Below are 56,327 nucleotides of genomic sequence, written 5' to 3' on the forward strand. Positions count from 1 at the left end.
GGAGAAAAAATATGTCTGAATACGGGACACTGGCTGATCGCGTTCATCGCAAATCGTTGCTTGACAGAGTCAAATCCGCAGAAGAATGTATCCCTTTCTTTAAAAGCGGCATGGACCTGGGCTGGTCGGGATTCACCCCCGCAGGTTATCCTAAAGCTGTGCCCATTGCCTTGGCTGACCACGTTGAAAAGAACAACCTGCAGGGACAATTGAAGTTCAACCTGTTCATCGGCGCTTCGGTCGGGGCGGAAACCGAAAACCGCTGGGCAGAACTCGATATGATCGACCGCCGCTGGCCCTATCAGACCGGTAAGAATATTGCCAAAGGGATCAATGAAGGCCGGATTCGCATGGGCGACAAACACCTGTCGATGTTTGCCCAGGACCTCGGGTACGGTTTTTATACCCCGAAAATCGATATCGCCCTGATTGAAGTCTCGGAAATTCTCGAAGACGGCTCCCTGGTCCCGACCGCATCATGCGGCGCTATCGGCGAAATCCTGATGATTGCCGACAAAATCATTGTCGAGGTCAACACCTCCATGCCTTCTTTCCGCGGCATGCACGACTGTCTGGCCCCGCAAGCGCCGCCGCACCGGGAACCGTTGCTGATCTGCAAAGCCGGCGACCGGATCGGCCGGGAGTCCTTCGCCTGCGACAGTGACAAAATTATCGCCGTGGTCGAATCCAAATTCAGCGACAAAGGCCGCGCCTTTACTGCCCCGGACGACGCCTCTGAAGCCATCGCCGCCCACATCCTCGACTTTTTCTCCGCCGAGGTCAAAGCGGGCCGGTTGCCGGAAAACCTGCTGCCGCTGCAGTCGGGTGTCGGCTCCATCGCCAACGCCGTGGTCGGTGGGCTGGCAAAAGGGCCGTTTAAAAATCTGACTGTCTACACGGAAGTCCTCCAAGACACCATGCTTGACCTGTTCGATTCCGGCAAACTCGACGCCGCATCGTCCTGCTCCCTCTCCCTGTCGGAAAAAGAAGGCTTTCCCCGCTTCATGAAAAACTGGGAAAAATATGCGGACAAGATCACCCTGCGACCGTTGTCGATTTCCAACGCGCCGGAACCGATCCGCCGCCTCGGAGTCATCGCCATGAATACCCCGATCGAATTCGATATCTATGCCCACGCCAACTCGACCCTGGTCGGAGGAACCCGGATGATCAACGGGATCGGCGGATCAGGTGACTTCCTGCGTAACGGCTACTTGAAAATCATGCACTCCCCTTCGGTTCGTCCCAGCAAAACCGATCCGTTGGGCATTACTTGCGTGGTCCCCAAAGCCCCGCATATCGATCATACCGAACACGATCTCGATATTCTGGTCACCGAGCAAGGGCTGGCCGACCTGCGTGGACTGGCTCCAAAAGAACGCGCCCAGAAAATCATCGACAAATGTGCTCACCCGGCATACAAGCCGATCTTGCAGGATTACCTCGACCTGGCAAGCCGGGAGTGCCTTAGCAAAGGAATCGGTCATGAGCCGCAACTGTTCGACCGTTGCTTCAAAATGCAGCAGAATCTGGCTGCCAACGGCACCATGAGAATCAAGAGCTGGGACATCAAAGTCGATCTTTGCGAAGACTGATCCCCACCTGACAACCGGCCTCTGCCCATATTTACGGAGCAGAGGCCGGTGCTTCATGACCTGTCGAACAAATAAGCTCCTATCTCTCGATAACATCACCTGACAACGGTCAACCCTCCCGGCAAACACCATCCCGACAAAAGTTCTTCGCAGCCCCGGTTCGCGATCGTACCCCGATGTTAAATGAACGTCATCCGCAGATTTCTTTATTTATATATATATTTTTTCACAACCCCTTCCTTGGCTGTTTTCCACCCACCGGAAAGAATGGACTCAACAGCATCTTTGCCAACAACGACAGCAACCCATTGAAAAATAAAACATACTCGTCACTTAAAAAATAAACAGCGTTTCTAAAAATTATTTTTTACTTCCAGAAAAGGCCTCTAAAGAGCTTACCAGAAATGATAATTTACCTCTTCAACCCCACATTTCCCCTTGACTTGTCAGATAGCAGCATTATATAAGAAACACTGTTCTCATTTTATTTTAGTCAGCCTAAAAAACAATCTTTTCCGGTCTCAGAAAAGATTGTTTTCATCTTTGAAATCGACAGCTTGACCGTTCAGGAGAATGAATAGCGCTGTTTTACAGCATATCCAAACAGGTGCCAAATCTGCACCGTGTCCTTATCATGGGAGGAGAGAGAATGTCGGAATACGGAACACTTGAGGACCGCGTACGTCGCAAGTCGCTGCTCAGTAAAGTCAGGTCGGCAGAAGACTGCATCCAATTCTTCAACCCTGGGCAGAACCTGCTCTGGTCTGGCTTCACCCCCGCCGGATACCCCAAAGCCGTGCCTATTGCCCTGGCCGACTATGTTGAGGCCAACAATCTGCAGGGGAAATGGAAGTTCAACCTGTTCATCGGCGCCTCGGTCGGTGCAGAGACCGAAGACCGCTGGGCGACCCTCGATATGATTGACCGCCGCTGGCCTTACCAGACCGGCAAAAATATCGCCAAGGGGATTAACGCGGGCCGCATTCGGATGGGCGACAAACACCTTGGCCACTTTGCCCAGGACGCCGGCTACGGCTTCTACACCGAGAACGGTCGCTATGACATTGGCATTGTCGAAGTTTCTGCCATCACCGAAGAGTGCGGACTGGCCTTGACCACCTCCTGCGGCATCGTTGCCGAAGCCCTGCACCTGTGCGACAAAATCATTATCGAAGTTAACACCGGACAGCCCTCCTTTGAAGGAATGCACGACATTCATATGCAGCAGAAGCCGCCGCATCGGGCTCCGTTCCTGATCACCCAGGCCAACAGCCGCATCGGTTCCCCGTATGTCCCCTGCGATCCGGAAAAAATCATTGCCGTGGTCGAGTCGAAAAACCGCGACAAAGGCCGCGCCTTTGCCGAGATGGACGACACCTCCGAAGCCATCGCCGGGCACATCATGGAATTTTTTGCCCATGAAGTGAAAAGAGGCCGGCTGCCCGAGCACCTGCTGCCGTTGCAGTCCGGCGTCGGTTCCATCGCCAACGCCGTCGTTGGTGGCCTGGCCAAGGGGCCATTCACCAACCTTTCGGTGTATACCGAAGTGCTGCAGGACACCATGCTCGACTTCTTTGACGGCGGCAACCTGAAATTCGCTTCCGCCTGCTCGCTCTCGTTGTCGGAAAACCCCGGCTTCCCGCGCTTCTTCGACAACTGGGAAAAATATTTCGACAAGATCACCTTGCGGCCGCTGTCGATCTCCAATGCGCCCGAGCCGATCCGCCGCCTTGGTGTCATCGCCATGAACACCCCGGTCGAGTTCGATATTTATGCCCACGCCAACTCCACCCTGGTCGGCGGCACGCGGATGATCAACGGGTTGGGCGGTTCCGGCGATTACCTGCGCAACGGCTACCTCAAGATCATGCACAGCCCATCAACCCGGCCGAGCAAAACCGACCCCCTGGGCATCACCTGCGTGGTTCCGAAAGCCCCGCACATCGATCACACCGAGCACGACCTCGACGTGCTGGTCACCGAGCAAGGCCTGGCCGATCTGCGCGGCGTCGCCCCGAAAGAGCGGGCCAAGCTGATCATCGAAAAATGCGCCCACCCGGAGTACAAACCGATCCTCAACGAATACCTGGAAATGGCCACCAAGGAGTGCCTGGCCAAAGGGATCGGTCATGAGCCGCAGCTGTTCGACCGCGCTTTCAAGATGCAACTCAACCTGGCACAGAACGGCACCATGCGGATCAAGGACTGGGACATCAAAGTCGATCTGTGTGACAAATAATTTTCTGCTGGTCAGCTGCAATAGAATCGCCCTGCCGAAATTCGGCAGGGCTTTTTTATTGGTCTCACTCGGAACAGCCTTCAGGCTGATATTTTTGGCTCACGGGCATAGCGTTAGGAAGGCTGCTCCCCCATCCTGCCCTTCCCCCGTCAAAAGGGGAAAGAACCAGATCTTAGGAATCAACAAGGCTAACGTCCATAGTTTTGAACCGGCCTGTTGAGGGAATTACGCAAGCTAAAATTTATAGTCTACAAAACAGCGGACATAGGTCACATCGTCGTCATTACCATCGTTGTCGTTGACGTCGGCAGGGACGCCCAGATCATAACTGGCGTACCCCGCCCACACCCGCAGACCCAGGCCTTTCAAGTATCCTGAGAAGGCATATCTTACATCCAGATCAACTTCATAAGAGTCATCCATATTCCGGGCACTATGACTCATCCCGGCGTCGCTCTGGCTGAAGGTGGTATACATCAGACTGGTCCGCAATCCTTTCACCCCCAAATCCGCAAAATCGTACCCAGCCTTAAAGGATAAGCTATCGAGCCCGGCAAATAACGAAGTGTTGATCAGCATATGATTGAACATGGCAGCGTTAGCCACTTGCCCCAGGGTGCCGGGGAAATCATTATCATCATCAACCGAGGTAAAAGCCGTTTCAAGCTGGATATTAAACACCTTGGTGGCCAATTTAACTCCGTAAAACCGGGTGTCGTCCTCGGATGATTTATCGAAACTGGCACCGCCGCCCTGCAGACTCAGCGTCAGGGGAAAGGCGGTCGGCAGTTTATAATCGCCCTGGGCGAAATACGTGTCATATCCGTCCATGGTTTTGGAAGGGATATCGCCGTTATTCCCTTTTTGCGATGTTGTCATGTACTGCCCCGTCAATTTCAAGCCTTTGACGCTTTTATTCTGGATATAGAGTGAATAGACCGGATCTTCATAGTGGACATCAGGGACGTTCCCCCAGGTGGTGTTCCAGTCTTTGATATAGATTGCACTGATCACAGTATCGGGGAACGCGTTGAGCGTCAGCACGGCCGCATCAAAAGAATCGTACATTGCCCAACCTTTATTGTTTTTGATCAAAGGCGTATTGATATACTGACGGCCAACCTTGATAAGAGACTTTTGATAATTGTATTGCAGGTAAAACTGACTCATCATGGATTCACTGAAGGCCAGGCGCGGTTCAGGGGTATCGCTGTCACTGGTCAAATCGTGACTGCGCTCAAAGGAGATCCCGGCCATGAATCCATAGAAATCGCCGGATACATAATTCAGATGAATAGCTGCCGCCTGGGATGTTTTGTCGTCAATGCCTTTTGCCGCATCAACACTGGTGTCCGAACCATCGACATACATGTATTTGATTTCGCCACCGACTTTCCCGCTCTTCAAGGCCTCCTGCAGCGTTATGGCACCCGCACTTCCGGCCAGGCACAAAAAAAACGCCAATAAACACATAACAATCCGTTTCATTGCAACTCCTTATTTCATTGATAAGTTAAATAAATAGTTTTCATCTGGGAAAGGACCGTTTCCTGATAAAAACTGGCACTGTTGCCCTCCGGGCTTTCCGGATGGCAACGAAATAGATTCTTCAGGCCGGCACTGTCGTGAGAGCGGAAGGCAGACACACCACAGCGATCATCCCGCCACAGCAGGAAGCAGATGACCCCATACCGGCGCAATAAATCCGGGGAATACGAAATACAATGCTATTGCACGCTCAGAGGATCCCTCATAAACCTGCGGCAAGCTTGTTCGCCTGCATGGCGTCGCTCTGCAACAGCCCGACAAATTGCTTGACCTCGGGTTTCTCTTCACAACCGGACAGAGTCCCGACAACGATCTCAATCGGCTGAAAGCCTTCGGTCAGCTCAACCAGCGAGCCAAACTTGTCCTGGTTGGCCAAAGCGAAAGTCATGTTGATAAAAGCGGCATCAACTTCACCGCTGATGGCATATCCACCGCTTCGCGGTACCGTACCGACCGCCATTGTTTTGTCGAGGAGGTGGCGGTAGTTGTCATGGTCGAGAATTTGATGGGCGGCACGGCCATAGATGGCTTTTTCATAGTCAGGAGCAACAATACGCTTGAACTCGGCGTTGTTCAGGTCATCGACTCGGCTTAGAGTCAGGCCTTTACGGGTGACCAGCGCCGGACGGCCCTGGCCGATAGAACGAAAAGAAACAATCGGCAGCCCATGGCTCGACAGGTAGGACTTTTCACCAATGACCAGGCAGATTCCTCCCCCCTGTTTGACTTGGGCGGTGACTTGCCCCATGTTTCCGTAAATACGTTCGACCTTGTCTCCGGTCTGCTTCTCATACAGATGCGCCCACTGCTCCACGACCTTTTTGTAGCCTGCTCCGGCCGCTGTCCGCAGCGTTTCAGCTTGAGCGGGGATGGCTAAAACAACCGCCAGAAAACAAATGATCAGATGCTTCATCTCGCTATTCCTTTCATTGTGAATAATTAAAATATCGGTACACATACCGATCCTGCGACGTCAGTAGTTTTGCTAAATAACTTATCGGCTCACAACCAATCCATGACGCGACAAGCCGCTAAGTGGCCAGCTTTTGAGCAGGCGGTTTTTGAACCAGCCTGTGAGAGCGGCAGATGTTCAAATACTCACTTCAAAAGATACCGCTATCGAGACCTTGATCTCCCGTGGCGGCTGATCAAACGGTGCGCTGAATCGCGCCGTTGCCAAGGCGTTTTGATCCAGCTCAGGGAACCCGCTCGACTTAATCACCCGCAATGAATTACTGCGAATTTCACCTGCGCTGGTCACGGTAAAGCCGATCACCGTGATCCCCTGCATCCCGGACAGTTTGGCCGTGGCAGGATAAACCAGATTGCGCTGCAACTGGCTGCGCAGACTTTGCAAATACCTCTGAAACTGCGCTTTCAGAGCGTCTTCCCGCTGCCGGCGCAAAGCCTCTTGAATCCGTTGCTCCAAACCTTGCTGCCCGGCGCTCACCGCGACAGGGACCGGTTGCGGAGCCGCCGGGGCGACGTGCTGCTGCGGCTCTGGCGGTTCCTCCTGACGAACAATGGTCTCCTTGGACGGCTGTGGCCGTTTCACCACTTTTGGCTTAGGCGGCGGTTGTTCCACCTGTGGTTCAGGTTTAGGCTTAGGTTTGAGTTTCGGTGGTTCTGGTTTGGGCAGATCTTCCGGAGGTGGCTCCGGCACCGTTTGGGGCGGAGGCGGAGGTGCCACCACTGGTTTCACTTGCTGCTGTTCCACCTGCCGGTGACTGAGCATCCCCTCCAGATTCATGACCAGCTGCCGCGATTGTACCGGTCGGGACAACGAAATGCCCTGCGCCAACGGGACAATCAGAGCCGCATGAATCGCCAGCGATACCAGAAGCCCCTGCCATAGTTTAAAACGCCGCTTCATGATTCTCCCCTACGAACGGCCCTCGGTCTGAATCGTGACTTTGGTAAAGTTGAACTGGGTCAACAGGTCCGCCACATCAACAAACAGCTGCAAGGGAATCTCCCGGTCGGCGCGGATCATGAACACGGCTTCCGGCTGCAACCGCTCCAGTTCAACAGCAAGTTCGGCCAGGGTGACCGGCTTGTTATCAAAGACAATCACGCCGCCAAGCCCCAGTTCGATACGATGGTCCTCCTGGTGTTCGCTCGCGCTCTGCGTTGCCTGCGGGAGGTTGACGGTCAACCTTCCGGACGCGATAAAGCTCGATGTGGTCAGCACAATGGTCAGCAGCACCAGCATGATGTCCACAAACGGGATGACGTTCATGGTTTCAAAGGGCTTTTCATCCATGGTTGATCTCCCATTTGAGCATCAGCACTTTGACCTTGCGTAGCAGGCTGTTATACAGCACCACCGCCACCAGGGCCACGACCAGGCCGACTGCCGTCGCCTTAAGCGCCAACGCTAGCCCGGTCATGATCCGGGTCGGATCCATGGAGGCATTCTGGCCGATCCGGTAAAAGGTCAGCATGATACTCAGAACTGTCCCCAGCAATCCCAGATAGGGCGCATTGCTGGCAATCGAAGCAACTACCGATAGTTTTCCAGTCAGTTCCAGCTCCAGGGCTTTCAAATCAGTGAACTCGGTCAGCTGAATGCGGCGGTAAAACATCCAGCGCTCTATGAAGACAGCGACGGCAAGCACGCTTAATATCCCCAGCAGACCGATGACGCCGTAATCAACCGCCCCCGTTAGCCATTCCATAACAGTTTTTTTCCTCCTCAATCAAAACGTGATCCCGACCTGGCCGAGAATCCGCGAGTTGGAATCATCATTCCCGGTATCCTGATCAGGCCCATAGGCCCAGACCGCCTGCAATGTCCCGATCAGATAACGCCCCTGGCTGTATTCGTAATTGACATAGTAAGCAACTCCCACATCACTCAACCGATAACTGTGTGGACTGTCGGTAAAATCGCCATCTTCCAGATAAGTACGCCCAAAATCGGTGAACAACCCAACGCTGTTGTTCACTTGCAACACGGGCGGCAACGCATATTTGACCTCGGCAACTGCCAGGTAACCGGTATCCCCCATCAGTCCCGTATAATAGCTGCGAACCCCTTCCGGGCCGGACAAAGTGAACTGTTCGCTGCCATCAAGGTTTTTATTGCCGAGGGCTTTTTGCCCCTGAAGTCTGGCGCTTAAAGTCAGCTTCTGGCTCAGTTGCAGCTGCTCCCGAAAGCCCAGGGTCAACTTGGCAAAACGTCCGGCGGTATCCGCTCCGGCTTTGTTAGCTGCTTCCTGGTCATCATCCGGAAAGCTCAAATCACCGTAGCTGAAGCCGCCTGTCAACGACGATACGGACCTGAGCCCGAACAGGGTTCCGTATTTCAACCTTGAGACGCCCAACGTCGCGACATAAGAATGTTTTTTACTGATAACCTCGCCAAGCATCTCATCCCGCAATCGCCGCGCTGCTATGTCAAAGGACAAAGTCAGGGTTTCGCTGCTGCTGCGCTGCCAGGGATAACTGAGTCCCACTCGAAAGGTATCGGCGGTCCCTTTGGCGTCAAGGTCCCGATAGAGACTGCCCAACTCATAGGTGGTCCGCCCAATCCCCAGATCCAGGCGCAGCCCCCTGTAGCCGAGAGGAAACAGATAATCCAATTGGCCGTTTTGCAAGCCGCTGGCCTTACTGGTGCGGCCGTTCAACGCCAGCTGATCGCCAATGCCCAATAATTCGTTAGCCTGCAGGCCGGCCGATAATCGCTCTTTCCCGGTGTAGCGTGAACCATAGTTGTCGGCCAGCAGATACCCTTCCACCCGCGAAGTCGGGTCCACAGCCACGGCAAAGTCAGTGGTTCCCGCTTGTTCGCCACGACTGATGGCAATCTTTGGCATCCCGACCCCCGGCAGATCACTGGTCAGCAGCATGGCCCGTTCCAGGTCGTCCCGTGCCACCGGTTCTCCTGCCGGCATCGCGTTGTCAAAAATCCCGGCAATGACCTGGTCCCGGCTCCGGGAATTGTTCTGCAACGTGATTTTGCCATACCGGCCGACCACCATCTGGATCAGCAACACACCTGCGCTGGCGTCCTGTTTGGGTACGTAGGCCCGCGCCACCAGGAAACCTTTATTGCGGTAATAGGCGGTGATCTTGCCGGCTGCGGCGTAGATCTCGGACAGGGTCAGTTCCCGGTCGCGATAGGGAGCAACCAATTCCCGGACCGCTGCAAGCTCAGTCTCTGCAACGCCTGCAAACCGGAAATCGCGGATAAAAATAGTTTCTCCGTCCGGCAGGGTAAAAGGTTCAACTTTCAATTCCGGTATTTCCGGCACCTCCTGCGGCTTTTCAACCGGTGATTGCTGTGGTGGTCTGGCCTCCTGTACGGCGCTACCAGCATCGTAACTGGGAGTTGCGGGTGCGGCTGCAACCGAACCGGGCAGCAATATGGCACAAAAAAACAACCAGGCGACCGCCCCGCAAGCGGTGCCCTTGAATGTAGGTCTATTCATGAGATGTCCGTTCTTTTGACTAATCTGTAAATTTCATTAAGAGAGACTCCAAGTTAGCGGTCCACAACACTTTTCAATTATTGAATTAATGGGGAGGCGGCAGCCGCCGCCTCCCTCCAGGTTTGTTACTAAGTTATCCGGTTCTGAAGAACCGGGTTTGGATTGTTTATTCTTCTTGCGGCGGCAGGGCATAGCAGTAGTTGGAAATAATTGCCCGACCACTAGAGGACTGGATAAAATCAATGAAATCACTTAGAGCAATATCATTCTCATCATCAAGGTCGCGATCAATTCTGACTCCGGCCTGTAGTAAGGAGATGGTCGGATGAGCTGAAGCATCAAAGGTATAATAAGAGTCATACTGATAGTCACCAGTATCTCTATAACTACCGCTACCGTTGCAAACCTGGGCATTGCCGACAATGCCGATATCGTAGACATTTGAAAGGTTTGTTACATTGGCGACAACTTCGTACATCTGGGTTTGGCGGGTAACCAGTGCAGGGTCGTCAGGGTCGACGGTGCTAGGTGGGGTACCATCCAGAATATTGGTATTCTCTAGGACATAAGCTGCAGCTTGGCCATAAGAACCGCCTGAAGTGCAAATATCGACTTTATTTCCATCGACGAAATATGTACTGGGGATCATTCCGCTACTTACATTGTAGGTATTGCGGTGTGACCACATGACCAAAGTTCCCTGAGCATAGTTAAAAGGGCTGTGGACTTCGGCGTAGTTATTATACAAGTTCAACGGGATTGCGGTATTAGCTGATAGAAACAAGTCGTAAGGAGTGTCCTGACCGCCATTCAGTGCATTGACAACGTTAGTATTGAGAACACTCATGGATGCATAGGTTACCGACCAGTCTTCAGTATCCGTTCCTGTTTCATTGGAAAAAGCTGCAATAAGAGCAGTCAGAGTATCGTTGAACCCAGCAGCTACTCCGATCTGTACTGCGGCCATGGTTGAACCAGCCGTTACCAGCAAGACAGTTAATGCGATCAGCAATGTTGAAAAACACTTTTTCATCTTGCCTCTCCTTTTCAAGTTAAAGTTGTCTTTTCATCTAGAAACGAGTTAAATTAATTTCCTTTTTACAAAAAAAGGGAACCTCCTTCCCGGGGTATCCGTTTTTGGCCGTTGGCAGCCCCCTCTATTACGGCCGTTCCCCGGTGCCGGGCCCTGGCACCGGGGAAAAAAAGCCATTTTATTTATCAGAGTTCGAAGGGCCTTTATCGTCCTCCAGGTTATAGCGCACACCGTCGATTTCAATGCTTCTGATGTGGCTAGAATAATTGGCAGAATCGACGTAAGCTATAGTTCCCTCAACCGCTGCCGCCGATGAAGCGACCGGCGAGCCGGAGGCGGTTTCTTGATTCCAATTATCAACTTTGTCCATCGTGTATGCGCCCTGTTCTTCACTACTGGAGACAGTGGTCGCCGTGTCCAGTGCAGTTTCTTGCCGCTCCTGCCAGGCGGCTTCGGCCGCCACGTCCGTGTAAGTGCTGTTGGTCACGGTCGTCTCACCTTCACTGTCAATTGTTGTTCCGATCAGGCGTCCAGCGTTATTACCGTTTAAGGCGACCGACCCGGTAGCTGTGGAATCGCTTATTGAATTGTTGTCCGAATTGCCAAGCAGCCCACCAATTGTTCCAGAATTATTTCCTTCAACGGTGACATTCCCACTGGCAGTGGCGTTGGTAATAGTGCTGCCGTCGGCACTGCCGAGGAGCCCACCCACATAATCCGCAGAACCGGGGAGACCAAGGATATTGACGTAGACATTGCCACTGGCTGAGACATTGGTCAGCGTACTTTCTCCAGCAGCTCCTGCCAAACCGCCGACAAAACCACCTTCACCTGTAACGTTGCCGGTCGCGTAGCTGTCACTGATGTTGCTGTAGTACAGCGCTCCGATCAAACCACCGACACCATTTGCGCCTATAACGTTGCCGGTCGCAAAGCTGCTGCTGATATCCGTGTATGAGGACTCGCCGATCAGTCCACCGGTGTGATTGCTCCCACTTGCAACGGTAACGTCGCCAGTGGCATAACTGCTGGTTACAATGGCGTGCTCGCTACGCCCGATCAGACCTCCTGTATTGGCTGCACTATTATTGTTGTTTGAAGTAACATCGCCAGAGGCATAACAATTGGTGACTGTCGTTGAGCTTGAGGGGGTGCCTGCAGCATAACCGATCAGCCCGCCGACATCGTTCTTACCGGAAACGTCACCAGTGGCATGACTGTCGCTAATGGCATCTGTTGTACTCTCCCCAATCAGCCCACCGATGCGGCCTTGAGTGGTGTCGTTTTCTCCAGAATAACTGCTGGTAACAACGCCACTGGCAAAAACGTTATTGATGATATTGTTGGCACTTTTGCCAATCAGCCCACCCATTTTTATCCCACCAATAACAGCGCCGCTGGCGTAGCTGTCGCTGATCTCGCTCCAGCCAGCCCAGCCAATCAAACCACCAAGGTTTTCGCTGGGCTGAGGAGCGAGGGAGGTCCCCCATTCGGTGCCAGTAACTATGCCAGTTGCATAACTGTTGCTGAGAATTGACCTTTCTGAACTAGAGCCGTAGAGGTAACCAAGCAGCCCGCCGACATGGTTTGATCCAGTGACTGCGCCGCTGGCAGAGCTGTCCCTGATACTGGTGTTCTTGGCATAACCGATCAGCCCGCCGATAAATTTTGAGGCAGTATTCTCGTCAGTATCCGTATCATTGTGACCGGTAACATCGACGTCAGCGTGGGCATTGGTAACGCTGCCGTTACGTTGGTAGCCGATCAACCCACCGGCATACTTGGTACCCGTGCTACTATCGCTGGCCCAAGTGCCGGTAATGCTGCCACTGGCACTGACATGACTGATATCAGCATAACTTTGGCCGACCAAGGTACCGACATAGTAGCCGCCGGTGATGTCCGCATTAACCAGATGCAAATCACGGATGACGCTGCCTGCATCAGCCTTGCCGACCAGAGCCACATATTTATAGCCCCTAATGGTCAGATTGCTGATACCGTGCCCAAGCCCAGTCAAAGTGCCGGAGAGAGTGTTGACCAAGGCACTGCTGTAGAGGGTGCCGGCAGCATCCAGATCCTCGGCGATCGCGTAACGGCCGGTCCCGTCCACGGCGGCTAGAGCATCCATGCTATGAATCAGGGTGTAGGCGTTGCCGTTGACGGTCAAACTGGCCGAAGCCCCGCTCAAGGTGATGCTGCCTCCGTCGGCAATATTGTAGTCACTCCCATAATTGAGATCCAGGCCGGCATCCTCGCCGCCGGCGCTTATTGCGGCATTGATGTTGATGTCGTTGGTGGCGGTCAGCGTCAAAGTGGTGTTGGCCGACCAACTCACTGCGTCATTCACATCGATATCCGCGTTATCTCCATTGCCCTGGGTCGATTCCAGGGTGATGTGGTTGCTGTCGAGCAGGGTGCCCAGCAGGGTGGCGCTGATATCGCCGCCGTCATTGCTGATGACAAAGCCATCAGGATCAATCAGCCAGGTGCCGGTTTCTCCATCACCAGCCAATGTGGTGATCACGGCACTGTCCGCCACGGTTACCGTATCGCCCGAGGTTTCTATGAACCCACCGTCGCCACCATTGGGTGCCGAAGCATCTAGGGTGCCGTCCACGGTAGTGGTGCCGCCGTGGGCGTAAAGTTCGATGGACCCGGTCAGGTCGTCGATGGTTCGGGCCTGGATGATGCCGGTATTATTGACCTGGGCACTGAGCAGATCATCCGCCGCCTTGGCGGTGAGGATCACGTTGCCGCCGTCGGCGTAGATGGCTTCCTTGTTCTCCACCAGAGCATCCAGCGTCCCCTGGTCCACCGTCACGCTGACAATGGAATCGCCATTGAAATTGAGGGTGGTCTGGGCGCCGCCGGCCAGGACGACCGTCCCTTTGGTGGCGGTAATCAGGCCCTGATTGGAAACAGTCTTGCCGAGAAGGATGACATAGCGGCCGTCCGTGGCGGTGATGGTGCCCAGGTTGATGACGGCAGCGTCGGAATCCCCGCTGAAGGTATAGTCGCCGTTGAGGAAATCCGCATCGCTGATATCCTGCGTACTGGCGACGAACCCGGCGGTGTTGATGCTGGCCCCGTTCGCAATGGTCACCCCGGCTGAGTTGATCAGGAACACCTGTCCGTTGGCATTGAGCGCCCCTTCGATCAGGCTGCTTTCACGGCCGACAACCCGGTTCAGTGCCACCGCATGAGAATTGGGCTGGTTGAAATTGACTGTCTCGTTGGGAGCAATCCCGAAACGCTGCCAGTTGATGATCGCCTTGCCGCTGTTCTGATCGATATTGGTGACAGTGCCTTCCTGATTGATCGTGGCGCTGCCACTGGTGACCTGTCCCCCTTGGGGCGCGGCGAACACCGGGACAGCAAACAGCAGGTGTATCGCCAGCAAAGCACACAACGACATCCATGGGCTGCGTAATCGCGGTCCCGGTGCTGCGGAAGCTGTTATTATGGACTTTTGAGCCATTTTTATCGGTAACCACTTCACTCGCCTGAACTCTTTCATTATGACCACCCTTTTCACCCTATTGAGCCTCTTAGAAATAAATAGAGGTCGGCTAAATTGCCGATAAATAAATCAGTTGCTGACCTGAAAAATCTTGGTAGCACCAAGCAATATTTAATTTCATGACATAAACAACATGTGGAGGGCATGGCTCAACCAGCTCTCAAAACAAGGACTGCGCAGTACCGCCTGAAGCTATCTATTCAGCTGTTGTCGATATCGATATTCATTTCGATATATATTAAAAAAATATCGATTCAGACCAGAATTTTCCTGGGGGATACTCTCTCCCGGAACGATGTTTATTTATGAAATATAAAAACCCCAAAGGGCAAAGCCCAACACCCGGAAAAGAGCATCTGGGTGTTGGGCTGCAACCGAATTAATAAAGATCTTTTAAAATATGTTGAACAACCCTTTTGGACAGATAATTGCGGGCTGATGCTTAACAGAGACGCTTTCCGCCGGGAGGAAGAGCGAAAATACGATAAACATTAATGAATCATCAATATTTACATTTAAACTTACGAACGAAGTTCAAGGCTTCATCATTGAAAAACGAGCTTTTCATAACTCGATATTCATGTCGCTATTCTTTTTTGAATTACGTATTACTATCATTTCTGTGCATTTGTCAATAATATTTTTGCTATATATTTCCGCAAAGCTCTCGTGTCAAAGTGGCCGTTATCTCCCCCCAGAGGGAAATCAAGCCATTTATTTTACTGATTTATTTCTTCCTACTGGCAATTGGGCAGTCAATAAAAAAGCTAGAAAGTTGGCATCCGGAAACTCCGGATGCCAACGCATAAGTTTTCAGATTGGAAACGAGCAATTTTTCGTTGTGGCAAGGACATCAAGGGGATGCGCGGAGGCGTAGTTCTTTACGCCGCACAAGAAAACCCGCAGATTGACACCGCCACAGCAGAAAAGGGCCGTTTCCGGATGAAAACTAGAAAGGGATCGCGTATTGCGCCAATCACGATAACCAGTCCCAAATCTGAGGAATTTGGAATCATGTGCCGAAGCAATCCATAAAAAGAGCCCTATGGTGGAAATCCATAGGGCTCAGGGTCAGTTCATTCTTGGCTTTTCAGATGGAGGAATTAGGTTACCAGACCGATTCACGCTGATAAATTAGACGCGGATTCCCCTGGTAAATTCCAAAAGTGGCTTGGCAGGTGGGGTTGTTGACGGTTCCGTCACCGTTCCAGTCGAATTGCAACCAGGGCAGACCCGCTCCTGTCGCGGTTGACAGATCCAGGGTCAGGTCGACACTGCCATCATTGCCAGTGCCGGGCGCACTCAAGCTGATAGCAGCATCATTCAAACCATTGACCAAACTGCCGTTCCCCGCAATGACGGTTTCCCCGTCCGCCAGATTGTTCTGGTAATTGCCCAATGCAAAATTGGCACTGTCAACGGCACTGCACCCATCAGCCGTGTTCACCACGAAAGCCGTCCCATCAAAAAATTCAGCCCGGACCGGGATAGTCAGCGCTAAGGTTTCCGGGCCGTAGGCATTCTGGAGCAGCAAGCGGCCGTAGCGCTGTTCGGTTCCGGCAATTGCTGCAATCGTATATGAGTTACAGACACTGTCACCTTCAGGATCATAACAAACGCCGTCCGTATCCGTTAAATCGTCAGCGCTTAAAGTCAGATCGACATTGGCGTTAAAAGGAGCAGTGACCGCAGCAGGCTTACTGTAAACCAGGGCTTCATCTGCAAGGGTTAGGATGCCGACGCCATCATTATCCGCCGTGCCACTCCAACTACCACTACCCGCAGTGGCGACAGCCAAGATTGCTGGACTACCGGAATTATCACTATAGCTTCGCCCACCGATGCCAGAGTTCATATGCCAATAGCTCCCGGCATAGTTCAGAGTGGTATCACCTGAGCGGTTCAACGCCGTGACGGTCCATTGCGGATTCGTTACAAAGGGAAAAGGTTGATCCAGGTAGGTAAAAACGCCATTACAAGCTGAGCCAAGAAGTGGCGTGTTGCTATTGACATTGAAACGGGCCGGGACAAAGCGCCCAAAACCGCTGGTCCCGATCACTAAGGGAATTTCCGGGCTCCCGAAAAAGCAGCCGTATTTGCGGTCGGAGGACAAACTATTGGAGAAGCCGGAGACGCAATCGCCCGGCTGGTCAACGGCAGTGAAGCTGTCATCGTAAACAGCATATTGATCGAGACCAAAATGTCCGACTTCAGTGTAGGAAAATTCCGTTCCGCTGGCAACGCCAGTCAGCGCGGATGCGGCGGAAAACGTTCCGGCAAGCACCCCGGCCGCCGGGCTGCCAACAAGTAGCGTATTGTCTATTTGTGGCGTACCGTCATAACCGGAGACAGCGGTCGCCGTTAAATTGAATGGGGCTCCGGCAGCAATCACCGCCCCTCCACTTAGATTCAAATTCGTTGCATTGTTGGAGGTAACATCAAGACTCTGCGGTCGAATGGCGAAGTTATCAGAAGAGCAGGCCGGTGCCGAACCGCCCACAAGGGCACGCACCTTGACATTGCGTGCTGCTGGAGAATAATTGAAAGAGACCGTCTTTCGACCCGCATCGGCCTGGGAAAAAGAGAGGTCAGTGGCGGTATTGAGACCATTCCCGGTCGGGCAGGAAGACTCCGAGGCGTCAACTAGGTCAACGGATACAGTCCCGGTGTAATCGGCATTAATGCTGGTGGAACCGAGCAACGCCAGAATATCGATATCAAAAGATCGCCCAGCCAGCTTGGTATAAATAGGCGTCTGCGGGGCAGCACCTGGCTCGACCGCATCAAAGTCGCAGGAGGCAGCTTCAAAATCCAGGGAGCAACTTTGCGAGGTTCCATTGTCACAACGTGTTGAATTGGAAGGAGTTGGGGTAACGCTCTTGGTGCCAAGGGTAACGGTGCCTGTGCTTGACCGGCTCAAATAATATGAAGCAATACCCCCCTTAAAAGTAAAGGTATTGCTACCAACCCAACCATCATCGTTTAACCCAACGGTGACCGATCCTGGGTAAAGTGCACTGCAAGAGGAATCCATACAAGCACGAAACGTGACTCGCTCAGGAGCGCAAATGGATGCGGTTCCGTCGTGCTCTATCTGAATATGATCAAAGGTCCCGGAACAGGATCGCCCCAGCATCATGTCGGCTTTGACCTCTTCGGCACTCAACTCAAAACTGTAAAGCTTCACCTCATCAATCATGCCCCGGAAATTTCGCTCGTTTATAATATTATTGCAGGTGGCCCCGGTGGAGATATCACCACCGATGTAAAAGTTACAGGGATTCGACTTTAACGTTCCCTGCCAGTTGTTGGTTTTTGCATCCTGCACGCCATTGATATAAATGCGCTGCCGCCGGACCCCCGAGGACGAATCAAAAGTAATGGCGACATGGGTCCATTGATTGAGGGGAATCTTTGTTGCAGAGGTCAGGGTTGAAGAGTTCCACCACCAGTACAATTGTCCTGAAGAGTTGAGGTGAAACTCATAGTTGACATCATTGGACAAAATTGAATAGAGCCCACTGCCGGACGGATAAGCCGTTGGATAAATCCATGCTGATGCAGATAGCTGAGTTGTATAATCAAACAGTGCACTCTCCCCGACTTCAACGATAGCGTTCCCATCAAAAGACGCGGCATTACAGAACCCACCAATAACCGAGGCATGCTCAGAGGCAATGGTCGGATCAGGATCGACAATATTGGTGCTGGTCGGATAGGAACTGGTCCGGCGCCTGCCGTGCAGTTCAGTTCCCCCGCTATCAATCACCTCTCCAGCCGTGCCAGTCCATGAGCCCACTGTCTCGTCCATTCGGAAGTGAGTCACGGCGCTGGCAAGGACTAAAACCGTAGCACTGGCCGATTCGGAGCCGGGGGAGGTGGCAGTGTTGACCAACGGTCCCTGCTTGTTTAATTCCACGGCAATTGTCAATGTGTTACTTGCACCGGCGGGCAGGGAACTGATTGTCCAGGTCAGGCTCTGTCCTGATATCGCCACGGTTCCGGCTGATGCCACATGGGTCACATAAGTCATCCCATCCGGCAAGGCATCCGAAACAACGACATTGTCAAAGGCCTGGTCGAACGGATTGCTGGCGGTTACGGAAAACGTGACAACATCGCCGATGGTTGATGCCGAAGCACTTGCGACCTTGCTTAAAACAGGAGCAGGGGATCGCAAGCTATAGGATGCGCCTTGGAAATTACCATTCCCAGTCCCAGCCCCCCCCAAGGGATCTCCCCAGGCATTAATAACAGTATCGTTATCAATCAGATTGAGCCCCAGGGTTCCGGTCTCCGAGCCACCGGTATTCGCCGTAACGATCCAACTCGTCCCGCTCCCGCTGATCGTGGTTAAACTGGCCCCCGTGGCACCGTCAGTCTCGACCAGGGCAAAATCATCCAGATCGACACCAGTCATAGCCTGACTGAATTCAACGGCCCAGGAGACGGATGTGTTGCTGGTGGTTGGATTGGAACTAGTCAGGCTGATCGCAACTACGCTCGGTGGTGCAATAACGAGCTGCCGAGTTACGGAATTACTCTCGCCACTGGAACAAGAATCATTGCTGTAAGCGATAAACTCGACCGTATGGGTTCCCGAGTTCGCAGGAGCAGTGATAGCAAACTGTTCACTATAAGTTCCTGCTGAATTATGGTTGCTATGATTAACGCATTTCAATACCCCATCATCAATGTGCCAACTGCTGGATCGCCAGCGAACATTCCGATCAAACCATTCATACGTTGACACAAAAAGTTCAGCGGTGACTACTGCAGACGGGTCTACCGTTAAAGTGCCGTCTGCATTCCCATCTAATTCAACAGCCGTTATCGTCCTATCGGCCTCTGCCAACTGTGGCCATATAAAACATAGACAAAGCGTTAAGCAGTAAATGATCAGAAGCTGTGAACCTGGCAATCTCACGGATAGAACCCCACCTTCATCTGCACAGTTCGAGATACATAATCCGGGGAGCCATATACCCCAGAGACAGCCTCCGCGGAAATGCGATAGACATTGTAGGGACCGATCGATCCCTCTGTGAATGCATTAACCTGACAGACAACCGCAACCTGAAAACCATTGATCGTCATTCCACCAGTACAACCGGCCCCCGTTGAAGCCCGTGCGGCGCCCCATTCCAAGCCACTGCGTGCGGCCTGGTAGGCCCGCGCCTGCTGCAGGGCCATGACGCTGGTTGAACTCTGCACCCCGATGAGCCTGACCATGGCGGCACCAAGCAGCGCCAGCACCACCAGGATGAAGATAGCCTGGACCAGGGTAAAACCGGCCTGATTTTTTAGTGATCGATACATGTTCATGGCACGTTCACCACATGAACCTGATGCTGCAAGGTCAGGATTTCCTCATCCTCGCTCAGGGTTAACTGCAATGTCACCAGCCCGGCCCGCTGGCTGGCACCGGGATTGTAACTGAAGCTGCAAGCCGCGACATTGGCGGTCACCAGCGCCGGAACGACGCCGGGCGGGGTCGCCTGTGCAGCGTTGATTCCGTAATTGTCATAGCGATTCAACACACCACCTTCGCAGGCATAGGTCACGGCCTGATCAACCACGAAAAATCGCTGATAGGGCGAACTGTGCTCGAATTGAAACCCCGGGCTCAGGACAACCTGTGTAGTGCTACTGCCCGCACCGATGATGGCCCGATTACCGGCAACAGCGGCATAGGCATTGGTGCTGCTGCCGGACGAAGAAACATTGTAAACAACTAGATATTGCCCGCCCTTAGGCGTCACCGTCAGGTTTCCGAGTACGTCAAAGCTGGTATCTGCGGTGGTGAAATCAAGGATATCGCCCCCGGTCGTCGGGTCGGGATAACGCCGATAGCGCCCGCCATCGACGGTATTCAGCATTTCAAGGTACTGCCCGGTAGCATCGATACGGATACTGTTGGGCAGCGCGGCCCGGATATCACGCTGCATCCGGCGCAGGGCGGTATCGGCCTGATCAACCAGGCGGGTGCGTCGGCTAAGGTCCACATAGCCTGTGACCGGAGCGACAATCAATTGCCCGCCTAACGCCGCGAGAATGCCGATGATCACGATCACTACGATCAGTTCGATCAGGGTGAAGCCGGCTTGAGATGAAAGCCCCCCCACCCTAGCCCTCCCCCACAAGGGAGGGAGGGAATTTTCTGATCCGAGGAAGCGACCGCAGCAATGCTCACCACCTTTTAACCGAGACAAATGACTCCTTCCCCCTTGATGGGGGAAGGTTGGGATGGGGGTGTTGGAAACAGGTTCGCAGCCTCCGACTCCCCCCTCCCTAGCCCTCCCCAACAAGGGAGGGAGGGAATTTTCTGATCCGAGGAAGCGACCGCAGCAATGCTCACCACCTTTTAACCGAGACAAATGACTCCTTCCCCCTTGATGGGGGAAGGTTGGGATGGGGGTGTTGGAAACAGGTTCGCAGCCTCCGACTCCCCCCACCCTAGCCCTCCCCCACAAAGGGGGGAGGGAATTCTCTGATTCAGGGAAGCAACAGCTGCAACTCTCATCACCGTTTGACCGAGGCACATAACTCCTTCCCCCTTGACGGGGGAAGGTCGGGATGGGGGTGATGGAACCACGCTCACGACTATTTGCAGAGACAGCCACCCCTACATTGCCCTCTTTCGCTGAACAGGGCATCGGATATTCCCGTGAGTGTTTATTCCATTGCGTCATCGTCAATACTCGTAAAAATTGCTTCGACCACGGTTTCAACAGATGTCAGCACCTGATGGTTCCAAAAACGCAAGACCTGAAAACCCTGTTCTTCAAGCCAACGCGTTCGAATTTTGTCTTTTTCACGGTTTTCTTGATGCTGACCACCGTCAATTTCAATGATCAGCTTGTGAGCTGGGCAACAAAAATCGACAATATAAGGACCAATGACCATTTGCCGCCGAAAACGCTGATCCTTGATTTGCCGATTTCGCACTAACCACCATAGTTTGCGTTCGGCAGCGGTCATGTCTTTGCGCAATGCACGCGCATTTTTGGTTAATATCTTCACCGGTCCCCCTCCGGATCAGGTCCTCTCCTGGTAAAAAAAAAGAGGCGCTTATCTTTTTATCCTTGATGCTGTCACCAGCACCCCCCACCCATTCCCTGGGCCAGGTGGCAATAAACATCCCGGTATATCCTGCAAATGACGCATACTCCTTCCCCCTCAATGGGGGAAGGTCGGGATGGGGGTGATTTTCCCCACCCTCAATAATCCGTCCGGAAACCGCTCAAGGTCAGACTCTCCCCGGCCGGATCAGTAACAGTCACATCGATTCGCAGCCCGGCAACCGTGCTTCCAGCCGGACCAAAATTTGTCGCCTGCACAGTAACCACGACCGAATATCCTCCCAGCCCGGCGATAAGGTTGTTATTCTGATCCCTGGCACCAACATCATTAAGGCCGTTATAATCAGTCACATCATCAAACAGAGCACGCCCCGCTTCCACACCTCCATCCGGATCGACATAACTTTTCAGTGAGATTTCTTCCAGATACGATTCGGCGATCGCGATGGACTGGCGTCTTAGTACCGGATCGGCGGAATGGCGGGTGGTAAGCGTGATCACGGAAAGAATACCAGCCAGAGCAACCGAGATGACCACCATGGCGACAATCAATTCGATCAGGGTGAAGCCCAGGTTATTCTTTGACGGGTTGATATAGATCATAGCTCGTTCACATAACCGGTTGCCGCAATCACGGAAAAAGACAGGTCTCCGACCGTGATCGCTCCCCCAAACGAACTGCGCCCCATGGCATCAAAAGTAAAAGTTTCTGCTGGGTCCAAGACGATCGGGCTGAAATTACCGGTGGACACCGGGTGGGCTGTTGAGATATCCGCATAATCCCCGCTGGTACAGCCATCTTCATGCTGCTGGATGGCATAGGTGCTGGCCGTAAGCACCACCTGGGTGGGGCAACCACTGGCTACAGCCAGCTTTTGAGCATACCGCACCGCCCCGACAACTTCGTCGTAGGCGGCGCGGGTCTGGTAGTCATTCAGGTTGAAAAATTTTGGAATGGCAATAGCAGCAAGAATACCGAGAAGAAGAAGAACAGCTATTAACTCAACCAAGGTAAAAGCTGCATTGCTTCTCAGGGAAGAGCGTAGAGGTTCCCTGCTATCACAAACTTTGAATAACATTTTCGTGCCCAATACGGCATTGCTTCCCCATTCGGGGAATGGGGAAGCAGCTTCAACTGTTGAATCAATCGTTTGTTCGGATAGCTGTAAAGGTTGCAGTGTTAGTAGTAGAAGTTTGAGTAACAGTACAATCAGCCGTAGAACCAGCACCGGCACCAATTGCAGCAGCGGTCACAGTATATCCATTAGGAATACCACCTTCCATTACAGTCCCGATATCATCACAATTATCCACTGCGTCGCCTTTAGCTCCAGACGATACGATATATGCTGCATAATTCAGAGACATCGCAGAGGACATACCGCCAATGACCCCACTTAATGCAGCAGTATTTGCCTCATCTCTCATGTCAATGAATTTCGGTACCGCCACTGCCGCCAGAATTCCCAGAATAACAATAACCACGACCAGCTCAATCAGGGTAAAACCATTTTGGTTTCTCATTTTCCTCTCCTTGTTGTTTGATTCATTCTTAAAATTGATAGTTTGTTGGCTAAAAACATTTTCAGCCCCAGGGATTGAGCCAGCGATAGGGCTCAAGCGCCTGTAGGGTCAGTCCGGATAAATAGCTTGTTTTGACACCTCCCTGTAGCTTTTCGGAATACACCGGGGAAATTTTAAATCTTGCCCGCGCCCGCCCCTCGAGCGCGGTCTCAAAATAAAGCTGGTTTCTGACCAGGTAAACCAGGGTCTGCGCTGCCGGGTCAAAATACCAAGAGCCTGGCTCGATGTCTGCCTGCTTGCTGCGTGACACCACCCCCAGGTAGTTGACGGGTGTTTCCGCCAGCAATTCCATGGGATTGGAGCCAATCAACTGTTTCAGGCCAGCCATGTCGCCACGGACATAATAATCCGCAACCTGAAGGCTGATAGCACTGCGCATGACCCCGATATCGTGAGTCATGGAGGCACGCTCCACGTCGACAAGCAGCTTGTAGTAACGGTTCAGGGCAAAAACGGCCAGGATGCTTATAATGGAGACAACCACAGCCAGTTCCAGCAGGGTGAAACCGCGTTGGGATAGAACTTTTTTGCCCATAAAATTAATCTTTATTCATTTCATCGAATTAATCAACAGTTTTTTCTAATCACCTGGCAATGCTGGCCAGATTCCACATGGGCAGGAAAACGCCCAGCGCCAGCACCAGCACCATGCCGCCGATGATCACGATCAGGATCGGTTCGATGGCGCTGGATAAATTTTTGAGATCGTAATCGACCTCGCGTTCGTAAAAATCCGCGACGTCCTCCAGCATGGTATCCACCGAGCCCGATTCTTCACCGACCGCGAGCATCTGCAGCACCAGCGGCGTGAACATGCCGGTCTGGGTAGCGCTGCGGGTCAGGGTGTCCCCCCGTTCGATACCGGTGCGGATCGCTTCGATCTTCTCCCCGACATAGCTGTTGTTGACGGCCCGGGCGGTAAACCCGAGGGCCTGGGAGAGCGGGATACCGGCGGTATAGCTCATATTGAACCCGCGCGAGAATCGCACCAGAGTCGAGCGAAGGATAATATCCCCGACCAGGGGGATCTTCAACTTGTAACGATCCCAGGTATAACGCCCCTTTTCGGTTTTGACCCACTGCCGGACCAAAATAACAACGGCCATGGCGACAAGCGCCAGTACATACCAGTAATTGAGCATGAAGGCAGACAGCCCGAGCAGAATCCTGGTCGGCAGCGGCAACTCTGCACCGGCACTGGCAAAAACCTTTTGAAAGGCCGGGATCACAAACAGGCTGATAAAGAGCACCGCGCAGACAATGGCCACAATCACAAAGGTCGGGTAACGCAACGCGGCTTTGACCCGATTGATGGTCTCTTTTTCCCGCTCGAAATAAGCGGCCAGCTGCTTAAAGACATCATCCAGCTTACCGGTGGCTTCACCGACCTGGACCATCCGGCACAGCAGCGGAGGAAACACCCGGGTGTTGCGGCTGAACGCCCCGGACAGCTCCATCCCCCCTTCCAAATCTTCGGCGACCTGACCAAGGGCTTCGCCAAGGGTCGGGTTGCGGGCCGTTTCGACCAGCCCGCGGATAGCGCGAATCAGCGGCACCCCCGAGGAACTGAGGGTATACATCTGGCGGCAGAACAGGATCAGGTCATCCAGGCCGACCTTCCCTTTGCGCCGCGCCCGCAGATAACCCGCCAGGGAGAACGCCTGTTTCTGCTTGGTCTCGACAATACTGATGGGAATCGCCTGGCTGCTTTGCAACTGCCCGGCCAGGGCTTCGGCGGAAAAGGCCTCGGTGACCCCTTCGACCAGGTTCCCGTCAGCATCTCTGACTTTATAGCGATAATGCGGCATCGCGGCTCCTGCTAACCCACATGGTCCGGCTCAAGGGCCGGATCGGTCGCCACGTCATCGTCCAGATCCATGAGAGTCAGACTTTCATCGAGCTGGCCGGCGATGCGCAGCACCTCGTCTACACTGGTTACCCCCTGCACCGCCAGTTGCAAAGCGCTGTCGGCCAGGCTGACGAAGTTTGGCAACTGTTGGGCCGTCCTGGCGAAATCGGCGCTGTCGTTGCGGCGCAGGGCATCGGCCAGTTCGAAATTGATTTCGAGCAGTTCGAAAATCCCGATCCGGCCGCTGTAACCGGTATTATTGCAGGACGGACACCCTCGCCCTTTGCGAAACACCGTCCCTGCGGGGATCGTAACGCGGCCCTGGTAGGAATCGAGCCAGCTGTGCGAGCCCGGATCAAGCTCAGTTGCACTATCACAGCCGCTGCAGATCCGCCGCACCAGCCGCTGCGCCAGCACCGCCCGCAGGGAGCTGGCCACGACATAGCCTTCCGCACCCATCTCGATCAGGCGCAGGGCGGTACTGATGGAATCGTTGGTGTGCAAAGTCGATAGCACCAGGTGCCCGGTCATGGCCGCGCGCAGGGCGATGTCACTGGTTTCCTTATCGCGCATCTCACCGACCATGACGATATCCGGGTCCTGGCGCAATCCGGCGCGCAGCACCCGGGCAAAATCGAGACCGATCTTGGGATGAACCTGCACCTGATTGATGCGCGGCAGCCGGTATTCGACCGGGTCTTCGACCGTGATGATCTTCTTTTCGTGATTATTGAGCTCGTTCAACGCTCCGTACAGGGTCGTGGTCTTCCCGCTCCCGGTCGGTCCGGTAACCAGCACCAGCCCGTGTGGCTGATGCAGCTGACGACGAAACCGCTTGAGCAGGGTCGAGCCCATGCCGACCTGTTCCAGGTGAAGAATCCCGCTCGATTGATCAAGCAGACGCATGACCACGGACTCGCCGTACTGCAGCGGCATGGTCGACAGTCGGATATCGATACTGCGCCCTTTGACCCGCACATTGAAGCGTCCGTCCTGGGGCAGCCTGCGCTCGGAGATATCGAGGCCGCAGACCAGCTTGAGCCGTGAGACCAGCGCGGGAGCAATGCGCGTTTCCTTCATGACCTGCTCATGGAGAATCCCGTCAACCCGCTGGCGAATGCGCAAGACCTTTTCATCCGGCTCAATATGAATATCGGATGCACCGACCTGGACGGCATCTTCAAACAATGACCGCAGCAGCCTGACCACCGGGGCATCCTCCACGGCGGTCTGGGACAACAGTTGCTCCAGATTGCTGTCGCCTTGGGACAGCTCTTCGCCAAGTTCTTCGGCGATGGTGACGATTTCCTGGGTGCGGCGGTACACCGTATCCAAGGCCTTGAGCAACTCGGATTCATACACCACGGCCAGATTGACCGGCTGCTTGAGGATTTTGGTCAGTTCGTCATAAGCATAGATATCGGTCGGATCGGCCACGCCGACGAGCAGACGCTGGCCATCCTGATTCAACACCATGGCCCGATAACGGCGCGCGGCGGTTTCAGGCAACAAGCGGACGGTTTCCGCTTGGTAGTTATAATGTTTCAGATCGATAAACGGCAGATTCAGCTGACTGGCCAGGAACTCGTGAAATTGCCGTGAAGTGACCAGGCCCAGGTCGACCAGCGTATTGCCCAGTTTGCTGCCGGTTTTCTTCTGGGTGGCCAAAGCACTCATCAACTGTTCTTCGGTGATGATGCCGTTTTTCACCAGCAGTTCGCCAATCCTGATTTTTTTTCGTGGGCCGGGGGCGGCTTCAGTGGCCATGAATCATCCTTTTTTTGCTTTTTGTTTGTTGCGCTGACCGGTTATTCCCAAATATACGGACCTGCAGCTGACCAACGGACCGCATCACAACACCTGCAACCGGTTGCGGGCATAGACCTGCAGGTCAGGACGCAAGCCCGGCAGGGCTAACGCAGCCTGATAAGCTTTTTGTGCCGTAGCTCCATCACCATCCTGATCGGCGGCAAGTCCCATTCCGAACCACCACAAAGCATGCTGCGGCCGGATATTGACCAGTTCACGGTACAACCTCGCAGCATCGGCGAAGTGGCCGCTCTCTTGAAAAACAGCGGCCAGCAGAGCGAAATACTCCTGATCCTCTTGAATAACCGGACGCGGAGACTGTTCCAGCAGGGCGATAGCCTCGGCATAACGTTTACCGCTCAACAACAACCGGGCATAGGTTTTGCGCAGCACGACATTCTCCGGGGCAACCTGCAGCCCTTGGCGCAGCTGCATTTCAGCCGCAGTCTGCTCCTGGCGTTGCTGAAGAATCGAAATCAGCCGCACGCGGGCGTCGACCAGACCGGGATTAAGCGCCAAAGCCTGCTCAAAACTTTTGGCCGCGGCCATGGAATCACCAGTTTCAAGCTGTTTCAAACCGGCTTGATAAAGCTGCCGATCAGAGCTAAGCCGATTGGCGGTTTTATTCACTTTCGTCTGCGCAGCAGGGACTTCGGCGGCAGGCTTGCTGGCGGCAACCGGAGTTTCCTGCCGAGGCTTGACCTGCTGGGCGACCGGAACGGTCTTTTGTTCTACCGGTTTTGCGCCGTCAGCCGGCAGTGCCGCAAATGCGATCAGCAGGTGCCAACGCTGGCTGTCATCACTACTTGTTCGAACGCTTTGCAAAGAAGCCGCCACCCGGAAATCGATCAACAGATGCAGGCCATCAGCCTGCGGTTGCAGACTGACCTGTTTGATCAGTTGTCCTGGTTCTGCGGTCGGAATCCGTATCCCGTTGCCCAGTTCAACCTGTTTGAAACTGAGAACCAGCCGCTGAACGTCAGATTCACCCTGCAGCAGCTCGTATGCCGACGGTCGGGAAAAGCTCAGTTCCAGTTCAGCCCGGTCGGATCGCGCCTGGATACCCAACGCCGTCATTTCAGTCGCTACCGTCGGTTGGTCAATCGCCGCCGTAACTGCACCAGGGTGAACGGTCAGGGGCGCCGAATCAATTCCATTCTCAACAGTCTCCCCCGGCCCGACCACCGTCGGCACGGGCAAGGGCTCTGCTGCCGGTTTCGCCACGGCGACGGGCACGGCCTCGGCAACAGGAACCTTGGCAATTGTTGCGGTTTGCTGAAGACTGTTGCCACCAACAGCCAGCCACCCGACCAACAACAGCAGCAGAACGCCGCAAGCAAGCCAAAGGTATTTTTTACCGACCTCAGCACCACCGCGGAATGACGCTCGGGCCTGCACCGCAGTGACAGTATCGCTCCGCCGGCGTTTTTCAAGGTCGCGCAACATATCGTTGATCAGGCTCATCGCAGTAGCCCCCAGGTCAGAAAAGTAACGACCGCAACCACCATGGCCAGGGCGAACTCGACAGAGAGGGGCGAAAAGACAGCTTTCCGAGGCTGTTTCAGGCCCGCGGTATCCTGCACAGCTTTCACGGCGATCCCACGATCGATTTTTCCGACCCCCTTGCCGTAACCGGCCAACAGCGCTTTATGAGCCAGCAGATTGAGCAGCCGCGGCACCCCGCCGGCCGCTTTATACAGCACTCCGACCGCTGCTTTGGTGAACAGCTCGGGTCCGTTATACCCGGCGACATGGAGGCGATGAGCCAGATAGGATGCGACTTCGTGTTCCTGCAAGCTTTTGAGCTGGTAGGAAAAGGTGATTCGCTGCCGCAGCTGCCTTAATTTGGCTTCAGCCAGGCGTTGATCAAATTCGGGTTGAGCAAAAAAAACAATCTGCAGAAGTTTATCCTTCTCGGTTTCCAGGTTGCTCAGCAGGCGCAACGCTTCCAGGCTGCCGTGGGGCATGGCCTGGGCTTCATCGATGAGCACCACCAGTGGTCGCTGCGCCTTGTGCAACCGGGCCAATTCGACAAAAATGATCTGGCAAAGCTGCTGCAGCGACGCTTCAGCTGGGACACTCAGTTCCAGTTCGTGGCAGATGGCCTGATAAAGTTCCAGCGGCGTCAACAAAGGGTTGGGCAGATAAGCAATGGCACAATCCGCCTCGAGCAATTTGAGCAGCTGCCGGCAAAGCAGGGTCTTTCCCGTTCCGACCTCGCCGGTCACCCGGACAAACCCCTCACCGTTGCGCAGTGCCACCAGCAGCACATTCAATGCTTCCTGATGGCCGCTGTAACGGTAGAGGAATTCGGTATCCGGGGTCAGCGAAAAGGGCTTTTCACTGAGGCCGTAAAACTGCTCGTACATGGCACTCCGATCCCATCGGCAAAACGCTTAGAACCGTCTCCAGTCCTGTTGAAAATGCGGCGCTATTTTCTGCATTCTTTGTTGGGCGGATTCCAGGTTATTCGTCCAGTCGGCTGGGTTGGAGATCACCTGCGGCCGCAACAGGATGACCAGTTCCTGTTTGTTGGAACTGGACCGGTTATGCTTGAACAAAGCACCCAGCCCGGGAATCTTGCTCAAAAATGGCACACCGGCCTCATCAACAGAGATGTTCTCCTTCATCAACCCGCCGATCACGACCAGTTGGCCGCTGGTGGCATGAATGACACTGTCCGACTCCCGAACCGTACTGTAGGCAACCGGGATACTCTGCTCGTTACCGAAGACATTGAGCTCTTTGGTCTGATCAGTGACCTCGCTCACCGTCGGGTGAACATGCAGGGTGATCTGATTGTTGGTATCGATCTGCGGGGTGACATCCAGGGCAATCCCGGAGAAAAACGGCGTCAAGGTAATATCGGTCGAGGTTGTTGTCGTTGATCCCGAGTTGGTATCGCTGGACAGGTCGGTGACAAAAAATTCATCCGAACCGACCTTGATCACCGCTTTCTGGTTGTTGATGGTCGAGATTCGGGGGCTTGACAGCACCTGGACATCTCCTTGACTTTCCAGCATTTCGACAAACCCCTGGAAGTTCCCGATGTTCAACGCCATGCTGAAAACTCCACCGAAGGAGCTGGTATCCAACGAATCGGACAAGGCCCCGGTCAGGCTGTCCGGAGTCACGACCTTGGGCGCCCCCCCGTCGGTGAAGACTGAGCCTCCGCCACCCTGGCCGAACACAACCCCATCGCCGTTGGACTTTTTGGCCAGGGCCGCCCAATTGATCCCGGTCTGATAACCATCGGCCAGGGTCACTTCAATGACTTTGGCTTCAATCAGCACCTGCCGCTGCAGGTTGCTTTGAATCATTTTCAGATAGTCGTCAACCAGTTGCAGTTCTTCCGGCATGGCGACCACCACCACCACGCTGGCTTGCGGCTGCACAACCACTTTCCGCCCCCCATCGCTGCCAACCAACCCCACGATGGCGGTTTTCAGTTCGCTCCAGAAATCGGCCACCGACTCGGTATCGATACGACTGCCCGATATCGAGCGCTGCTGGTCGTTGTTGTTGTCGCTATTGTTGTCATTATTGTCACTACTTTTGACCTGGGAGACCTGACCGGAACTGACCCGGGTCTGTGAAGATCCGCTGCGGACCAGATTGAGATAATTCACCTGGAAGGTACGGGCCTGCAATCCGACCGGCATGACCTGGTAGATAGTGCCGGTTTTGAAATAGGGATAGCCGTAAACGTTGTGAATGACCTGCAACACCTCGTCAACAGTCGTATTTTTAAGATCGACGCTGATCTTCCCTGAAACCGCCGGATGCACAACCATATTGGCCTTGCTACCGGCCACCAGGCTCATAAAAAATTCCCGCGCGTCCACGTCGGTTGCGGCAATATCGAAACGTTCCTCCGCAGGCTGCTGCGCTGCATTCACACTTGGGGCGGCATTCACACTCGGGGCCGGAATCAGGGCGGCACGGATTTCTGCCGGTGGTGCAGCCGGAGCAACCGAACGACTGACCTGGGCCGGTTCCGGTTGAAGCGCTTTCTCAATGGCCTTTTCCGGGGTTCCCCCGCGCGGAACCGGAGCGCACCCTCCGCTCAGGGCAAGAACAACCAATGATGAAATGATGATGCGGCAGGCATGGCAGGAAACGTTCTTCACTCGGTACTCCCTTTCTTAACAGCAGCATCTGCCGCCATCTTTTTCAAACCGGTTCCAACCCGGTAAAGGACAACCTCTTTGCGCTTGTTCTTGAAAACAACATGGTCTGGAAAAATTCGGACCAGCCGGTACCCTTCCAGTTGATCACCGGTTCGCAGTGGCTGATCGTTCACCAAAGCGACCGAACGACCGGCCGAATGCAGCACGGCGCGCAGGACCCAGGTGTCCGTCTTGATCGGATCCGGAGCAGGCGCAGGTTTGGCCACAGCGGCAGCGCGATAATCCGAGGGCACCATCGGATCACGAAGCTCCTCGGCAAAGCCGATCGAGCAGACAGTTGCCGCAAACAACAAAAATAAGCACAACAGCCGCAGTTCTTTAGCCACCGATCCAGCCCTCCACCAGGCTCAAGGTATAAACTTTCAAATGTACAGTTGTCTTCGGATACTCACTGGTTTCTATTTCTACGGTGTCCCAGACCAGGCCCCGGGGTAATTGCTGCAGCTGGCGCAAATAATTGAGCATGGCCAGATATTTTCCGGATAGTTCCATGTCCAGGCCATGGCGATAAAGCTGGGGAGCCTCATCCTTTTCCTGCGCAGGGGTTCCCAGATCCACCGCCTCGGGTGGCAGGTTTTTCAGACTGAGCAAACGCAAATCAGCCTGTCGGTCGAGCAGATCTTTCAGCAGCAGAGTCATCTGACTGGGAGACACCAGGGTGTCGATGCGGCGCTCAAGCTGCCCCTGCAATTTTTCAACTTCCGCTTCAAGGATTTGTAGCCGCTGTTTTTTTTCTTTATCCGGATCAAGGTCCTTGCGGGCCAGGAGGGTGTTTTCCTGAACCTGCAGCTGCGCCAGACTGTTTTCCAGACCGGCGATATCCCGCCGCAAGTTTTGTTGGCGTTTGCTCAACGGATCAAGGACCAACACCAGGGCCAGCACCAGGATAAGGACCACAACCGCACCGACCAGCACCGCCCGCTCACGCAAGCTGCGACTGTTGAACCAGGCCGAAGGGCTTTGTTTTCTCTCTGTGCCTGCCATCAATTGCTCCGTGCCGAGTCGAGTTCGAAATCAACCTGGCCGGCGTTTGTTTCCAGCCGTTTCAGTTGCAGCCGCGAAAACACCTGCCCGCCGAAGATATTCCTGGTGCCGAGCAGTTCCAGGTAACGCGGCACATCTTCGACCTGCACAGTCGTTCCCGCCAAGAAAATACTCTGGCCATGCTCCTGGAGGCTGACACGGCGCAACCATAATCCAGTCAAGGACGTACGGGCGAGACCTTCCAGGGAGGCCAATATTTTTTCATTGGCGGCTGCATCCTGGCGTGAGAAAAACTTCAGAGCCTCTTTTTGCCCGGCCAGCCGTCTTTCGACGCGGCTGATCCGCTCCGCCAACAACGGATCGGTTTTTGGGGGAGGAAATTTCGCCGCCAGCTCAGTGAGCCGCTCGGTCGCCTGTTTTTCACTGCTCTGCAATTGCAGCAAACGATCTTCAAGTCCCCTGACCTGGTAGTGGTCATAACTTCCGAGCAGGGCAAGAACCGCAAAAACGCCGACCAGCAGCAACAAAGCCTGCTTCGCCTGTAAAGGCTCGGGTTTTTCCAGCAAAACGTCCTGGTAAAGATTAATCTGCTGGCGCATCAATTCTGCTCCCGGCGCAAAGCGCCTCCGATAACCGGAAGTGCGCCATTCAATTCAACCTGACTGAAGCCTTCGGGAGTCGTCAGGACCCCGGAAAAACTCAACGGTTCAACCTTGGTGGTGAGATATTCGTTCAGATAGCCGTAAATGGCGCTGATCTCCTGGCCGGTTTGGGCAATCAACAAACGGGACACCATCGGCAACTGAAAGGTGCTTTCACAAAAATCAAAAGAACGCTGGATTTCCAGTACAATGGAGTCAAGCTGTTCAGTCAGGCTCTCGTAAGCACCATCCGCGTAAGGAACAAGGTCTGCCATACCGCTATTAAAAGAACGCGACAAATAAAGGGAGCCGTCGCGCACCACGACCAGCAGGCCGGAATGCTCTTCCAGCCAAAGCAGAGCCAAACCACGCTCATCTTCGGTAAACAGATCGCAGATATTGCGCAGGGCAAACTCGGGGATGTCGATAGCAGCAAGGGTCAGGCCGGTTTTGGACAAGGCCTGAACCTGCTCACGCAGATAGTTGCTTGAGGCGGAAACGACATAGGTCAGGGGCCGTTTTTCTCCGCCGAACGGAGCCACCTCAAACAGATCAATGACCGCCTCTTCCGGTGGATAATCGAGCCGTTCGCGAATCTGCCAGCGGGCAGCCTCACGTCGTTCGTCGACAGGGAGTTCTCCCAGATCAACCTGCACCAGCTGGTATGAGTTGGCCGGCAACATGGCGATGCAGGAGTATTTAGCAAGCTTATTCCGCTGCACCAGCTCAGCCAGAGCGGAGGCTCGTTGCGCCTCATCGGTAAACGTCCCCAGCTCAGGAAGAACAAGAGATGGAGCCCCCGACGGCCCCGGCTTGGTCATTGCTGCGCTAAAACGAGTCCGCTGCAGACAAATCGACAGCAAAGCGGATCCCGGTTTTTTTTTGGATTTCAAAACGCCCAGAGCTGCCTCCATTAGAGAACATTACTATAGCAAACCTAATATTAGGCGAGATTAAACCTTATTGCAACAGAAGAAGCAACAAAAAAAGGTGGCCGAGGCCACCTTTTTTTGTTAACGAAACTCTAACAAATATAGGAACTTGATGAGGTTATCCGGTTAGAGCTTGCTCGATTCCGAGGCAAGATACGAAGCAACTCCTTCGCCATCGGCAACCATGCCTTTATCCCCTTGGCTCCACCCGGCTGGGCAGACTTCACCATGCTTTTCATGGAACTGCAGGGCGTCGACCATGCGCAACATTTCATCGATATTGCGACCCAGCGGCAGATCGTTGACCACCTGATGACGAACGACACCCTCTTTGTCAATAAGGAATGAGCCACGCAGGGCAACCCCGGCAGGATCAAGCTCGACATCGTAGGCTCGGCAAATCTGGTGTTTCACATCTGCCACCAGCGGGTAGCGGACTTGCCCGATCCCGCCATTATCAATGGGGGTATTCCGCCAAGCAAGGTGGGTATATTGTGAATCAATGGAACAGCCGATCACCTGGACCTCACGTTTTTCAAATTCGGCCATCCGATGACTGAACGCGATCAATTCCGTTGGGCACACAAAGGTAAAGTCCAGAGGATAGAAAAACAGGACAATATATTTTCCCTTGTAATCGGCCAGGGAGAAATTATCGTTGATGGAACCATCCGCCATAACAGCGGAGGAGGTAAACTCAGGGGCTTGTTTTCCGACCAGCACACTCATCGCTCAGTACTCCTCTCAATAATGAATTAGCGTTCAAGGGGCAAAAAACTGCTTGCAAAGCAGTCTAGCGATTCTGGGAAAGCTGTCAAGAAAAAGGTTACCTATTTGGTTATTTTTTACGACTCCGGGGATGACTGCGATCATAAACCTCGGTCAGATGAGAGAAACTGACTTTGGTGTAACGCTGGGTCGTTGACAGTGAAGCATGCCCCAGCAGTTCTTGAATGGCGCGCAGGTCAGCGCCGGCATCCAGCAAATGAGTAGCGAATGAATGGCGCAAGGCATGAGGGGTGACATCCGTCGGCAGCCCCAACTGCAACAACCGCATCTTCAAATTACGCTGCACACTTCGCGGAGTCAGCCGACCGCCACGATGGTTGAGAAACAACGGGTCTTCCGGTTTGATCTCGCCCCGTTCGGCCAGGTATCCGGCCAACGCCTGGCCCGCCTGCCTGCCGATTGGCAACAGTCTTTCCTTATTGCCCTTGCCCAGCACCCGGACTTGGCAGAGACCCCCAGCCAGCGAGCCGACATCAAGGGCGGTAACTTCAGCGACCCGCAGCCCGCAGGAATAGATCAGCTCGAACAGCGCTAAATCACGCAACACTAGCAGGAACTGCCCTGGAACGGAACCGTCCAGCAACCGGCCGGCCTGCTCGGCACTCAGAACTTTGGGCAGATACTGTTCCCGTCGCGGGGCACTCAAGGCATCGGCCGGCGAGTCCTTGAGCACCCCTTCGCGGACCAAATAGCGCAGAAAGACTTTGATGGCGGACAGTTTGCGGGCAATGCTCGTCCTGCTGTTAACTTTGTGCAGCCTGGCGAGATATTGCCGCAACAGCAAATAATCGATCAGCTCCAGCCCATGCCCGCTGCGGATGGACCAACCCCGTTCCTGTAGAAATATTTCGAAATGGTGCAGATCGCGCAGGTACGCTGCGACAGTATGTCCAGACAGGTTGCGCTCGGTCGTCAGATGCTGCTCAAACTGGCGCAGATAATCGGTCATGGCAAGGCCCTCCAACCGACCGAACCGGGCTGCCGGCAAACGGCGATGAATTGACGACACCCCCTCAGCATGGCATACTTCCCGATCATAACATGTGTTGTTAAGGCTGCTAACATCCAGACAAACCTTTCGTTTCCTTAACCCAAGCGAACTACAAAGACGTTAGTTACATCTATGTACCTGATATTCAGTTTACTTATCAAGGCGGTCGTTGCTTTTCTGATTTTTGACCTGCTGACAGTCCTGCTGAGCTACAGTATCAGCTGGTATGAAAAATCCAATGCTGATCCAGCTCTGATTGAACAGAGATTTTCCTGGAAAAACCTGCGGCTGCTTGCTTGGCTGGTCTTCCCGGAAGTTTTTTTCAACAGCCTGACCGTTGCCTCCATCCCTTTCGGCATGATCAGAAAAAAAACGCCCCATCTGATCCGTGGCGTGCCCCCGACCTTGCTGTTGCACGGTCTCTTTGATAATCAAGCCAGTTGGTTCTGGTTCAAATGGCAATTGAAAAGAAGAGGGATTAAGAACCTGGTCACCATCAATTTGTCCTCCTGGCACAACGAAGAGGTCCTGACCGAACTGCTGGCAAAAAGAATTGATGAACTCCGCATTCAGGTCGGCGTCAACAAGGTTCACCTGGTCGCTCATTCTATGGGCGGCATGATTGCACGCAATTATATCCAGCTGCGGGGCGGAGCCGACAAGGTCGATCAATTCGTTTGCCTGGGAACACCTCACCATGGGTCCAGGCTGGCCTCTTTTTCCATTGCTCCGTTGGGAAAAATCCTTCTTCCGAGTTCTGATTTTCTCAAACGCCTCAACAGTGCCGCGGTTCCGCAAGGAGTCACCTTGACCAACATCTATTCCCGCAAGGACAACATGGTCTTGCCGAACGAATTCAATCACCTGAATTGGGGCAACGCCGTCGAGCTCGACAATATGGGGCACACCGCCCTTATCTATCGCAGTGCGGCCATAAACGCAGCAGCCGCGGCACTGCAGAATAAAGGAAACGCATGATCCAGGAGCTCAGCATTCAAACCCAACAGCGCTGCCAGTTCAAGGAGATCACCGCCGAGGTCAGAAAATTAATTAAGCAAACAGGAATCTCCGCCGGAATCGCAGTCCTGTTTGTTCCCCACACTACGGCAGCCATCACCATTAATGAAAATGCCGATCCGGATGTCCAGACCGACATGGTTTCCGGCTTTGACAAGCTGGTCCCGCTGCATGACAACTACCGCCATGCGGAAGGAAACAGCGCCGCCCATATCAAAAGCAGCCTGGTCGGGGTCAGCGAAACGCTGCTCATCGCGGCTGGCGAACCGGTTCTCGGCACCTGGCAGGGGATCTATTTCTGCGAATTCGACGGACCCCGGACCCGGAAACTCTACCTCACCATCATTGCAGGCTAAGCCGTTGATCCAGTTGCCCATTCCACAACCGCAACAGGTATCCCTGCAGCAACAGCGCGACTATGACCGGCCAGGGGTGCGCACCGCCATCGAAAAGCTGCTCGCTCCCCTTGGCGGCATGGATGCATTCGTCAAGCCAGGACAAAAAATCCTGCTTAAGCCGAATTTGCTGGCGGGCCGCAGTCCCGATAAAGCCGTCACCACTCACCCGGAGGTGGTCCGGGCGGTTATTGAGCTCTGCCTGGAGGCGGGAGCCGAGGTTGCCCTCGGTGATTCCCCGGGAATCGGCGGGCTGGAAACAGTGGCTCACAAAAGCGGGCTGCTTGAAGTCGTCAAAGAGACCGGCATCCAGCTGGCCAAATTCGAGAAGTCGGTACCGCTGGCCGCCACCGGCACGTTCCACAAACTGGAAGTCGCTCAAGACCTCCTCGATGCCGATGTCATTATCAACCTGCCCAAGCTCAAAACCCACCAGATGATGGGCCTGACCTGCGCTGTCAAAAACATGTTCGGCGCCGTGGTCGGCCTGCGCAAACCGCGCCTTCATCTGCAGGCGGGGACAGATAAAGCCTTTTTTGCCCTGATGCTGCTGGAACTCTGTGAACGGCTGGCACCGCAACTGACCATTGTCGATGCCGTGATCGGTATGGAAGGAGAAGGTCCTGGCAGCGGCGATCCGGTTGCTATCGGCGCCTTGCTGGCCGGAAGCAACCCGCAGGCCGTGGATACAGTGGCAACCGCACTGCTTGGAATGCAGCCCCACCAGGTCTGGACTCAACAGCAGGCGCTGCTGACCGGACGCCCCTATGCGTCGCTGGCTGAATTGGAAGTGCTGGGCTGCTCGCTGGAGAGCCTGCGCGTGAAGAACTTCCGGACGGCCAAGATGACAGACATCAATTTTGGGCTTAAGGGAGGACTCAAGCGCTACTTGAAGAACACTCTGAGTGCGCGCCCGGAGCCGGATCCATCCCGGTGCAAATTATGCAATGAATGCGTCAAGTTATGCCCGCCGCAAGCGATGCAGATCAGCAACCGGAAACTGCGCATCGATTACGGAAAGTGCATCCGCTGTTTCTGCTGTCAGGAGCTGTGTCCGCACGGTGCCCTGCATACCCGACAGGGATTATTGCTGAAACTGTACAGTTTTTTGAACGGCAACCGTCACCCCTAATCTGGCCACGCTCATAGCCGTCTTTCCTTGAACTCCAGCCGCTCGCCAACAGCCTAAAAAAAAGCCCATGCTTCCGCACAGGCGATGATTGAATTATGGCAAAATTCTTCCTGAATTTTGCCATGCACGTTCCGCAAAAGCGCGGTTTTGCTCCTCTTACAAAAACAAGGTCAAAACTCCTTGTTTTTGACTCGCCCTTCCTGGGCTCGGATAGGCTGTTTGCCAACAGCCTAAAAAAAAGCCCATGCTCACGCACAGGCTTTTTTTTCACTCATCTGGATAACGTGTATGGATCAGCGGACCTGAACGACTTCTTTTACTTCCGGAATCTGTTCCATCAGGTTACGCTCAATGCCCATTTTCAGGGTCATGGTGGACATGGGACAGGAACCGCAAGCGCCGGTCAGTTTGAGGCTGACAACGCCCTCTTCTGAGACGTCAACCAGCTCAACATCACCGCCATCTGCCTGCAGGGCAGGTCTGATCATATCCAAAACTTCAGCGACACGCTCTTTCATGAAATATTTCCTCCATCTAATAATTGAGTTTATTGGTTAAGTATAGACATATTTGCAATTCCCAGGCAAGCCCTGAAGTGATCACACTCCGGAGGCGATACTGATATTCTGAATTTTGCGGGAGCACAGCAATTCAGGAGTGCCGACATGTTTGCCCTGGACCAGGACTTTAAAACTGTCGCCCATCCCGCCATCCGGCAGAATCAGGGTTTTCAAATTCATCCGCAAAGCCTGCGCCTTTTGTGGGTCGGTTTCGCGACTCTGCAACTCAATCAGCATTTCCAGAAAGCCCAGCCCCATCAGGAACTGGTACTGATGGCCGAAATAAAGTGGCACCAGGCCCCTTTTCCGCCCGGCTTCCTGCAAGGTGGTAAAATCCACATGGGCGGTGATATCCTGCCGTCCCGGTTGCCGATAGGGATCTTCGTTGGTCTGATGTTGCTGATAACAGAGCAATGTGCCGGTTCGCCGCCAGGCAGCAAAGAGTTCTTCCGCCGGGAAGCCGTAATCAATGGTCAGCACAAACCCTTTTTTGACCACCTCCGCAACCTCCACCATCCATTGCCGAGCGGCCAGATTCACCTCACAGCGATTCCCTTCCGCGGGCTCAAGACCAAGAGCTGTAAAGTAATTGCTAATCCGTTCGGTCGATAAGGGACGCAACTCCTCGGCGAAGCCAGCGCCCTGATTAACGACAAAAACTTCCTGCAGGGTTCCGGAATGTTTCTCGATCAGATGCACGGGAAAAGCATCCACCAACTCGTTGCTCAAAAAACAGCCCTGCATCCCCTTGAGCTGGGGCAGAGCACACCACTCCACCCGGCCGGCATCAATGTGCCGGACCAGTTGCTCGGCCTGTTTTTTCTGTAGTGCGGGGCTGATTTCGACGATACGATAGTTCAGCAGGGAATAAAAATCGGGGTAGTCTTCGGCAATTGCATCCAGAATATCCAGCGCCAGATACCCTTCCCCAGCCCCTTGTTCCGCAACGGTGAAGCGTCCTTTGCCAAGCAACTGCCACATCTGTTCCAACTGCTTGGCGAGCAAGCGACCGAAGCAGGAATGGATGCTGGAGGAGGTGAAGAAGTCTCCCTGCTTGCCGATCCGTGGGCAAGCTGCCGAATAGTAGCCATGAACCGGATGGTACAGGGCAAGTTCCATGAACTCGGCAAAGGAGATTCCTCCAGCGGCCTGAATGCGGCTTTGCAGCTGAGAGATGAATTCCGGGTTTTCCTGTTCAGCCATATGCTTGCCTTCCGTTGAAGTTAGTTGGAATAAGGTTTGAATTGCTGATTATAGTCAGCCTGGAGCGGAAAAACAATATACCGGACGATAAGCGTGGCTGACCACGCCGCAGCCCGAAGGTGACCCGCCAACCTGACGGGAAATCACCAGCCCGGACAGGTTTTCCCAGGCCGAGGGGCGCAGCTGGTGACAGCCCTTGAATTCGCCAATAATTCATGTCATTATTGACCGCTGGCAGAAGCTGAGTCGCTTGACAACCCAACCCGCTGGAAACGAACTGGAGAAAATGTTTTATGGCGATTATTACCATTTCCCGTGAAATGGGCAGTGGCGGTATCCCCATCGCTCATCAGGTTGCAAAAGAGCTGGGCTATGAGCTGATTGACGACAGCGCTATTCAAAACGTCGCTTCGGAATATGACTTGACCGATGAGGCTTTGCAGCAAACCGATGAAAAGCCTCCCGCGTTCGTCGAGCACCTGGATCGCCAGAGCGCTCTCGATATGAATCGCATTCAGTTGATCGTGCTGGAACGAGCCTATCAGGGCAATGTTATTATTTACGGCCGCGGTGGACAGGATCTGCTCCCCGGCATCGGCACGGTGATTCGGGTCAGGGTTATCGCCCCCTTTGAAGAGCGGGTCGAACGCTGGGCCGAACGGGAATGGCTCGATCCGGATCTGGCCCGTTCCCTGGTCCGCAAAAGTGATCAGCAACGGGCCGGTTTCATCAAGTACTACTTTGACCGCGACTGGGAAGATCCGCTGCAATATGATCTGGTGATCAATACCTCGCGAACATCGAATGAAACCGCTGTTAAATTGATCAAGGAAGCTGCCAAGGATCCGTACCTGCAGGAGAAATCAGAGCGCTGCAAGGCCCGCATCGCGGATCTGATCATTCAGAAAAAGATTCAGATCGCGCGCTTGGCCGATGAACGCATCAAGGATATCTGGTTCAATATCGAGGTCAATGGCGGCAAAGTGACCCTGACCGGTCACGTTTACAGCGAAGCTGAGCGCAAAGCGGCCCTTGAGGATGCAGAACGGACCGAAGGTGTCGTTGCGGTTGTGGACAAGTTGAAAATCATTCATTATTAGCAGGACAAAGCGACATAAGAAGATCGCTAGATTATTACTGAAACCCATGAAGCGCCGGCGCAGCCGGCGTTTTGTTTAATTTTTCGCATAAGGAGATTTGCGCAGATGTCCGGACATAGTAAATGGGCCAATATCAAGCACCGCAAAGGGGCTCAGGATGCCAAGCGGGGAAAAATTTTCACCAAACTGATCAAAGAAATCACCATTGCCGCCAGGATCGGCGGTGGCGATCTCGAATCCAATGCCAGACTCAGGCTGGCCGTCGACAAAGCCAAACAGTCCAACATGCCGAAAGACAACATTGAGCGGGCGATTAAAAAAGGGACCGGCGATCTTGATGGAGTGACCTACGAAGAGGGGACCTTTGAAGGCTACGGTCCCGGCGGTGTGGCCGTGATCGTTGAATTCATGACTGACAACCGGACCCGAACCGTCGCGGATGTGCGCCATGCCTTCAACAAATATGGTGGCAGCCTGGGTGTCAGTGGTTCGGTGGCCTTCATGTTTGACCGCAAAGGGCAGGTCATTTTCAGCACCGATAACGATTTTGACACCATTTTCGAAGCCGCTCTTGAAGCTGGCGCAGAAGATGTCAGAGAAGAGGATGGCGTCATCGAAGTCATCACCGATCCCGCTGAATTTGAAAATGTCCGCAACACCCTTGAGCAGCAGGGGTTTAAATTTGAATCTGCGGAAGTGACCATGATCCCGCAAAACATGAACCCGGTTGAAGGCAAGCAGGCTGAATCACTCATGAAAATGATTGATGTTCTGGAAGATAACGATGATGTCCAGAATGTTTATGCCAATTTTGACATCTCTGATGAAGAGATGGAAAGGATCATGGGCTGACCGCCTGGGCTATGCGTATTTTAGGCATTGATCCGGGCAGTAAAGCGACCGGTTACGGTTTTATCGAACAGCAGGGCAACCGCTTGCTGCACCTGGATAACGGGGCGATCTTCACCAAAAGTCAGGATGCCCTGGCCCTGCGGTTGCAACGAATTTACCAAGAGCTGTGCGCACTGATTTCCAAATATCAGCCCGAGGCCGTTGCGGTCGAACAGGTGTTCATGGCGCGCAACCCAGCCTCCGCCCTTAAACTGGGGCACGCTCGCGGGGTTGCGTTGTTGGCCGGGATCAATGCCGGGTTACCGGTCTTCGAATACTCGGCCCTGCAGGTTAAAAGTGCTGTGGTCGGCTATGGCCGGGCTGGGAAGAATCAGGTTCAGCAGATGACCAGAACATTGCTGAACCTGCCCGAAATCGCCCAGGAGGATGCCGCCGATGCTCTGGCTGTCGCCATCTGTCATGCCCACAGCCGGCAGCTCAGCGGCAGACTGCAAAACGGAAAATCATTCTGACAGGATGTAATAAAATGATTGCACTACTGACCGGCTCTCTGGCTTACCGAAGCCCCGAACAGATTATTATCGATGTCGGTGGGGTAGGCTATCGCCTGCAGATTCCGCTGTCGACCTTTTACGCTCTTCCCGAGAGCGGCAAGGTCAGTCTGCAGGTCCATACCCATGTTAAAGAGGATGCAATCAATCTGTTCGGCTTTGCCAGCGGGGCGGAAAAAGATCTCTTTGCCCTGCTTATTTCGGTCTCCGGAGTCGGCCCCAGACTGGCCATCACCATCCTTTCCCATATTCCAACCGAAGATCTGGCCATGGCCCTGAGCAGCGGGGACATTCCCAAGCTGACGGCGATTCCCGGAATCGGCAAAAAAAGTGCGGAACGCCTGGTTCTTGAGCTGCAGGACAAAGCCACGGCATACGCGATTTCTGCATCAATCGCCCCGCAGCAAAGTCCGCCCCGGGGCAATACGGATATCCAACAGGATGCCCTCTCGGCCCTGGTCAACCTCGGCTACAAAGAAACCCTGGCCAAACGCGCGCTGAACAACCTGAATTTTCCGGCGGATACCCCTATTGAAGATATTCTCAAGGCTGCTTTGCAGATTTTGCTGAAGTAATGCCGTGGAGCCAGTATGACTGATCGCCTGATAACTCCAGACAGCCAACCGGAAGAAGACCGCTATGAAGCCGGTCTGCGCCCGAAATCGTTGCAGGAATATATCGGTCAGAGCAAGGCAAAAAAGAACCTGCAGGTCTTTATCGATGCCGCCCGCAGACGCAACGAAGCCCTGGACCATGTCCTATTCTTCGGCCCGCCGGGACTGGGGAAAACCACCCTCGCCAACATCATCGCCCTGGAAATGGGGGTCAATATCAAAAGTACCTCCGGTCCGGTTATTGAAAAGACCGGCGATCTGGCCGCAGTGTTGACCAACCTTGAAGAAGGCGATGTCCTGTTCATCGATGAAATCCATCGCTTGTCGCCGGTCGTCGAGGAAATTCTGTACCCGGCGATGGAGGATTATCAGCTCGATATTATGATCGGCCAGGGGCCATCCGCCCGGACCATCAAGCTGGACATTCCCAGATTCACCTTGGTTGGGGCCACCACCCGAGCCGGACTGCTGTCCTCCCCGTTGCGCGACCGTTTCGGGGTTATCAGCCGCCTGGAATTTTACTCCCACGATGAATTGACCACTATTGTCAAACGCAGTGCCGGCATCCTGCGGATTCATATCGATGATGCCGGAGCACGGGAAATCGCCCGCCGCAGCCGGGGCACGCCACGAATTGTCAACCGCCTGTTGCGCCGAGTCCGGGATTTTGCCGAGATCGAAGGGGACGGGACCATCACCCGCGAGTTAGCCGATCATTCGCTGCAGCGCCTGGAAGTCGACAATCAGGGGCTGGATTTCATGGACCGGCTGCTGCTGTTGTCCCTCATCGACAAGTTTGGCGGCGGCCCGGTTGGTCTGGATACCCTGGCGGCAGCCATCGGCGAGGAACGAGACACGATTGAAGATGTCATCGAGCCCTATCTCATTCAGCAGGGATTCCTGAACCGAACCCCGCGCGGCCGCGTGGCGACGGAAACCTGTTTTAAACACTTTCAGCGAACGCCTGCTGACTCTGGTAAAGCCAACGGACCTCTTTTCGGCTGACTCTTATAAGACGATCTTACATGCCTGAACATTTACGACAATTTGCCGAACAGCTTGCCGTCTGGACGGAAGCTATCATCGAATTCGGCCGGACGCCATTCCGGCGCGTTGAGACCTACCCGCAGATCGCCACGAACCAGGGAATTGTCGAGCCGCCGCTAGTCTTCTGGATCAACCGCCAGAGCCTGATGGCGGGAGGAATTCTCCTGGTTCCGGCAGGAGACCTGCAAGCGGAGCTGGAACGCGGTCGCAGTTGCGCCCTCGCCCTCGGCTTGCGGCATTTCGTGACCTGGGAAGCAAGCCAGGTACGAATCTGGCAAATTGTCGGTGACAGTATCAAAGAAGAGCGCAAGCTGCCTTTGCAGGCTCCAGATCAACCAGACACCTTTCGCTATCTGCTTGAAGAGCTGCTCGACGCCCTTAAATTACTCGCAGTGCTGGGGGCTATTCCGGCCCAGGAATTGTCGCCATATTACTTCAACAATCTTTTTCTGATCACCATGCAGCAGACAGCTGGGCCGCTGCTCCAGGAATACCGCCGCCTGCGCTCTGAAACGGATGGGCAGCTCAACAATCTTGATGAGCACGCCCGGGAAGCAAACCGGCTGCTGCTGCTGAAAATACTCAGTGCCCTGTTGTTCAGCCGCTTGCCGGAAGCCATTCACCCAGAGAATCTGGAACAGTCGGTCAACAGTGCCCTGGCGCTACTGTCCGCACCTCTGCAAGAGGCATTTACCTGCAAAATCCTGCCGGAAGAACCGGCGCTGCCACTGGAATCAGCGGTTGCCTTTCATCACCTGTTGCTGCGCCTCGGCCAGCTGTCCTGGCAACAGCCTCTGCAACGGGCGGAAACCAGTCTCCATGAGCTGATTAAAGGATGGTACGGCGACCTGAGCAAGCTTCCGCCAGCCGCAGTCTACATCTATCCGGCGCTGCCGCCCATCGTCACCACCGCACAACTGGTCCTGTCGGATTCGCCGGTCCTGCTGGCGGCCCAGGCCATGCTGGCGAAACTCCGGGGAGGGGTAGGACCAAGACTGATTTGCGGACAGTTACTGCATCTTAACAGCACCTTGTTGGCCAACGAGAAAATTTACGCACGCCTGCTCAATAACAGCCCGATTACCGGTCCGCAGCGGCACGAACATATTATTGCCTTACGCAAATCATGGCCTAGCCGACGCTTTAAACTGAACACCGGGCAAGCACACTGGATGTGGGAGTTTATCCATCTGCTGGGAATCTGTCCGCCCCACGGGGAACTTGAGCTGGAAATTCCCGCAGTCTGCCTAAAAACACCGGCGGATGATGTGATCTGGAGCATTCTGGCGGAACATTTTCAGTTTATACGGATTGAAAAGCTGGATGAGACAAATATCCTGTTGAATCTGCGCAAAGCTGCGGGCAGTGATGAATCTTTTGAGATTATTCTTCCCGAAGAAACTCGCGTTGTTGCAGATCCCGGCGATCCACCGCAATTAAGGAGCCGAATCCTGTTGAGCCTCGCCCTGCCAGCGGATATTTTCAACCTGCTGGGCAACGAATTGCCTTGGGTGGCGGAAGACGAAACAACCGAACGGCTACCGGGCTGGGACATCTATAATCGCAGTAAATTGTATCGGTTATTCACTGAAGTCCTCTGTTTACGGAAAAAATCTACTAAAAAAAGCCTGGGGATAGTTCAGTCTGAATGTCGGGATATTCCCAGTCCGGATGCCTTGCAACTCAAGGAACTGGAAACCCTGGCCAAGATGCATTCGCGGGGCGGGAAACAGGCCTCTGCCGATCGACTCCTGGCTGAACTTTTTTCGTGCCCGGCCGTGGCTGAAATTGCCTTGCCGCAAAAAATCCACGCCTCCCCCTCAGCCGCGACGGATGCCATGATCTTGGCAGATCTGCACGATACGATCTATGAACAACTGGTTGTTCACGGTATCCCCAATTTTCCGGAGCAGTATCTTTATTTTCTCGAAAAGCCGGAATTGCAGCGCTATTCCTTTACTCCACCGCTGACGGTTAAAGACCGGTTGCTCGGCCAGTTCATCTTGGAGGATGCCAGTGGCCGGGTTGTAGAAGGGTACGGTGAAGAGTTGGAGCAGGCATTATTGATCTGTGCCGAAATCGGCAAGGACGAAGTTGAATTGCCGCAGGACAGACATCAATTGACCAGGTTGCTGAGTTATTATAAAAAGGACCTGAAAGGGCTGTATAAGGTTCTTTCTCAGCTCTGTTACAGCAGAATCGAAGAATCACTGCTGGCCCGCAAACTGATCAAAAAGCTCTGGCAAAAAATGCACCTCCCCGCCCCGACCTGGTTTAAAAACTAAAGGCGGCTTTTACACGGGCAGTTCGCAGGTCAACAGATCTCAATGCCCATCGTGAATCAAAACGGACCACCCCTTGTTTCGGGAGACAATCCATGCGGATTTTACTTCATATTTGCTGCGGAAACTGCGCAATTTATCCGGTCAAAATCCTGCGCGAACAGCAGCATGAGGTCACCGGATTCTTTTTCAATCCCAATATCCACCCGTATCAGGAATTCAGTAAACGTCTGGCCACGGCGAAGGACTATTCTCAACGCGTCGATCTTCCAGTAATTTATGATGAAGAGTATCGCCTGGACGAATTCCTGGCCAATGTCGCCCAGGACCCGGCCTCTCGCTGCGAATACTGCTATCGGTCCCGCTTGCTGGCTACGGCCCGGGAAGCGCAGCGCCAGAATCAGGATGGCTTCACTACGACCCTCCTCTATTCGCGCTACCAACGTCATGATGACATTGTCGCCTATGGTCACAAACTGGCGGATGAATTCAATCTCACCTTCCATTATGATGACTATCGGGTCGGCTGGAACGAGGGGATCAAGATATCCAAAGAAATGGGGCTGTACCGGCAGCAATATTGTGGCTGCATCTATTCGGAAAGAGACCGCTACCTTCCCCGCAACCGCAAACACTGAAAAGATATTTTCCCCACGCCGGAAGGACACCATTGAAGGCTGTTGAGAAACTGTTATAATCTAGTGAAATTCTTTATTTATGCAGTTTCAAACAAACCTTTCTGTTGCTCGCGAAGTCATTTTTGTTTTTTGAATACTTTGGACAACCGCTGACAGAGGAGACCGCCATGCTGGAAATTATCGAGAAAACGCTGCTGACCGGAATCGGAACCTTGGCCCTGACCCAGAAAAAAGCGGAAGAGTTGATCGACGAACTGAAAGAGCGCCTGAACCTGTCCGAAGAGGAGGGGAAAAAATTACTGGACAAGATGCAGACTGTGGTCAAGGAGAATCAAAGCAAGCTCGAAGAGATGGCCCAGGTTGAAGTAAAAAAAGCCTGCGAAAGAATCGGAATTGTGACAACGGAGGAGTTTACCAAGCTCAAGAAAAAGGTCGAGCAACTGGAAAAACAACTCAAAGCCCAGACGCAGGAATAAGAATAACTCGGGCCTATGACGCCATTTCATCGGATCAACAGGAATATCCGCTCGCTCAAGCGCTATAAGCAGGTTCTGGGCATACTGATCAAGTATGGCTTCGGCCATGTCATTGAGCAGCTTAACATCGACTATTATCTGCAGCTGGGAAAGCGCATTGTGTCCCTGGGAACGGCATCCAGGGACCTGCAAAGGCTAACCCAGGGTGCGCGTTTTCGCCTGGCCCTGGAAGAACTTGGACCGACCTTCATCAAACTGGGGCAACTCCTTTCAACCCGGCCGGACCTTCTGCCCCCGGGTATCATCGAAGAATTAGAGAAACTGCAGGACCACATCCCGGCAGTGCCGACTGAACAGATTGCTGAGCAGATTCACCGCGAACTCGGTTATCCGGTTGAGGAACTGTTCCTGAAGTTTGACCCGGTCCCATTGGCTACGGCCAGCATCGCCCAGGTCCATCGCGGCACCTTGCGCAGCGCAGAAGAGATTGTCTGTAAAATCCGCCGTCCCGGTATCGAAGCGGTCATTGAGACCGATATGGATATTATGATGGGGCTGGCCTATCTGATCGAAAAACACCTCCCGGGCGGAGACCTCTATGACCCCATCGGGCTGGTCAAGGAGTTTCGCCGGACCATCAATCGTGAACTCGATTTCACCAGCGAAGGGCGCACGACAGACCGGTTCGCTGCCAATTTTGCCGACGACCGCAGTGTCCGGATTCCGCAAGTGTACTGGGATTACAGCGGGAAGACGGTGCTGACCCTTGAATACCTTGATGGCGTCAAGATTTCCGATCGGAAAACTCTCCAGGACCAGGGGTACGACCCTCAGCTGATTGCCCACCGGGGGGCGGACAATTTTCTGAAGCAGGTCTTTGGCTTCGGCCTGTTTCACGCCGACCCCCACCCCGGAAACCTGAAGGTGCTGCCAGACAATGTCATCGGCATTCTCGACTTCGGCATGGTCGGAAGGCTGGACGATGACACGAAATTGCAACTGACCGAACTGCTGCTGTCAATTCTCGACCGTGACGTCGATCACATCATCTCCCAGCTGATCTACTCAGGGGATCTGCACGACGAACAAAATCTGAAAAATCTCAAACGTGATCTGACCGAATTCATCGATGATTATTACGATATTCTCCTCGAGGATCTCAAGGTCGGCAAGCTGCTGATAGACTTCATTGACATCCTCACTGAATATCAGATCAAGTTCCCCTCCAATCTGATGCTCTTATCCAGAGCCCTGATTGCAATGGAAGGCCTCGGCCGGCAGCTTGATCCGGATTTCAACATGGTCGAACGTTTGAAACCTTTTGCCGAAGACATCGTCAAGGAACGCCTTTCGCCTACCCACCTGGCCAAGGACATGCTTAAAACTGTGCAGTCCTATCATGCCCTGGGAAAGAGCCTGCCGAGGGACCTCAAGGAATTCATCAACCGGGTTAATCGCAACAAGTTCAAGATCGATCTTGAACATCGTGGCCTGGAAAGCCTGATCAATGATCTGGACAAATCCAGCAACAGGATATCCTTCAGTCTGGTTATTGCCGCCCTGATCATCGGCTCTTCCCTGATCATGCAAATTGACAAGGGGCCGATGCTGTTCGGATTTCCAATTCTGGGTCTGGTCGGGTATTCGGTGGCCGGCGTGCTTGGTTTCGGTCTGGCCATCGCCATCCTGCGCTCCGGCAGGCTTTAGCCGGAGAGTGACCGTCACACCGCGGCAAAAATGGCGACTGTGTTGACACCGGCACAACCAACTTCTCCCCCCGTGTAGCTCCCGCAACACTTTGCCGCGGCCTCTTTTTCCCTTCAATTTAAAATCCATGCAATTTCAGCAAGATAAAGTCCATCCATAAGTGGCAAGGGTTTTGCATATAAAGAATCCTGAATAATTAAACAGCCTATATCTAAGCAGATTGGAACAACCAATGATTCTTCAAAAAACCATCGACAAGACAACAACGATTTCCGGTATCGGCCTGCATTCCGGGGCCAGGATAGATATGAAACTTCGTCCGGCAACGGAAAATACCGGGATCATTTTTCATCGCCTCGATAGTGAAAGAGTCATAGACATAAAGGCTTGCGCTGAAAATGTCGTTGATACCCGCCTGGCCACTGTCATCGGCCGCGACGGGGTCAGCGTTTCGACTATCGAGCATTTTATGGCAGCCCTGGCAGCCCTGGGAATCGACAACCTGCATATCGATATCAATGGTCCGGAAGTTCCGGTTCTTGATGGTAGTGCCGCTCCGTTTATCAGAGAGATTCAGCAGGCCGGGGTCAGAACCCTGCACAGCAGCCGGAAATTTATCGCCATTCGTAAGCCTCTGGAGATCATCGAAGGCGAAAAGCGGATCAGCATCATCCCCTCCCGCTTTTTCCGGATTTCCTTTGATATCGCCTTTGATCACCCGGCGATCTCCGTGCAGCATTACAGCATGAAATTCACGACCGAAAACTTCTGCAAAGAGGTAGCCTCGGCAAGGACCTTCGGCTTTCTTCATGAAGTTGAATATTTGAAGGCAAACGGGCTCGCCCGTGGTGGCTCCCTTGAAAATGCCGTGGTCATCGATGACAACGGAGTCATGAATCCGGAAGGTTTACGGTTCCAGAATGAGTTTGTTCGCCACAAGGTTCTCGATTCCTTCGGTGATTTCAGCCTGCTCGGCGCTCCGCTGCTCGGCCATATCCGAGCCTTTAAAGCCGGTCATGACCTGAATGCGAAGATGGTCAGGAAAATCAAGGAAAACCCTGACCACTGGACCTATGTTGAGTTCAATGAACAGGCCCTGCAAGAAGCTCAGCGCTTTAACTCAAAATCATTTGCCATCGACCTGGCTTGGCATAAAGCTTGAGCCCAGTTATAGACAGATTGAAAAAAGCAGCCGTGACGGCTGCTTTTTTTTTCTTCCGTCCAGGTTTTGCGCGGTCACACTTGTTTTGTTGTAGCGCTTTCACTAGAATCATCCCTGCTTGAAAAACACCACATACCGCGAATAGGCCATCATGGTTAAAGATCATTCGAATAATCAGAATTCAGCCCGGCGTAAAAAACGGGAGTGGGCACTTATTCTTTTTGCAGCCTTTCTGCTCATTGTCTTTCCGCAATTGGAGGGACATTTATACGAATTAACCTCCCAGCTGCCGATCAGCAACAGTATCATTGCCCTTGCGGTCATCAATCTCAACATCCTTCTGGTCCTGCTGTTTTTGTTTCTGATCTTTCGAAACCTGTTCAAATTATTGCTGGAGAGAAGACGCGGCGTCCCTGGTTCAAAACTGCGCAGCAAGCTGGTCGGAGCGTTTATCGCCCTGTCGCTGGTGCCGACGATGCTGCTGTTTTTTGTATCCGCAGGTTTCATCAGTAGCAGCATCGACAACTGGTTTAATAATCAGGTTGAAAAGGCTCTGGATGAATCCCTGGATGTCGCTCAAACCTATTATCGCAACTCAGAAACCAACGCCCTTTATTACGCGGATCAGTTGAGCAGTCGAATCAAGGAAGGAAAGCTCCTCAATGAGGAAAACCTGCCTCAGCTAAGACAACTGATAAAAGAGAAGCAGGAAGAGTACAACCTGGGTATTGTTGAGGTTTTTTCTGCCACCCACGAAGAGTTGGTCAGGGTCGCCAATCCCAAACTGCCGATTATTGAAATCACCCCGGCAACCTCAGATCCAGTGCGTGAAGGGCTGCAGGGGATTCGCTTTTCGCAGATTACTCCGGTCGGTGAAGCGGACCTGATCCGCGGCATCGTTCCGGTCCAGTCGAACTGGAACGCAAAAGACATCGTCGGGGTCGTGGTGGTGAATTACTACGTGCCCTACTCCCTGATCAATAAAATGAAGGAGATTGCCTCTTCGGTCGACCAGTACAAACTGACCAAGTCCATAAAAGGACAGATCCAGAAGAGCTATGTCATCGTCCTGTTACTTATTTCCCTGATCATTATCTTCCTGGCAACCTGGTTCGGCTTTCACCTGGCCAGAGGCATTACAGTTCCCATCCAGGAGCTCGCGTCCGCAACAACCCGGGTCGCTGCCGGGGACCTGGATATCCAATTGGAAACCCGCAGTACCGATGAGATCGGGACACTGGTCAAAGCCTTCAACAAGATGACCGCGGACCTGCGTCAGGGGCGACAGGAAATCAATTCGGCCAACCTTGAACTGCAAACCTCCAACCTGGAATTGGACAGTCGGCGCAATTACATGGAGATCGTCCTTGCCAATGTGACCGCAGGGGTTATCTCCATCGATCGGACCGGGCGCCTGACGACCATCAACAAATCGGCCGAAGACCTTCTCCACTTCAAAGCGGACGAGGTTCTCGGCAAAGATTTCCGGGAAGTCATTCCGGAAACCTATCTGCCGAAAATCATGGAATTGCTCAAGGAGTTGTTTTATTCGGAAAAGGGGACCGTTCGCCAGCAGATGACCATTCCCATTGGTAACGATAAATACACACTGATGGTCAATCTCACAACCCTGCGTGATAACCACAATCATTTTCTGGGAACAGTTGTTGTTTTTGACGATTTAACCCAGCTATACAAAGCCCAAAGAATGGCGGCATGGCGGGAAGTGGCCAGGAGAATTGCCCATGAAATCAAGAACCCGCTCACCCCGATTCAACTTTCCGCTCAACGGCTGAGACGACGGTATCTCGATCGTTTTGATGAGGATGACCATGTTTTCGACGAATGTACCAGAATGATCAGCAATCAAGTTGATGAGCTGAAAAATCTGGTCAATGAGTTTTCCAGCTTCGCCCGTATGCCGGCCACCAAACCAACAGAGAACAACCTGAATGACGTTATTGACGAGTGCCTCAGCCTCTACAAGCAGGCACATAAGAATATTGATTTTCAGCGCTCTATCGACCCCAACCTGCCGGTAACAAGGTTCGACCGGGAACAGATCAAAAGAGTCCTTATCAATCTGCTGGAAAACGCGGTTGCGGCCATCACCACCACCGGAACGATAAAACTCGAATCAGACTATAATCAGGAGTTGCAGATCATTACGCTGTCTGTTGCAGATACCGGCTGCGGTATCCCTGCTGAAGACAAGGCCCGGCTGTTCGAACCCTACTTTTCTACAAAAAAAACCGGGACCGGACTGGGACTGGCTATCGTGTCTACGATCATCGCCGATCATAACGGCTATATCCGGGTCAGGGACAACAAGCCCCAGGGTTCTATTTTCATCATTGAGCTTCCGGCGACGACAGCTTGAATTAAGTATTTGAAAGGCTATTGATATGAAAAACATCCTTATTGTCGATGACGAAGACAGCATACGCCAAAGCCTGGAAGGGATTTTAAACGACGAGGGCTTTCGCACCGCCTTTGCAGCTACCGGAGAAGAGTGCCTTGACAAGATCCAGACAGAAGACCCTGATGTTGTTCTCCTGGACATCTGGATGCCGGGAATCGATGGCCTGGAAACATTGAAACGGATCAAGCAGGTACGCCCCAATCAGCTGGTTATCATGATGAGTGGGCATGGCACCATAGAAACTGCAGTCAAAGCCACCCGGCTGGGAGCCTTCGATTTCATCGAAAAACCGCTCTCCCTGGAAAAGGTTCTATTGTCCATTCAGAACGGTATGAAGATCGGTCAATTGGTTGCAGAAAACAGAGTGCTGAAAGAAAAGATTGACCGTGACTACCAGATGATCGGCGACAGTCAGCCGATTCTGAGGCTCAAGAAACAGATCAAAATCGCCGCCCCCAGTGCCGGTTGGGTCCTGATCACCGGGGAAAACGGCACCGGTAAAGAGCTGGTCGCAAGGGCGATCCATCAGCAGTCCAGAAGGGCCGATCGAACTTTTGTTGAAGTCAACTGCGCAGCCATCCCAGAAGAACTCATCGAATCAGAATTGTTCGGGCATGAAAAAGGCGCTTTTACCGGGGCCACGGCAGCACGACGGGGAAAATTCGACATAGCCAATGGAGGGACCCTGTTTCTTGATGAGATCGGCGATATGAGTCTAAAAACCCAGGCCAAAATCTTGCGAATTCTGCAGGAACATAAATTTGAGCGGGTCGGAGGTAATCGCACCATCGAAGTCGATGTGCGGGTGATTGCGGCAACCAATAAGGATCTGCAGGAAGAAATAAAATTGGGAAATTTCCGCGAGGATCTTTACTTCCGGCTGAATGTCCTGCCCTTTGTCGTTCCCCCCTTAAGATTCAGGAAGGAAGATATCCCGAAATTATGTTCTCACTTTCTACAGCATTTTTGCGGCAAGGAAAGCCGGGATATCAAATCTATCTCAAATGAAGCCCTGCACGCCCTGATGAGCTATAACTGGCCTGGGAACGTCAGAGAGCTGAAAAATCTCATTGAGCGTTTGGTTATTATGACCCCGGGTCAGGAAATCAACACGGCAGACCTGCCCAGGGAAATGACGGAGGCCCAGAGTGAAACGGAGCCGCTGCTCTTTGGCCAAAACCAGGAACTGCCCGATTCTTATCGTGATGCCAAGGAATTATTCGAAAAGCAGTTTTTGTTGGAAAAACTGACCAAAAATAATTGGAATATTTCCAGGACGGCGGAAGAAATCGGCCTGGAACGTTCAAACCTGCACAGAAAGATCAAATCTTACGGAATCGAGCCGGAATAAAGCCAGCCACGAGGTTAACGCTGAGACCGGCAGGACATCGGCTGACCAGGCAAAAGACTTGCGCCCCTCAACGAATCCGTTGCCAAACCGATAAAAAACCCCGTCTTTTGTAAAGACGGGGTTGTGAAATAATTTCGGCGGCGACCTACTTTCCCACATAGTCTCCCATGCAGTATCATCGGCGCTGTAGGACTTAACTTCTGTGTTCGGGATGAGAACAGGTGTACCCCCTACGCTATAGCCACCGAAAACCTTATAACTGGTTTTCAATTACATTGACTGATTTTTATATTTTTAAACATAAAAAACCCCGTCTTTTGTAAAGACGGGGTTGTGAAATAATTTCGGCGGCGACCTACTTTCCCACATAGTCTCCCATGCAGTATCATCGGCGCTGTAGGACTTAACTTCTGTGTTCGGGATGAGAACAGGTGTACCCCCTACGCTATAGCCACCGAAAACCTTATAACTGGTTTTCAATCGCATTGACTGATTCGAATTCTGAACGATAGCAGGGAACTCAAGGGGGTTGGGGGAGCGGACTCCCCCTTCCCTATAAAAAACTATTATGGTCAAGCCTCACGGTCAATTAGTACCGGTTAGCTGAACACATTACTGTGCTTACACATCCGGCCTATCAACGTTGTCGTCTCCAACGGACCTTCAGGGGGGCAAACCCCCAGGGAGATCTCGTCTTGAGGTGGGCTTCCCGCTTAGATGCTTTCAGCGGTTATCCTTTCCGAACATAGCTACCCTGCGATGCCACTGGCGTGACAACAGGAACACTAGTGGTTCGTCCATTCCGGTCCTCTCGTACTAGGAACAGATCCTCTCAAATCTCCTACGCCCACGGCAGATAGGGACCAAACTGTCTCACGACGTTTTAAACCCAGCTCGCGTACCACTTTAATTGGCGAACAGCCAAACCCTTGGGACCGACTTCAGCCCCAGGATGTGATGAGCCGACATCGAGGTGCCAAACCTCCCCGTCGATGTGAACTCTTGGGGGAGATAAGCCTGTTATCCCCGGAGTACCTTTTATCCGTTGAGCGATGGCCCTTCCATACAGAACCACCGGATCACTAAGACCTGCTTTCGCACCTGCTCGACGTGTCTGTCTTGCAGTCAAGCTCCCTTATGCCTTTGCACTCTTCGGCTGGTTTCCAATCAGCCTGAGGGAACCTTCGCGCGCCTCCGTTACAATTTGGGAGGCGACCGCCCCAGTCAAACTACCCACCAGGCAGTGTCCCCGACCCGGATCACGGGTCTAGGTTAGATATCCAGAAAAACAAGGGTGGTATTTCAAGGACGACTCCACCGACACTGGCGTGCCAGCTTCAAAGTCTCCCACCTATCCTACACATGCTGTCCCGAAATATCACTGCCAACGCTATAGTAAAGGTTCACGGGGTCTTTCCGTCTTGCCGCGGGTACTCGGCATCTTCACCGAGAATTCAATTTCGCTGAGTCCCTGGTTGAGACAGTGCGGAAGTCGTTACGCCATTCGTGCAGGTCGGAACTTACCCGACAAGGATTTCGCTACCTTAGGACCGTTATAGTTACGGCCGCCGTTTACCGGGGCTTCGGTTCAATGCTTCGCTTGCGCTAACACATCCCCTTAACCTTCCGGCACCGGGCAGGCGTCACACCCTATACGTCCTCTTACGAGTTTGCAGAGTGCTGTGTTTTTAGTAAACAGTCGCTACCGCCATTTCTCTGCGACCCCCTTCGGCTTAGGGAGTAAATCCCCTCACCTAACGGAGGGCACACCTTCTCCCGAAGTTACGGTGTCATTTTGCCGAGTTCCTTAACCAGAGTTATCTCAATCACCTTGGCATATCTGCCCGCCCACCTGAGTCGGTTTGCGGTACGGTCTCTTATAATCTGAAGCTTAGAGGCTTTTCTTGGAAGCATGGGATCAATCACTTTATGAGCTTAAAGCTCTCGTCATCGCGTCTCGACGTTTCATAGGAAAGCGGATTTGCCTACTTTCCCCGCCTACTCGCTTAAACCGGGACGTCCAACACCCGGATGACCTACCCTTCTCCGTCCCCCCATCGCAATTATAAGAGGTACAGGAATATTAACCTGTTTCCCATCGACTACGGCTTTCGCCCTCCTCGCCTTAGGGGCCGACTAACCCTTCGCAGATTACCTTTACAAAGGAAACCTTGGGCTTACGGTGTGTGGGTTTCTCACCCACATTTTCGCTACTCATGTCAGCATAAGCTCTTGTAGTTCCTCCAGCCGTCCTCGCGGGTCGACCTTCAGCGGTTGCTACAATGCTCCCCTACCACTTGTTACTTAGTACAAATCCGCAGCTTCGGTACTGTGCTTGAGCCCCGTTACATTTTCGGCGCAGGCCCACTCGACCAGTGAGCTATTACGCTTTCTTTAAAGGGTGGCTGCTTCTAAGCCAACCTCCTGGTTGTTTATGCATTCCCACAACCTTTCCCACTTAGCACAGATTTAGGGACCTTAGCTGGCGATCTGGGTTGTTTCCCTTTTGACTACGGACCTTATCACCCGCAGTCTGACTCCCGTACAGACGTTCCCGGCATTCGGAGTTTGATTAGGTTTGGTACCCTGGTGAGGG

Annotated in this window: 46 protein-coding genes and 3 rRNA genes; 17 read left to right on the top strand and 32 right to left on the bottom strand. The window is 53.4% G+C overall.

The genetic code is table 11. The features are described 5' to 3' along the window. The first annotated feature begins 11 nt into the window (after nt 1-11). Both scpC (N909_RS0102320) and scpC (N909_RS0102325) read left to right on the top strand, forming a co-directional pair. The gene (scpC, locus tag N909_RS0102320; protein ID WP_029910763.1) at nt 12-1,595 is read left to right on the top strand and encodes a succinyl-CoA:acetate CoA-transferase ScpC; all 1,584 of its coding nucleotides are present in this window, start codon (nt 12-14) and stop codon (nt 1,593-1,595) included. A 649-nt stretch (nt 1,596-2,244) separates the two neighbouring features. Beyond that, complete coding sequence (gene scpC, locus N909_RS0102325) at nt 2,245-3,834, top strand: succinyl-CoA:acetate CoA-transferase ScpC (RefSeq protein WP_029910767.1); 1,590 nt, start codon at nt 2,245-2,247, stop codon at nt 3,832-3,834. A 234-nt stretch (nt 3,835-4,068) separates the two neighbouring features. Here the strand turns inward: scpC (N909_RS0102325) and N909_RS0102330 are convergent, their stop codons facing one another. The 27 genes from N909_RS0102330 to N909_RS0102475 all read right to left on the bottom strand — a co-directional run bounded on the left by N909_RS0102330 (nt 4,069) and on the right by N909_RS0102475 (nt 35,180). Beyond that, on the bottom strand, nt 4,069-5,322 hold the full coding sequence (locus N909_RS0102330; protein WP_029910770.1) for an OprD family outer membrane porin: 1,254 nt from the start codon (nt 5,320-5,322) through the stop codon (nt 4,069-4,071). Between the two features lie 262 nt (nt 5,323-5,584). Next, on the bottom strand, nt 5,585-6,295 hold the full coding sequence (locus N909_RS0102340; protein WP_029910776.1) for a molybdate ABC transporter substrate-binding protein: 711 nt from the start codon (nt 6,293-6,295) through the stop codon (nt 5,585-5,587). A gap of 177 nt (nt 6,296-6,472) precedes the next feature. Beyond that, nucleotides 6,473-7,255: an energy transducer TonB gene (locus N909_RS24305; protein WP_051689459.1), complete on the bottom strand. Its 783-nt coding sequence runs from the start codon at nt 7,253-7,255 to the stop codon at nt 6,473-6,475. A 9-nt stretch (nt 7,256-7,264) separates the two neighbouring features. Beyond that, nucleotides 7,265-7,645, bottom strand: coding sequence for an ExbD/TolR family protein (locus N909_RS0102355; RefSeq protein WP_029910778.1), 381 nt, complete (start codon nt 7,643-7,645; stop codon nt 7,265-7,267). Next, nucleotides 7,638-8,060, bottom strand: coding sequence for a TonB-system energizer ExbB (gene exbB / locus N909_RS0102360; protein ID WP_029910781.1), 423 nt, complete (start codon nt 8,058-8,060; stop codon nt 7,638-7,640). The genes N909_RS0102355 and exbB overlap by 8 nt, the downstream gene beginning before the upstream one ends. Before the next feature lie 21 nt (nt 8,061-8,081). Beyond that, nucleotides 8,082-9,815 carry a ShlB/FhaC/HecB family hemolysin secretion/activation protein gene (locus N909_RS0102365; protein ID WP_029910786.1) on the bottom strand — a complete coding sequence of 578 codons (1,734 nt, stop codon included), beginning with the start codon at nt 9,813-9,815 and terminating at the stop codon, nt 8,082-8,084. A gap of 166 nt (nt 9,816-9,981) precedes the next feature. Then, complete coding sequence (locus N909_RS0102370; RefSeq protein ID WP_029910801.1) at nt 9,982-10,848, bottom strand: substrate-binding domain-containing protein; 867 nt, start codon at nt 10,846-10,848, stop codon at nt 9,982-9,984. 178 nt (nt 10,849-11,026) lie between these two features. Continuing rightward, nucleotides 11,027-14,266: a filamentous hemagglutinin N-terminal domain-containing protein gene (locus tag N909_RS0102375; protein WP_051689460.1), complete on the bottom strand. Its 3,240-nt coding sequence runs from the start codon at nt 14,264-14,266 to the stop codon at nt 11,027-11,029. 1,213 nt (nt 14,267-15,479) lie between these two features. Then, nucleotides 15,480-19,298, bottom strand: a complete 3,819-nt coding sequence (locus tag N909_RS0102385) for a DUF6701 domain-containing protein (protein ID WP_155005841.1) — start codon at nt 19,296-19,298, stop codon at nt 15,480-15,482. Beyond that, nucleotides 19,295-19,696: a pilus assembly protein MshP gene (locus N909_RS0102390; RefSeq protein ID WP_029910812.1), complete on the bottom strand. Its 402-nt coding sequence runs from the start codon at nt 19,694-19,696 to the stop codon at nt 19,295-19,297. The genes N909_RS0102385 and N909_RS0102390 overlap by 4 nt, the downstream gene beginning before the upstream one ends. Then, complete coding sequence (locus N909_RS26120) at nt 19,693-20,496, bottom strand: prepilin-type N-terminal cleavage/methylation domain-containing protein (protein ID WP_029910814.1); 804 nt, start codon at nt 20,494-20,496, stop codon at nt 19,693-19,695. Before N909_RS26120 ends, N909_RS0102390 begins: the two co-directional genes overlap by 4 nt. A 550-nt stretch (nt 20,497-21,046) precedes the next feature. Beyond that, nucleotides 21,047-21,394, bottom strand: a complete 348-nt coding sequence (locus tag N909_RS0102400) for an endonuclease domain-containing protein (protein ID WP_029910816.1) — start codon at nt 21,392-21,394, stop codon at nt 21,047-21,049. 197 nt (nt 21,395-21,591) lie between these two features. Beyond that, complete coding sequence (locus tag N909_RS0102405) at nt 21,592-22,056, bottom strand: prepilin-type N-terminal cleavage/methylation domain-containing protein (protein WP_029910818.1); 465 nt, start codon at nt 22,054-22,056, stop codon at nt 21,592-21,594. After that, complete coding sequence (locus tag N909_RS0102410; protein WP_084167362.1) at nt 22,053-22,532, bottom strand: prepilin-type N-terminal cleavage/methylation domain-containing protein; 480 nt, start codon at nt 22,530-22,532, stop codon at nt 22,053-22,055. The genes N909_RS0102405 and N909_RS0102410 overlap by 4 nt, the downstream gene beginning before the upstream one ends. Before the next feature lie 64 nt (nt 22,533-22,596). Then, a complete protein-coding gene (locus tag N909_RS26460; protein ID WP_029910824.1) occupies nt 22,597-22,977 on the bottom strand; it encodes a prepilin-type N-terminal cleavage/methylation domain-containing protein in 381 nt (126 codons plus the stop codon). 61 nt (nt 22,978-23,038) lie between these two features. Next, entirely contained in the window at nt 23,039-23,572 is a 534-nt protein-coding gene (locus N909_RS24310) for a type II secretion system protein (protein WP_029910827.1), read from the bottom strand. Between the two features lie 49 nt (nt 23,573-23,621). Further along, a complete protein-coding gene (locus tag N909_RS0102425) occupies nt 23,622-24,845 on the bottom strand; it encodes a type II secretion system F family protein (RefSeq protein ID WP_029910830.1) in 1,224 nt (407 codons plus the stop codon). An 11-nt stretch (nt 24,846-24,856) separates the two neighbouring features. Continuing rightward, complete coding sequence (locus N909_RS0102430) at nt 24,857-26,653, bottom strand: GspE/PulE family protein (RefSeq protein WP_029910833.1); 1,797 nt, start codon at nt 26,651-26,653, stop codon at nt 24,857-24,859. Nucleotides 26,654-26,737: 84 nt separating this feature from the next. Beyond that, entirely contained in the window at nt 26,738-28,159 is a 1,422-nt protein-coding gene (locus N909_RS0102435; protein WP_029910836.1) for a tetratricopeptide repeat protein, read from the bottom strand. Continuing rightward, complete coding sequence (locus N909_RS0102440) at nt 28,156-29,064, bottom strand: ExeA family protein (RefSeq protein WP_029910839.1); 909 nt, start codon at nt 29,062-29,064, stop codon at nt 28,156-28,158. The genes N909_RS0102435 and N909_RS0102440 overlap by 4 nt, the downstream gene beginning before the upstream one ends. A 27-nt stretch (nt 29,065-29,091) precedes the next feature. Beyond that, entirely contained in the window at nt 29,092-30,825 is a 1,734-nt protein-coding gene (mshL, locus tag N909_RS0102445; RefSeq protein ID WP_029910841.1) for a pilus (MSHA type) biogenesis protein MshL, read from the bottom strand. Next, nucleotides 30,822-31,211 carry a hypothetical protein gene (locus N909_RS0102450; RefSeq protein WP_029910844.1) on the bottom strand — a complete coding sequence of 130 codons (390 nt, stop codon included), beginning with the start codon at nt 31,209-31,211 and terminating at the stop codon, nt 30,822-30,824. The genes mshL and N909_RS0102450 overlap by 4 nt, the downstream gene beginning before the upstream one ends. Then, nucleotides 31,204-31,869 (bottom strand): type II secretion system protein GspM, encoded by a 666-nt coding sequence (gene gspM, locus N909_RS0102455; protein ID WP_029910847.1) that lies wholly within the window; start codon nt 31,867-31,869, stop codon nt 31,204-31,206. Before gspM ends, N909_RS0102450 begins: the two co-directional genes overlap by 8 nt. Further along, entirely contained in the window at nt 31,869-32,468 is a 600-nt protein-coding gene (locus tag N909_RS0102460) for a hypothetical protein (protein ID WP_029910850.1), read from the bottom strand. Before N909_RS0102460 ends, gspM begins: the two co-directional genes overlap by 1 nt. Continuing rightward, nucleotides 32,468-33,373 (bottom strand): type IV pilus biogenesis protein PilM, encoded by a 906-nt coding sequence (locus tag N909_RS0102465; protein ID WP_155005842.1) that lies wholly within the window; start codon nt 33,371-33,373, stop codon nt 32,468-32,470. Before N909_RS0102465 ends, N909_RS0102460 begins: the two co-directional genes overlap by 1 nt. 195 nt (nt 33,374-33,568) lie before the next feature. Beyond that, nucleotides 33,569-34,171: a peroxiredoxin gene (locus N909_RS0102470; protein WP_029910855.1), complete on the bottom strand. Its 603-nt coding sequence runs from the start codon at nt 34,169-34,171 to the stop codon at nt 33,569-33,571. Nucleotides 34,172-34,280: 109 nt separating this feature from the next. Further along, nucleotides 34,281-35,180 carry a tyrosine recombinase XerC gene (locus N909_RS0102475; RefSeq protein ID WP_029910859.1) on the bottom strand — a complete coding sequence of 300 codons (900 nt, stop codon included), beginning with the start codon at nt 35,178-35,180 and terminating at the stop codon, nt 34,281-34,283. Nucleotides 35,181-35,354: 174 nt separating this feature from the next. Here N909_RS0102475 and N909_RS0102480 point away from each other — a divergent pair, with 174 nt between their 5' ends. Genes N909_RS0102480 through N909_RS0102490 form a run of 3 tightly spaced genes read left to right on the top strand, consistent with a single transcriptional unit; the run spans nt 35,355 to nt 37,766 of the window. Beyond that, nucleotides 35,355-36,200, top strand: a complete 846-nt coding sequence (locus tag N909_RS0102480; RefSeq protein ID WP_029910861.1) for an esterase/lipase family protein — start codon at nt 35,355-35,357, stop codon at nt 36,198-36,200. Beyond that, nucleotides 36,197-36,595, top strand: a complete 399-nt coding sequence (locus tag N909_RS0102485) for a secondary thiamine-phosphate synthase enzyme YjbQ (RefSeq protein ID WP_029910865.1) — start codon at nt 36,197-36,199, stop codon at nt 36,593-36,595. The genes N909_RS0102480 and N909_RS0102485 overlap by 4 nt, the downstream gene beginning before the upstream one ends. Before the next feature lie 4 nt (nt 36,596-36,599). Beyond that, on the top strand, nt 36,600-37,766 hold the full coding sequence (locus N909_RS0102490) for a DUF362 domain-containing protein (RefSeq protein WP_245613560.1): 1,167 nt from the start codon (nt 36,600-36,602) through the stop codon (nt 37,764-37,766). Nucleotides 37,767-38,059: 293 nt separating this feature from the next. On the opposite strand, the gene N909_RS0102495 is transcribed toward N909_RS0102490, so the two are convergent. Together N909_RS0102495 and N909_RS0102500 are read right to left on the bottom strand one after the other, a co-directional pair. Beyond that, nucleotides 38,060-38,284, bottom strand: a complete 225-nt coding sequence (locus tag N909_RS0102495; protein WP_029910871.1) for a NifU family protein — start codon at nt 38,282-38,284, stop codon at nt 38,060-38,062. 81 nt (nt 38,285-38,365) lie between these two features. Next, entirely contained in the window at nt 38,366-39,529 is a 1,164-nt protein-coding gene (locus N909_RS0102500; RefSeq protein ID WP_036682660.1) for a class I SAM-dependent methyltransferase, read from the bottom strand. 293 nt (nt 39,530-39,822) lie between these two features. On the opposite strand from N909_RS0102500, the gene N909_RS0102505 reads away from it, so the two are divergent. The 12 genes from N909_RS0102505 to N909_RS0102560 all read left to right on the top strand — a co-directional run bounded on the left by N909_RS0102505 (nt 39,823) and on the right by N909_RS0102560 (nt 53,731). Beyond that, the gene (locus N909_RS0102505; RefSeq protein WP_029910878.1) at nt 39,823-40,629 is read left to right on the top strand and encodes a cytidylate kinase family protein; all 807 of its coding nucleotides are present in this window, start codon (nt 39,823-39,825) and stop codon (nt 40,627-40,629) included. 105 nt (nt 40,630-40,734) lie between these two features. Next, nucleotides 40,735-41,481, top strand: coding sequence for a YebC/PmpR family DNA-binding transcriptional regulator (locus N909_RS0102510; RefSeq protein ID WP_029910881.1), 747 nt, complete (start codon nt 40,735-40,737; stop codon nt 41,479-41,481). An 11-nt stretch (nt 41,482-41,492) separates the two neighbouring features. Continuing rightward, complete coding sequence (ruvC, locus tag N909_RS0102515) at nt 41,493-41,993, top strand: crossover junction endodeoxyribonuclease RuvC (RefSeq protein ID WP_029910884.1); 501 nt, start codon at nt 41,493-41,495, stop codon at nt 41,991-41,993. A gap of 14 nt (nt 41,994-42,007) precedes the next feature. Continuing rightward, on the top strand, nt 42,008-42,607 hold the full coding sequence (gene ruvA / locus N909_RS0102520) for a Holliday junction branch migration protein RuvA (protein ID WP_029910887.1): 600 nt from the start codon (nt 42,008-42,010) through the stop codon (nt 42,605-42,607). Nucleotides 42,608-42,622: 15 nt separating this feature from the next. Beyond that, nucleotides 42,623-43,651, top strand: coding sequence for a Holliday junction branch migration DNA helicase RuvB (gene ruvB, locus N909_RS0102525; protein WP_029910890.1), 1,029 nt, complete (start codon nt 42,623-42,625; stop codon nt 43,649-43,651). A 20-nt stretch (nt 43,652-43,671) separates the two neighbouring features. Further along, entirely contained in the window at nt 43,672-45,978 is a 2,307-nt protein-coding gene (locus N909_RS0102530) for a hypothetical protein (RefSeq protein ID WP_029910891.1), read from the top strand. 92 nt (nt 45,979-46,070) lie between these two features. Beyond that, nucleotides 46,071-46,613 (top strand): epoxyqueuosine reductase QueH, encoded by a 543-nt coding sequence (locus tag N909_RS0102535; protein ID WP_029910894.1) that lies wholly within the window; start codon nt 46,071-46,073, stop codon nt 46,611-46,613. Between the two features lie 167 nt (nt 46,614-46,780). After that, nucleotides 46,781-47,089: a phasin family protein gene (locus N909_RS0102540; RefSeq protein ID WP_029910897.1), complete on the top strand. Its 309-nt coding sequence runs from the start codon at nt 46,781-46,783 to the stop codon at nt 47,087-47,089. A gap of 15 nt (nt 47,090-47,104) precedes the next feature. Next, on the top strand, nt 47,105-48,796 hold the full coding sequence (locus tag N909_RS0102545; RefSeq protein ID WP_029910900.1) for an ABC1 kinase family protein: 1,692 nt from the start codon (nt 47,105-47,107) through the stop codon (nt 48,794-48,796). 232 nt (nt 48,797-49,028) lie between these two features. Continuing rightward, nucleotides 49,029-49,958, top strand: coding sequence for a UDP-3-O-acyl-N-acetylglucosamine deacetylase (gene lpxC / locus N909_RS0102550; protein ID WP_029910902.1), 930 nt, complete (start codon nt 49,029-49,031; stop codon nt 49,956-49,958). A 151-nt stretch (nt 49,959-50,109) separates the two neighbouring features. Continuing rightward, the gene (locus N909_RS0102555) at nt 50,110-52,338 is read left to right on the top strand and encodes a sensor histidine kinase (RefSeq protein ID WP_029910905.1); all 2,229 of its coding nucleotides are present in this window, start codon (nt 50,110-50,112) and stop codon (nt 52,336-52,338) included. 25 nt (nt 52,339-52,363) lie between these two features. Next, complete coding sequence (locus N909_RS0102560; protein WP_029910908.1) at nt 52,364-53,731, top strand: sigma-54-dependent transcriptional regulator; 1,368 nt, start codon at nt 52,364-52,366, stop codon at nt 53,729-53,731. A gap of 132 nt (nt 53,732-53,863) precedes the next feature. Here the strand turns inward: N909_RS0102560 and rrf (N909_RS0102565) are convergent. The 3 genes from rrf (N909_RS0102565) to N909_RS0102575 form a co-directional block, all read right to left on the bottom strand. Beyond that, nucleotides 53,864-53,980: ribosomal RNA gene (gene rrf, locus N909_RS0102565) — 5S ribosomal RNA — on the bottom strand. A 93-nt stretch (nt 53,981-54,073) separates the two neighbouring features. Next, nucleotides 54,074-54,190 (bottom strand): 5S ribosomal RNA (rrf, locus tag N909_RS0102570). Nucleotides 54,191-54,299: 109 nt separating this feature from the next. Continuing rightward, a 23S ribosomal RNA gene (locus N909_RS0102575) occupies nt 54,300-56,327 on the bottom strand; the annotation flags it as partial.

It is taken from the genome of Pelobacter seleniigenes DSM 18267 (genome assembly GCF_000711225.1).
In the GTDB taxonomy this organism is placed as follows: domain Bacteria; phylum Desulfobacterota; class Desulfuromonadia; order Desulfuromonadales; family Geopsychrobacteraceae; genus Seleniibacterium; species Seleniibacterium seleniigenes.

Coding starts and splice junctions, on each gene's coding strand:
- scpC (WP_029910763.1), top strand. CDS start 12: ATGTCTGAATACGGGACACTGGCTGATCGCGTTCATCGCAAATCGTTG.
- scpC (WP_029910767.1), top strand. CDS start 2,245: ATGTCGGAATACGGAACACTTGAGGACCGCGTACGTCGCAAGTCGCTG.
- N909_RS0102330 (WP_029910770.1), bottom strand. CDS start 5,322: ATGAAACGGATTGTTATGTGTTTATTGGCGTTTTTTTTGTGCCTGGCC.
- N909_RS0102340 (WP_029910776.1), bottom strand. CDS start 6,295: ATGAAGCATCTGATCATTTGTTTTCTGGCGGTTGTTTTAGCCATCCCC.
- N909_RS24305 (WP_051689459.1), bottom strand. CDS start 7,255: ATGAAGCGGCGTTTTAAACTATGGCAGGGGCTTCTGGTATCGCTGGCG.
- N909_RS0102355 (WP_029910778.1), bottom strand. CDS start 7,645: ATGGATGAAAAGCCCTTTGAAACCATGAACGTCATCCCGTTTGTGGAC.
- exbB (WP_029910781.1), bottom strand. CDS start 8,060: ATGGAATGGCTAACGGGGGCGGTTGATTACGGCGTCATCGGTCTGCTG.
- N909_RS0102365 (WP_029910786.1), bottom strand. CDS start 9,815: ATGAATAGACCTACATTCAAGGGCACCGCTTGCGGGGCGGTCGCCTGG.
- N909_RS0102370 (WP_029910801.1), bottom strand. CDS start 10,848: ATGAAAAAGTGTTTTTCAACATTGCTGATCGCATTAACTGTCTTGCTG.
- N909_RS0102375 (WP_051689460.1), bottom strand. CDS start 14,266: ATGTCGTTGTGTGCTTTGCTGGCGATACACCTGCTGTTTGCTGTCCCG.
- N909_RS0102390 (WP_029910812.1), bottom strand. CDS start 19,696: ATGAACATGTATCGATCACTAAAAAATCAGGCCGGTTTTACCCTGGTC.
- N909_RS0102405 (WP_029910818.1), bottom strand. CDS start 22,056: ATGATCTATATCAACCCGTCAAAGAATAACCTGGGCTTCACCCTGATC.
- N909_RS0102410 (WP_084167362.1), bottom strand. CDS start 22,532: ATGTTATTCAAAGTTTGTGATAGCAGGGAACCTCTACGCTCTTCCCTG.
- N909_RS26460 (WP_029910824.1), bottom strand. CDS start 22,977: ATGAGAAACCAAAATGGTTTTACCCTGATTGAGCTGGTCGTGGTTATT.
- N909_RS24310 (WP_029910827.1), bottom strand. CDS start 23,572: ATGGGCAAAAAAGTTCTATCCCAACGCGGTTTCACCCTGCTGGAACTG.
- N909_RS0102425 (WP_029910830.1), bottom strand. CDS start 24,845: ATGCCGCATTATCGCTATAAAGTCAGAGATGCTGACGGGAACCTGGTC.
- N909_RS0102430 (WP_029910833.1), bottom strand. CDS start 26,653: ATGGCCACTGAAGCCGCCCCCGGCCCACGAAAAAAAATCAGGATTGGC.
- N909_RS0102435 (WP_029910836.1), bottom strand. CDS start 28,159: ATGAGCCTGATCAACGATATGTTGCGCGACCTTGAAAAACGCCGGCGG.
- N909_RS0102440 (WP_029910839.1), bottom strand. CDS start 29,064: ATGTACGAGCAGTTTTACGGCCTCAGTGAAAAGCCCTTTTCGCTGACC.
- gspM (WP_029910847.1), bottom strand. CDS start 31,869: ATGGCAGGCACAGAGAGAAAACAAAGCCCTTCGGCCTGGTTCAACAGT.
- N909_RS0102460 (WP_029910850.1), bottom strand. CDS start 32,468: ATGCGCCAGCAGATTAATCTTTACCAGGACGTTTTGCTGGAAAAACCC.
- N909_RS0102470 (WP_029910855.1), bottom strand. CDS start 34,171: ATGAGTGTGCTGGTCGGAAAACAAGCCCCTGAGTTTACCTCCTCCGCT.
- N909_RS0102475 (WP_029910859.1), bottom strand. CDS start 35,180: ATGACCGATTATCTGCGCCAGTTTGAGCAGCATCTGACGACCGAGCGC.
- N909_RS0102480 (WP_029910861.1), top strand. CDS start 35,355: ATGTACCTGATATTCAGTTTACTTATCAAGGCGGTCGTTGCTTTTCTG.
- N909_RS0102485 (WP_029910865.1), top strand. CDS start 36,197: ATGATCCAGGAGCTCAGCATTCAAACCCAACAGCGCTGCCAGTTCAAG.
- N909_RS0102495 (WP_029910871.1), bottom strand. CDS start 38,284: ATGAAAGAGCGTGTCGCTGAAGTTTTGGATATGATCAGACCTGCCCTG.
- N909_RS0102500 (WP_036682660.1), bottom strand. CDS start 39,529: ATGGCTGAACAGGAAAACCCGGAATTCATCTCTCAGCTGCAAAGCCGC.
- N909_RS0102505 (WP_029910878.1), top strand. CDS start 39,823: ATGGCGATTATTACCATTTCCCGTGAAATGGGCAGTGGCGGTATCCCC.
- N909_RS0102510 (WP_029910881.1), top strand. CDS start 40,735: ATGTCCGGACATAGTAAATGGGCCAATATCAAGCACCGCAAAGGGGCT.
- ruvC (WP_029910884.1), top strand. CDS start 41,493: ATGCGTATTTTAGGCATTGATCCGGGCAGTAAAGCGACCGGTTACGGT.
- ruvA (WP_029910887.1), top strand. CDS start 42,008: ATGATTGCACTACTGACCGGCTCTCTGGCTTACCGAAGCCCCGAACAG.
- ruvB (WP_029910890.1), top strand. CDS start 42,623: ATGACTGATCGCCTGATAACTCCAGACAGCCAACCGGAAGAAGACCGC.
- N909_RS0102530 (WP_029910891.1), top strand. CDS start 43,672: ATGCCTGAACATTTACGACAATTTGCCGAACAGCTTGCCGTCTGGACG.
- N909_RS0102535 (WP_029910894.1), top strand. CDS start 46,071: ATGCGGATTTTACTTCATATTTGCTGCGGAAACTGCGCAATTTATCCG.
- N909_RS0102540 (WP_029910897.1), top strand. CDS start 46,781: ATGCTGGAAATTATCGAGAAAACGCTGCTGACCGGAATCGGAACCTTG.
- N909_RS0102545 (WP_029910900.1), top strand. CDS start 47,105: ATGACGCCATTTCATCGGATCAACAGGAATATCCGCTCGCTCAAGCGC.
- lpxC (WP_029910902.1), top strand. CDS start 49,029: ATGATTCTTCAAAAAACCATCGACAAGACAACAACGATTTCCGGTATC.
- N909_RS0102555 (WP_029910905.1), top strand. CDS start 50,110: ATGGTTAAAGATCATTCGAATAATCAGAATTCAGCCCGGCGTAAAAAA.
- N909_RS0102560 (WP_029910908.1), top strand. CDS start 52,364: ATGAAAAACATCCTTATTGTCGATGACGAAGACAGCATACGCCAAAGC.